This is a genomic window from Sphingomonas hankookensis (assembly GCF_022664465.1).
Lineage (GTDB): Bacteria > Pseudomonadota > Alphaproteobacteria > Sphingomonadales > Sphingomonadaceae > Sphingomonas > Sphingomonas hankookensis.
This window is the reverse complement of sequence record NZ_JAKREV010000001.1, coordinates 565,129-622,200: the sequence shown is the minus strand read 5'-3', so window position 1 is coordinate 622,200 and position 57,072 is coordinate 565,129. Positions and strand designations below refer to the sequence as shown.

The following is a 57,072-nucleotide window of genomic DNA, read 5'->3' as shown; positions in this document are numbered from 1 at the left end:
GACGCGCGGCCGGGCCCCCGCAAAGTACTACTTTGCGGGGAGCCCCGACGCCGCCGTGCACCAGCTTCGGCCCGCCGCTTCGCGGTCGCCGTGGGACGGCCGCTGGCCGCGTCGCTTGCTTGCGCGTGGCGCTGCCACGCGTCTGCGCTGTGCTCCTCGCCAGCGGCCTTCCCACGGCGATCACGGCCGTTGCCGTTTATGGGTCTGCACCCTAATCCCTACAGGGGCAGCGCGGTCGTCGCCTTCACCTCTTCCAGCACCGCATAGGTCCGCGTTTCGCGGACGCCGGGGACGGTCGTCAGCGTCCGGCCGAGAAAGGCGCGATACGCGTCCATATCGGCCATGCGAACCTTCAACAGATAGTCGAAACCGCCCGCAACCATATGACATTCCAGCACTTCTGGCAGGTCGCGGACATGGTTGGCAAAGGCGGTGAAGACGTCGTCGGTGGTACGGTCGAGCAGCACTTCGATGAACACCAGCAGCGACCGATCGAGCTTGGCCGGATCGAGCAATGCGGCATAGCCCCGGATCACGCCGCCCTCCCGCAACCGCCGGACGCGTTCGAAACAGGCGGCGGGGGAAATGCCGCACTGCGTCGCCAGCGCCTGGTTGGTGATGCGGCCATCGGCTTGCAGCACGCGGAGCAGCTTGCGGTCGGTGTGGTCCATGACGATGCCTCCGCCCATCTCCAAAACGTCACCCCAGCGAAGGCTGGGGTCTCCCCGTGGTGAGGACTGTCAGCTCCCCGCTGAAACCCCAGCCTTCGTTGGGGCGACGCGCGTTGGAATGATTCTCGTAAAATGGTCAGTTTGGCAATCGATTCATCGCCCGTGGCGCCCAACATACGAAGCACCTTCGCTCCAGCCCGCGATATAGCGAGGAACCGACACTGGAGAGACACATGCCCGCGATCGATTGGGACGCCTTGGACGCCGACAAGTTCATCGACGAAGGCGTCCTGCTGCCGCAACTGCTGGCGCAGGTGCCGCTGACCCAGGCCGATCGCAGCGCCATCGTCGATCGCGCGGCGAAGCTGGTCGAACGGACCCGCGCCGCCGCGGCCAAGCCCGGCGTGGTCGAAGGGTTCCTTCAGCAATTCTCGCTCGGCACACAGGAGGGGCTGGCGCTGATGTGCCTTGCCGAAGCGTTGCTGCGCACGCCCGATGCTGCGACGCGCGACCGGCTGATCGCCGAAAAGGTCGGCACTGCCGACTGGGCGGCCCATCTGGGCCAGTCGTCCAGCCTGTTCGTCAACGCCTCCACCATCGGCCTGACGCTGACCGGCAAGCTGGTGGGCGAGGGCGGTGCGGCCGGTGTCGGCGAGACGATCCGGCGCCTGGCCGGGCGGCTGGGCGAACCGGTGATCCGCCGCGCGCTGTCGGCGGCGGTCGGGATCATGGGCGACCAGTTCGTGCTGGGATCGACGATCGAGGCGGCGCTGAAGCGCGCGGCCAAGGAAGGCTATCTCTGCTCGTTCGACATGCTGGGGGAGGGCGCACGCACCCCCGAAGACGCCGACCGCTACGAACATATCTATGCCGCGGCGATCGACGCGGTCGGCCGGGCGCGCGCGCCGGGCAGTACCCCCGAACAGGGGCATGGTGTGTCGGTCAAGCTGTCGGCGCTGTGCCCGCGCTACGAGGCGGTGCGGGAGGACGACGTCTTCGCCGACCTTTATCCGCGGATGAAGCGGTTGGCGCTGATCGGTGCGCGCCACAATCTCAACCTCGCGATCGATGCCGAGGAGGCGGATCGGCTTGCCCTGTCGCTGAAGCTCATCGACCGGCTGGCGCGTGAGAGCGAGCTGGGCGCGTGGACCGGTCTGGGGGTCGTGGTGCAGGCCTATGGCAAGCGCGCGCGCGGCGTGATCGACGGGCTGGAGCGGCTGGCGCGCGACACCGGGCGGCGGATCATGGTCCGGCTGGTCAAGGGCGCCTATTGGGACAGCGAGGTCAAGCGCGCGCAGATCGCCGGACATCCGGGCTATCCGGTGTTCACCTCGAAGGCGGCGACCGACCTGTCCTACCTCGTCTGCGCGCATAAGTTGATCGCCGCTGCGCCGGCGCTCTATCCGCAGTTCGCGACGCATAACGCGCACAGCCTGATGGCGGTGCGCCACATGGCCGACCGCGCCGGGGTGCAGATCGAACACCAGCGGCTGCACGGCATGGGCGAGGGGCTGTACCGTGCGGCGGCGTCAAGTGTCGGCAATAACGCATTGATCCTGCGGGCTTATGCTCCTGTCGGCGGGCACGAGGAACTGCTGCCCTATCTGGTCCGCCGCCTGCTTGAAAACGGCGCGAACAGCAGCTTCGTGAACGCGCTGCTGGACGAGGAAGTGCCCGCGACGACGCTGGTGGCCGATCCGGTGGCGGCGGTCGCGGCGGCGCCGCGCCAACATCCGCGCCTGCCGTCACCTTCCGCCATCTATCCCGGCCGCGCCAACCCCCTTGGCCGCGACTATTCGATCGCCACGGTCCGTGGCCAGGCCCGCTCGTTCCGCGACACCTTCGCCACCATCCACGCCGCGCCCGTCGTCGGCGGCCAGACCCTGCCCGGCGCCGGTGCGGTGCCGATGACCAGCCCGGTCGACCATGGCCGCACGATCGGTTCGGCCAGCCCCGCCACCCCGGCCGATATCGACCGCGCCGCCCATCTGGCAAAGGCCGCACAGCCCGCGTGGAACGCCGCCGGCGGCGTGGCGCGGGGCAAGGTGCTGCGCGCCATGGCCGACGCCCTCGATGCCCAGATGGATCGCTTCATCGCGATCCTGTCCGCCGAAGCGGGCAAGACGCTGAACGACGCCGTTGCCGAGGTGCGGGAAGCGGTGGATTTCTGCCGCTATTACGCGCTGTTGGCGGAAACCCGCTTCGCCGGCCCGACCGTGCTGCCGGGCCCGGTGGGCGAGGTGAACCAGATCGAACTCCACGGCCGCGGCGTGTTCGTTTGCATCTCCCCCTGGAATTTCCCGCTGGCGATCTTCACCGGACAGGTCGCCGCGGCGCTGGCGGCGGGCAACGCCGTCCTCGCCAAGCCGGCCGAACAGACCCCGCTGGTCGCCTATGAAGCGGTCCGCCTGTTCCACGCCGCCGGGCTGAACCCGGACCTGCTGGCGCTACTGCCGGGCGAGGGCGCGGAGGTCGGCGCGGGGCTGGTAGGGCATCCCGCGATCGCCGGAGTGGCGTTCACCGGCGGCACCGATACCGCATGGGCGATCAACCGCAGCCTCGCCAACCGTAACGGCCCGATCCTGCCGTTCATCGCCGAAACCGGCGGCCTGAACGGCCTGTTCGTCGACACCAGCGCGCTGCGCGAACAGGTGGTCGACGACGTCCTCCTCTCCGCCTTCGGCTCGGCGGGGCAGCGTTGCTCGGCGTTGCGGTTGCTGTACCTGCCCAAGGACACTGCCGATGCGGTCATCGAAACGCTGGTCGGCGCAGCGGGCTGCATGGTGATCGGCGACCCGTCCGACCCGGCGACCGATATCGGCCCGGTGATCGACGACGAGGCGCGGGGCGCGCTGAACGCGCATGTCGAACGGTTGGAGCGCGAGGCGAAGATCCTGTTCCGTGCCGATCCGCGCGGACACGATGCGCGCGGTACCTTCTTCGCGCCGGTCATCGCCGAGGTGCCGAGCCCCGACTTCCTCGAACGCGAGGTGTTCGGGCCGGTGCTGCACATCTATCGCTACGACCCGGCCGACCTGCCCGCGGTTGCCGGCAAACTGGCGGCACGGGGCTATGGCTTGACGCTCGGCATTCACAGCCGGATCGACCGCTTTGCCGAGGAAGTCGCGGCACTGGTCCCGGCGGGCAACGTCTATGTCAACCGGTCGATCATCGGTGCCGTCGTCGGGGTGCAGCCGTTCGGTGGCGAGGGGCTGTCGGGCACCGGACCCAAGGCGGGCGGCCCCGACGCGCTGCTACGCTACGCCGCCGAACGCTCGACCTCGATCAACATCATGGCGAAGGGAGGCGATCCGGCGCTGCTCAACCTGTAGCGCGGATCGTCACTCGATCGCCGCGCCGCCTAGCCAAGCGGCGCACATTTCGCGGCGAGCCATGCCGCGGTTTCGATGTCGAGCAGCGGCGTCAGCAGTTCCTCGACCCGCGCATGATAGCTATCGACCCATGCCCGCTCCTGCTCGGTCAGCAGCGCCGGGACGATCAGCGAGCGTTCGATCGGTACGAAGGTCAGCGTTTCGAATCGCAGCATCGGCAGGTCGCCGCCGGGCACCGGGCGTTCGACTGTCAGGATCAGGTTTTCGATGCGGATGCCGTACTCGCCCGCCTTGTAATAGCCGGGCTCGTTCGACAGCATCATGCCTGCGCGTAGCGGCTCCATCGGGCCGCCGCCGGGATAGTTGGGCGCGCCGATCCGCTGCGGCCCTTCATGAACCGACAGGTAGGATCCGATGCCGTGCCCGGTGCCATGGGCATAGTCGAGCCCGGCCTCCCACAGCGGACGGCGGGCGAAGCCGTCGATATGGCCGCCGAGCGTGCCGTCGGGGAAGATCGCGGTGTCGATCGCGATATGGCCCTTGAGCACGCGGGTGAAACGGTCGCGCATCTCGTCGGTTACGGCGCCGACCGGCATGACGCGGGTGATGTCGGTCGTGCCGTCGGGATATTGGCCGCCTGAATCGATCAGGTAGAGCTGGCCCGGCAGGATCGGTGCGTTGCTCTCGACCGTCGCCTTGTAATGCGGACTGGCAGCATGGCCGCCGGTGGCGCTGATCGTGTCGAACGACAGGTCGCGCAGGCAGCCGGTTTCGGTGCGCATCGCCTCCAGCCGGTCCGACGCGGACAACTCGGTCAGCGTGCCCATTGGTGCGGTTTCTTCGAACCATTTGAGGAAGCGGACCATCGCCGCGCCGTCGCGCGCCTGGGCGCTGCGGTGACCGGCGATCTCGACCGGGTTCTTGATCGCCTTGGCCAGCACGGTCGGATCGCGCTCGGCGACGATCGTCGCGCCGCTTCTGACCAGCGCGTCGTGGATCGCGGCGACGGCGCGGTCAGGGTCGGCGGCGACGCGCTTGCCGGCGAAGGTGGCAAGGGCGGTGGCGAAGTCGGTCATGGCACGGACCTGCACGGCGTTGCCCAGATGACGCGCGACGTCCTCACCGACCTTGCCCGGCGCTGCGAACAGCTCGGCAGTGCCGTCGGCATGGACGATCGCATAGCTCAGCGCGACCGGCGTATGCGCGACGTCGGTGCCGCGCACGTTGAAGGTCCATGCGATCGAATCGAGTGCCGACAGGATGACGGCATCGGCGCGCCGTTCGGTCAGCCATTCGCCGATTGCGGCGCGCTTGTCCGCCGAAGTGCGGCCGGTCAGCGCATCGTCCTGCACCGCCATCGCCGCGGGAGAGGGGGCGGGACGGTCGTCCCACAATGTGTCGATCGGGTTGGCCGCCACGGGCACCAGCGTCGCGCCGACATCGGCCAGCGCCCGCTCGGTCGCGGCGACCCATTCGACCGTCGCCAGCCACGGGTCGAAGCCGATCCGGTCGCCCACGCGGGCGTTGGCCCGCAGCCAGTCGGCCATGCTGGTCGCCGGCACCTGTACGAACTGCCAGTCGGCGGCGTCGACCTGTTCGCGGACTTGCAGCGTGTAGCGGCCATCGGTGAACATCGCGGCGGTGTCGGCGAGCACGACCGCGCTGCCGGCCGAGCCCTTGAACCCGGTCAGCCACGCCAGCCGCTGCGCATAGTCGCCGACATATTCGCTCATATATTCGTCGGTCAGCGGCACGACGAACCCGGTCAGGTCAAGCGTAGCGAGATGGGCGCGGAGAGCGGCGAGGCGTTCGGCATGGTTGGTCATGGCACCGCTCGTATCAAACGAGACGGTGCCGCAAAAGCACAAGCTCGCTCGACTTCCGCGTGCGCCCGTCCCACATGGGCGTCCTATGACGAAACCCATCCCGCCGATCGCCGAACAACGTGACCATAGCTATGAGCGCCACGGCATTGCCGTGTCCGACCCGTGGGCGTGGCTGCGCGACCCGAATTATCCCAAGGTCGAGGATGCCGATGTCCTCGACTATCTCCGGGCGGAGAACGACTATTTCGATGCGGTGATGGCGCCGCATGCGTCCCTGATCGACACGCTGTTCACCGAGATGCGCGCGCGGATCAAGGAAGACGATGCCACCGTGCCGCAGCGTGATGGCGACTGGTGGTACTGGTCCGATTTCGAGACGGGTGGCGAATATCGCCGCTGGTGGCGCAAGCCCGTTACGGGCGGCGATGACGAACTGATCCTCGACGAACCGGCACTGGCCGAGGGCAAGGAATATTTCCGGCTGGGCGCACTGTCGGTCAGCCCCGACGGGCGGCTGCTCGCCTATGCGATCGACGATGACGGTGGCGAACGGTTCGAGGCGAGGGTCAAGGACCTGACGACCGGCGAGCTGCTGGATGACGTCATTCCGGGCACGCTGTCCGAGCTGGTGTGGACCGCCGATTCGAGCGGCTTTCTCTACGGCCTTGCCAATGAGCAGTGGCGGACGGACAATGCCCGGCTGCACCGGATCGGGTCGCCGATCGAGCAGGATATCGAGTTGTATCACGAGGCCGACGAGGGCTGGCGGGTGTCGGTCGGCGAAACCCAGTCGCGGCGCTTCCTGGTCATTTCGGCGGGGGATCACGTCACCAGCGAGGTGCGGCTGGTCCCGGCCGACGATCCTACCGCCGAGCCGCTGCTGGTGAAGGCGCGCGCGGAAGGCGTCGAATATGATGTGGAGGAGCATGACGGCACGCTGTACCTCCACACCAACGATACCCATCCGAACTTCCGGCTGGCGATCGCGTCGCTGGAGGCGCCAAGCGACTGGCAGGAGCTGATCGCCGCCGACCCGCATTTCTACATGACGGGGGTGACGACCTTTGCGAAGCTGTTCGTGGTCGAGGGGCGGCTGAACGGCCTCGACCAGATCCGGCTGCACGACTACGCGGGCGGCCCGGCGCGGCCGATCGCGTTTCCCGAGGCGAGCTTTGTCGTCGGGCTGGGCGACAATCCTGAGTACGACGTCAACACGTTGCGGCTCGGATACGAGTCGATGGTCACGCCGGGCACGGTCTATGACTATGATGTGGCGAGCGGCGACCTGACCGTGCGCAAGGTGCAGACGATCCCGTCGGGCTATGATCCGGCGAAGTACGCGACCGAGCGGCTGGAGATCACCGCGCGCGACGGCACGGCGATCCCGTGCTCGGTAGTCTACCCGAAGGACTTTCCGCGCGACGGGACGGGCAAGCTCTACCTCTACAGCTATGGCGCGTACGGCTATGCGATCCCGCCGGGCTTTTCGACCAGCCGCATGTCGTTCCTCGACCGGGGCATGGCGTTCGCCATCGCCCATATCCGGGGCGGCGACGACCTCGGCCAGCAATGGTATCTCGACGGGAAGCTGGAGAAGCGGACCAATACCTTCAACGACTTCGTCGATGTGGCGAAGGGATTGATCGCGCTGGGCTTTACCGCGGAGGGCAAGATCGCGATCGCCGGCGGATCGGCGGGTGGCGAGCTGATGGGCGCGGTGATGAACTCCGACCCCGAGCTATGGGGTGCTGTCGTCGCCAGCGTCCCGTTCGTCGACGTGCTGAACACGATGCTCGACGACAGCCTGCCGCTGACGCCCGGCGAATGGCCCGAATGGGGCAACCCGATCGAGGACAAGGCGGCGTTCGAGCTAATCCGGTCGTATAGCCCGTATGACAATGTGACCGCCCAAGCGTACCCGCCGGTGTTCATCTCGGGCGGGCTGAACGATCCGCGCGTGACCTATTGGGAGCCGGCGAAGTGGGCGGCGCGACTGCGGGCGACCAAAACTGATGACAATGTGCTGCTGCTCAAGACCAATATGGGCGCGGGCCATGGCGGCAAGTCGGGGCGGTGGGAAAGTTTGAAGGAAGCCGCCGAGGAGATGGCGTTCGTGCTGTGGCAGCTGGGAGTGGAAGCTTAAATCCTCCCCGCTTTTCGGGGGGGGGGGGGGGCGCTCGCACTAGCGAGTGGTAGAGGGGTGATGCCGCAGGCGGTCCGTTTGCGGCCTTGCCCCCCCACCAGCCTGCGGCCGGTCCCCCTCCCCATCGAAGATGGGGAGGATATTAGCGCGTGACTCTGGTCACATGGCCCATCTTGCGGCCGGGGCGGGCTTCGTGCTTGCCGTAGAGGTGGAGGTGCGCGCCGGGCTCGGCTAGCAGCGCAGGCCACGCGTCCACATCGTCGCCGATCAGGTTGGTTATTTCTACCCGCGTCGCCGTCATCGCGACGCTACCGAGCGGCAGGCCCAGCACGGCGCGGACGTGGTTCTCGAACTGCGAGGTCTCGCTGCCCTCGATCGTCCAGTGGCCGGAGTTATGGACGCGCGGGGCCATTTCGTTGAACACCGCACCGTCGCGCCCACAGAAGAATTCCAGTGTCAGGACGCCGACATGGTCGAGTGCTTCGGCGACCTTGGCGGCGAGCGCTTCCGCTTCCGCGCGCCACGGTTCGATCGCCGGGGCGGGGACGGTGGAGGTGTCGAGGATGCCGGCCTTGTGGACGTTCTTCGGCGTCGGGTAGGTCACGGTTGTGCCGTCGAGGCCGCGGGCGAGAACGACCGAAAACTCGTCCTCGAAATCGACGAACGCTTCGAGGATCGCCGGACCTTGGCCGATCGCGTCCCATGCGGCGTCGGCATCGGTGGGCGACAGGAGGCGGGCCTGCCCCTTGCCGTCATAGCCGAAGCGGGTGGTCTTCAGCACCGCCGGGCAGCCGACACGCGCGATGGCGGCGTCCAGTTCGGCGCGGTCGGCGACCTCGGCCCAGCGGGCCGGGCGGCCGCCAAGGTCCTCGACGAACGACTTCTCGCGGACCCGGTCCTGCGCGACGGCCAGCGAGCGAGCCGACGGGCGGACCTTGTCCCCCAGCGCCTCGATCGGGGCGGCGGCGATGTTTTCGAATTCGTAGGTGACGACGTCCACCTGTGCCGCGAAGGCCTTCAGCGCGTCGATATCGTCATAGGCGCCGCGGCTGTGGGCGAAGGCGATGTCGTTGGCCGGGCCGGTGTCGGGGGCATAGACATGGATGCGATAGCCGAGCTGCGCGGCGGCGACGCCGATCATCCGGCCAAGCTGCCCCGACCCGATGATGCCGATGGTCGAACCGGGGGGCAGCGCGGTCATTGCGGGTCGATCGCCACGCCGTCGGTCTGCGCGGTGCGCCATGCGTCGAGCCGCTCCGCCAGCGCATCGTCATGGGTGGCGAGGATCGCGGCGGCGAGCAGGCCGGCGTTGATCGCGCCCGCCTTGCCGATCGCGAGCGTGCCGACGGGAACGCCACCAGGCATCTGTACGATCGAGAGCAGGCTATCCATGCCCTTCAGTGCCTTGGATTCGACCGGCACGCCGAGCACGGGCAGGCGGGTCATCGAGGCGACCATGCCGGGCAGGTGCGCGGCACCGCCGGCGCCGGCGATCACGACCTTCAGGCCGCGGGCCACGGCGTTCGTGGCATAGTCGACCAGCCGCGCGGGCGTCCGGTGGGCCGATACGACCTTGGTTTCATGGCGAACGCCGAGTTTGGTCAGCACGTCGGCGGCGTGCGCCATCGTGTCCCAGTCGGAAGTACTGCCCATGATGATGCCGACCAATGGTGCGTCGTTCATTGCCTGCCCGTGCCGCCTGGGGAAGCGGGCTGCTTAAGGAACGGGCGGGAACAGGGCAAGCGGAAGGATGCCGTACGGGCATATTCAGGGTCAAAGTTCACAAAGTTCACACTAGTGCTGGTTTTGCGCGGCGGGCGGGTTCGCGGCCAAAGTTCACTAAGTTCACACTCGTGCGCTGTTCGTGCGGGGTGTGTGGCGTTGGTTTCAAAGAGCGTTGGCCGGTGTTGGGGCCGGCGGGGAGTTTGGCGGGGGTGGGCCGTGTAGGAAAGGGGTTTGTTTGCCATGGTGCCCATCCATGACAAGGGAGGGTCCGGTGGGTTGGTCGGCGAGGAACCGGACCCGTGCCACCACCGGCCTACCCACCCCAAACCCCTCCCTTGTCAGGGAGGGGCTCCGTCAGGGCTTTCCGCCCGCACGTAAGCCGCCGTATCCGCTCGCCCCCCGTTTGCTTCGAGCGAAGGTTCGAGCTTGTCGAGAACCGTAGTTGAGAAGGGGGTGCCCCGAGCGACCAAGTTCTCGACGGACGCTTCTCGACAAGCTCGAAGCTGCTCGAACCGAGCGGGGGGAAAGGGTTTTCCAACTCCGTTCGTGCTGAGTAGCCGCTGGGCTTGTCGAAGCGGCGTATCGAAGGATCGCCTAGGATGCTTCGATACGGGTCTTCGACAAGCTCAGCCCCTAACTCAGCACGAACGGGTGGCGTGTTCGTGCAAGGCGGAAGCGCCTTACCGCTCGTTCAGGTAATACCGATCCGTCGGCGTCAGATCGTCGGCCAGCTCGTACACGATCGGCTGGCCGGTCGGAATTTCCAGCCCGGTGATTTCGTCGTCCGGAATGCCTGACAGATGCTTCACCAGCGCGCGCAGCGAGTTGCCGTGGGCGGAGATCAGCACGCGCTTGCCGGCCTTCAGTTCGGGGGCGATGCGGCTGTCCCAATAGGGGAGGACGCGCGCGATCGTGTCCTTCAGGCTTTCGGTCTGCGGAATGTCGATCCCGGCATAGCGGCGGTCGGCAGACAGGTCGTAGGGGCTGTCCGCCTCGGGCAGCGGCGGCGGTACGTCGAAGCTGCGGCGCCAGATCTTCACCTGATCGTCGCCATGGCGGGCCGCGGTCTCCGCCTTGTCGAGGCCGGTGAGGCCGCCATAGTGACGCTCGTTCAGGCGCCAGTCCTTTTCGACCGGCAGCCACAGCCGGCCCATCGTTTCGAGTGCGATGTTCAGCGTCTTGATCGCGCGCGTCTGGAAGCTGGTGAAGCAGACGTCGAAGTCATGGCCCTTGGCGGTTAGCAGTTCGCCCGCCGCCTTCGCCTCGGCCTCGCCCTTTTCCGTCAGGTTCACGTCCCACCAGCCGGTGAAGCGGTTTTCGAGGTTCCAGGCCGACTGGCCGTGGCGGATCAGGACGAGTGTGGGCATGGGGCCTCCATTGCGGTTGTTGCGCGGCACCTATCTCAAAGCGTGCGCGAGAGGAACCAGCTGAAGTCGGTCGCGACATAGCCGCCGAAGGGCGGGCAGGGGACGAAGCCGTTACGGGCGTAGAGCCGGTGCGCCGCGTCGAACATCGGTCCGGTGCCGGTTTCGAGCAACAGTCGGATAAGGCCGGCCGTGTGGGCGTCGGCGACGATGCGGTCGAGCACCGCCTGTCCGACACCGAGCCCGCGTGAAGTGGCATCGGTGCGCATCGACTTCACCTCGCCCGTACCGTCGCCGAGCGTCCGCAGTGCGCCGCAGCCGAGCAGCGTGTCGCCGTCCCATGCGGTGTAAAAGGCGATGTCGGGCGTCGCCAGCGCCGCCAGGTCGAGCGCATAGACGCTGCCCGGCGGCGAGCTGGCGTGCATGTCGGCGAGATGCGCCGCCAGCAGCGTGGCGGTTGCGGGATGGTCGAGCCCGCCAGCGCGGACGATCACCGGGTGAAGTCCGCCAGCACCTCCAGCCAGCTATGCGCCAGCGCCTTCGACCGTTCGGGCGACCAGCCGAATTCGGGGTCCGGATTGTCGTCGTGATCCTTGAACGGCATTTCCAGCGTCATGCTGAGCGCGCCGAAGCGGTTGGCGATCTGGTTGGTCGACATCGACAGGTTGGCCTGTCCGGGCGCGGAAACCGGATAGCCGAGCTTGGTCTGGAACTCGGGGGTCGCCGCCGCCCACGCCTGTCCGAAGGCGGTGAAGCGGGCGCCGTGGTCGTCGGTCCAGTTGGGTATGCCTTCATAGCCGGCGATGAAGTTGGCGGGAATCGCTTCGTCGCCATGGACGTCGATGGCGATGTCGACGCCGGTTTGGTCCATGCGGTTCCGCACGCACAGCACTTCGGGGCTGCGTTCGGGCGTGGGGGCGTGCCATTCGCGGTTGAGGTTCACGCCCGCGGCATTGGTACGCAGATGGCCCCGGAACGAGCCGTCGGGGTTCATGTTCGGCACGCAGTGGAAGGTCATGCGGGTGCGCAGATCGGCGGCGAGCGCGTCGTTCGGATTGGTCAGCTTCTCCAGCAACCCCTCCATGAACCATTCGCACATCGATTCGCCGGGATGCTGGCGGGCATAGGCCCAGACCTGCAACGGACCTTCGCCGAAGGTCAGGTAATCGATCGCGCGGCCGTCGAGGGTCTGGCCGAGTTCGCGGTGGGCGATGCCGGGTTGCGCGGCGATGCGCGCGATCAGGTCGTCGTGGCGCTCCATGGTGTAGGGCGCGAAATAGGCGAACCAGGCGAGGTCGGTGTCGATCGTCGCGGTGAAGGTCAGCACGCCGTCGGCATAGCCGGTATCGACCTGCCGCCACGCATGGCGATCGGTGCTCATGCGGGTACGATAGCCGGGCCAGCCGAACGCGTATGCCGAGCCGCCGGCATTGACGATGCGGAAGGTCAGCGTCCGCCCCCACGCCCCGGCGACGCGGAAGTGGAACCACTGATAGAAGTCGGACTGGTGATCGGCGACGAAGGCGAGGTCGATCACATCGCCCTGTATGGCGACGACGCGAATATTGCCGCTGTCGAACGCGGCGTTGATGGTGATGCTCATTTCACCGTCGTAGTGATTCCGGACTCGCCTGGGAAGTTGCGGAACAGCGCATTGGCCAGTCGGTCGGCCTGAAACACCGGCTGCGCACCGGGCGTGCTTTCCAGCGAATCGGTCAGCGCGCGGCCTTCCCAGATGGTGGTGCTGTCGGCGCGGCGGCGAATCTGTACCCCCAGTTCGGTGCCGACGACCTCGCGCTGACCCCCGCCGATGCCGAAGCCGACTCCGCCGCCAAGGCCCACGCCGCCCCCGCGCCAGCCGCCGCCGCCTCCCCCTGCGCCGAGGCCGATCGACACCGGCGGGCGCTTTTCGACGAAGCCGCGGCTGGCGCGGGTGAAGGTGACGCCGACGATCAGGTCGGACGGCTGGGAGCCCGCACGGGCGAAGCCGAGCTTCTCCATTTCGCGCGCCACGGCATTGCCATAGGTCTGAAATTCAGGCGTCGCCGACATGCCGGTCGATACCGGTTCGACCGAGAAGGTGCCGCGCGCGATCGGCTGGTTCAGGTGGAACCGAGTGACGTCGACCGGGGCGACGCGCGATCCGGTGGTCGTGCATCCCGTGGCCAGCAGCGCCGCGACCGCCGCCACACCGATTCCCAACGCCTGCTTCATGTCGCTCATCCCGTTTATGCCACTGTCCGTATCAATAGCATCAACGCACCGATGCTGCCGATGGGTTCATTGCGATAGTGTTTCGAAGGGCGACTGCGATCCCATCTTGACGCAGGCGGCATCGGGCGATAGCTGGACGCCTCTTTTCCGGCCGTGCGAGCGGCCCTTTTGCCGTTTGAGAGCCGTTCCTATGAAGATCGTCAATTCGCTGAAGTCGCTCAAGGATCGTCACCGGGACAACCGCGTGATCCGTCGCCGCGGGCGCATCTACGTCATCAACAAGACCAACCGCCGCTTCAAGGCCCGCCAGGGCTGATCCGGCGCCGGGCCTGCCGCTGCGGCCGGGTCCGGGTCTTCGGTTTCGAACAGGCATCCGACCCCGGCGGGTCGGGTGCCTGTTCGTGTTGGGTTTCATGGAACGTTGCGGCCATCGTGGCAATTGTCAAATCGGGTCAGGGCGCAGGCGGGGCGGCCCCATTCGGTAGCAGCCTCGGCTCCGTGCATGCGATCAAGATGCGGGGCGTGGTCCTGTCGCCAAAAACCTTGGTAGGATGTCCGGTAGGCAGACCGACCAGTTCACCATGCAGGTTCGGCGGCATCCAGCCGACCGGATAATCCGAACGTTGGACAATCCTTGCCGCGAACGTTCTTTCCCGCTGATAGCGGGCGGCAAGCTGCTCGGCACCGGCGCAGCTTCGAATGGTCGCCATATCGGCCTCGAGCGTCGTCAATGACCGTGCCCGATCCTCCGGCGTCAGTGTCTCAGGAAGTTCGATGGTGAGTTGGAGCAGGTTCGCGACCCGCTTGTCGCGTGGCTCGGTCTGGTCGTCGCCGAACGCGGCCAGCAGCGACAGCAGTGCCGCAATCACGCCGGCACCGTCGCGGCAGGCGCGTCGCCCAGCACTGCCCAGCCGGTAGGTCCGAGCACCTCGAGCGGGCGGAACTTCGTCTTGTACGCCATGCGCGGCGACCCCTGCACCCAATAGCCGAGATAGACGTGCGGCAGTCCGCCGGCGCGGGCACGGCGGATGTGATCGAGGATGATGAAGGTGCCGAGCCCCGACCGGGCATCGTCGTCGGTTTCGAAGAAGCTGTAGACCATCGACAGCCCGTCGGCCTGTTCGTCGGTGATGCACGCACCGACCAGCCGTCCGGGCACGCCGTCGACCGCCGGCTCGCGATACTCGATGACCCATGACGTCACCGGCGAATGTTCGACCATGTCGGCGAAGTCCGATTCGTCCATCGCCGTCATGCCGCCGCCGGGATGGCGTGCCGAGAGGTAGCGGCGCAGCAGGCGGAACTGTTCGTCGGTCGCCCACGGCTTGCAGGCGCGGATGTCGAGGTCGGCGTGGCGGCGCATCAGCTTGCGCTGGGTCGCGTTCATCGCGAAGCCGCCCGCGACGACGCGGACCGACACGCAGGCGCTGCACCCGACGCAGCTGGGGCGATAGGCGACCGACTGGCTGCGACGGAAACCGATTCGGCCCAGCGCTTCGTTCAGTTCGTCGGCGTTCGGACCGTTAAGTTCGGTGAACACCTTCCGCTCCTGCCGCCCCGGCAGATAGGGGCAGGGCGCAGGCGAGGTGACGAAGAAGCGGGGAAAACGAAACGGCGCGGTCACCCAATGCTCCTGCGGTCGGGCAGCTCCCGAATAGAATGCAGTGTCCGATATGGCGATGACAAGACGCGGCGAAAAGCGCGTTAACCACCAATTTTGCCGGGTGGTGCATTCGGCGATCAGGTGCAGGACATCGTCACCCCGGATCAAGCCCGGGGTGACAGGTTGCCCGAGCCTATGCCAGTTCGACCGTACTCACTTCATAGCCCCCAGCGCGCAGGCCTTCGACCAGCCGGTCGAGATGCGCGCGGTCGCGGGTTTCGCATTCGATGTCGGTGATCAGGCCCTTGGCCGGCAACGTCGTGAAGACGCGCTGGTGGTAGACCTCGATGATGTTGACCGCCTGTTCGTGGAAAATCTTCGCGACGTGGAACAGCGCGCCGGGGCGGTCCTGCAAACGGATGCGCAACCGGGCGAGCCGCCCCGAGCGGGCGAGGTCGCGTAGCAGGACGTTGGCGAGCAGCCGGGTGTCGATATTGCCGCCGCACAGCACGACGCCGACGGTCTTGCCCTTGAACCGCTGTCCATGACCCAGCAGTGCGGCGAGGCCGGCAGCGCCGGCGCCTTCGACCACAGTCTTCTCGATCTGGACCAGCAGGCTCACGGCTTCTTCCAGCTGGCGTTCGCTGACCAGCACGATGTCATCGACCAGTGCGGCGACGACCTGTGCGGTCAGGCCGCCGGGCTGCTTGACCGCGATCCCCTCTGCCAGTGTGTCGCCGGCGCAGTCCATGTCGGTGCCGTGCAGGCGGTTGTACATCGACGGGAACAGCTCGGCCTGCACGCCGATCACCTCGATATCACGCTCCGCCGCGCGGGCGACGGTCGCCATGCCGCTGATGAGGCCACCGCCGCCGATCGGTACGACTAGCGTGTCGAGGTCGGGGACGTCCTCCAGCATTTCGAGCGCGACGGTGCCCTGGCCCGCCATGATGCGCGGATCATCGAAGGGATGGACGAAGGTCAGCCCCTGTTCGGCCTCCAGCTTGCGGGCATGGGCATAGGCGGCATCGAAGGTTTCGCCCTCCAGCACGACGGTCGCGCCGTGGCTCTGCGTCTGCATCACCTTCACCGTCGGAGTTGGGCGCGGCATCACGATGGTCACCGGCACGCCCAGGCGGTTGCCGTGATAGGCGAGCCCCTGTGCGTGGTTGCCGGCCGATGCGGCGATCACGCCCTTCGAACGGGTGGCTTCGTCGAGTTGCAGCAGGGTGTTGAGTGCGCCGCGTTCCTTGTAAGCGGCGGTGAACTGGAGGTTTTCGAACTTGAGATAGACGGTGGCGCCGGTCAGCTGCGACAACGTGCGGCTGACGAGGGTCGGGGTGCGTACGATAGAGCCGCCAATACGCATCGCTGCCATCCGCACGTCGTCGACGGTGAGGGGCAGGGCGGGCGGAGCGATCGGGTTGGTAGCCATCGCCGGCGGGTAGCCGATTTGTACCAATAGGGGAACCCATCGGGCGGGGCGGCGTCTCTTGAAGACCCTCCTAGCCGGAAAGCCGAACTCCATGACCGATACCGATCGCCGTACCTTTGTCACCGGTGCAGCCCTTGCAGGCGTGGCGGCCGCCGTGCCCGCATCGGCGCAGGGCGGGGGTGCCGCAGCCCCCACCAGCGCCGCCGCCGCCGCGCATCCCAAGCCGCCCTTTCCGGTCCAGCGCCAGCCCTGGCCCGGCCTCGCGTCCAAGATGACGCCGCGGCCCGACCATGGCGAGCAGAGCTACAAGGGATCGGGGCGTCTTGCCGGCAAGCGCGCGCTGATCACCGGTGGCGACAGCGGCATCGGCCGCGCCGCCGCGATTGCCTATGCCCGCGAAGGCGCCGATGTGGCGATCAATTATCTGCCGGCCGAGGAGCCCGATGCGCGCGAGGTCGTCGCGCTGATCCGCGCGGCTGGGCGCAAGGCGGTGGCGATCCCCGGCGACCTGCGCGACGAAGGCTTCTGCCGCAAGCTGGTGCAGCAGGCGGCGACGCAGCTGGGCGGGCTCGACATCCTCGTCAACAATGCGGCGCGACAGCAGACCCGGCCCGATATCGCGTCGATCAGCGCGCAGGATTTCGACGATACGATGAAGACCAACGTCTATGCGCCGTTCTGGCTTACCAAGGCGGCGGTGGCGATCATGGGACCGGGGGCGGTGATCGTGAATACCTCGTCGGAACAGGCGAGCGATCCGTCGCCGGACATCGTCGATTATGCGCTGACGCGGGCGGCGGTGCTGAACTTTACCAAGGCGATGGCCAAGCAGCTGGCGTCGAAGGGTATTCGCGTCAATGCGGTGGCGCCGGGGCCGTTCTGGACGCCGTTGCAGGTAAGCGGTGGGGCGACGCCCGAGAAGCTGCAGAGTTTCGGTGGCAGTTCGCCGCTGGGGCGGCCGGGACAGCCGGCGGAGATCGCCGGGCTGTATGTCGCCGCGGCCGATCCGGGAATGAGCTTTTCGACCGGGCAGATTTTCGGGGCGACCGGCGGGGGCGGGCAGCCGGCCTGAACCATGCCTTCGTCACTCCCGCGAAGGCGGGAGTCCATACACGCCGTCGTTTGCGATGGTGCCGGGACGTCGGCGTGTATGGATTCCCGCCTCCGCGGGAATGACGATATCGGGTCAAGCCCGGGGTGACGGTTGGGGCGTGTGGTCGCGCCAGAACCTCGTTCAGTCCACTCCGCGCGCAACATCGGCCCTTCCCCGCGGCGCGCGAAGTCCATAGACCGCTGGCCCATGGCAACACTCGCATTCATCGGCACCGGCGTCATGGGCGCGCCCATGGCCGGGCACCTCGTTTCCGCCGGCCATCAGGTCACCGTCTATAACCGCACTCGCGCCAAGGCCGACGCCTGGGCCGAGCAGCATGGTGGGACGGTCGCCGATACGCCTGCCGCCGCGGCGCGAGGGGCCGATGCGGTGTTCGCGTGCGTCGGCAACGACGACGACCTGCGCGCGGTGACGCTGGGCAGCGACGGCGCGTTCGCCGCGATGCGCGAGGGTGCGCTGTTCGCTGATCATACCACCGTGTCGGCGGCGATCGCCCGCGAACTGGCCGAGGCCGGGGCGGCCAAGGGACTGCTGGTACTCGACGCGCCGGTGTCTGGCGGGCAGGCGGGGGCCGAGAACGGCAAGCTGTCGATCATGTGTGGCGGCACGGCAGAAGCCTTTGCCGCTGCCGAACCGTTGATGCAGGCGTATGCCCAGCGCATCGTCCATGTCGGCGATGCCGGCGCGGGGCAGACGACGAAGATGGTCAACCAAATCTGCATCGCCGGTGTGCTGGGCGGATTGTCGGAGGCGTTGCGCTTCGCACAGGCGTCCGACCTCGACCTCGACAAGGTGCTCGACGCGGTGTCGGGGGGCGCGGCGCAGAGCTGGCAGATGGTCAATCGCTGGCCGACCATGGCGCGGGACGAGTTCGATTTCGGCTTTGCGATCGACTGGATGCGCAAGGATTTGGGGCTCGCGCTGGATGAATCGCGGCGCAACGGCGCGACGCTGCCGGTGACGGCGCTGGTCGATCAATTCTATGCGCAGGTGCAGGCGATGGGCGGCGGACGCCAGGATACAAGCGCGCTGGTGCGGAGGATCGCCAAGTGATCCGCCGCGTCCTTACCCTCGCCGCACTGCTGCTGGCCGGGACCGCGCAGGCCGACGGGCTGATCGATAACGTCAACGGCGTGGCGCTGGATTCGCGGGGGCAGGTGGTGCGCTTCGGCGGCATTCTGGTCGATCGCGACGGCAAGGTCGTCCGGCTGGTGCCCAAGGGGGAGAAGGCGCCGAAGAAGCTCGACTGGCGCAGCGACATGGGCGGCAAGATCGTCATGCCCGGCATGATCGACGCGCATGGCCATGTCATGTCGCTGGGCTATCGCGCGCTCGAACTCGACCTGTCGAACACGAAGTCGCTCGCCGATGCGCAGGCTTCGATCCAGTCCTATGCGCGGTCCAACGGCAACCGGCCGTGGATCACCGGCGGCGGGTGGAACCAGGAGGCGTGGGGACTGGGCCGCTTCCCGACCGCCGCCGAACTGGACGCGGCGGCGGGCGACAAGCCGGTGCTGCTGGAGCGGGCCGACGGCCATGCCGTGTGGGCCAACAGCGCGGCGATGAAGGCGGCGGGGATCACCGCCAAGACGGTGGCGCCAGCGGGCGGGCGGATCGAATTGCTGCCCAACGGTCAGCCATCGGGCGTGTTCGTCGACAGTGCCGCGAGCCTGTTCGACGCGGCCAAGCCGAAACCGTCGCCGCGCGAACGCAACGCCGCGTTCCTGAAGGCGCAGGAGACGCTGCTGTCGCTCGGCATCACTGCGACCGCCGATATGGGCACGTCGGTCGACGATTGGCAGGTGTTCCGGCGGATGGGCGATATCGGCCAGCTGCGCGTGCGGATCATGAGCTATGCGATGGGGCTGGAGCCGGCGCTGACCATCGCGGGCGCGGGACCGACGCCTTGGTTGTATGGCGACCGGCTGCGCATGGGTGGGATCAAGCTGTACGCCGATGGCGCGCTGGGATCGCGCGGGGCGTGGTTGAAGGCACCCTATACCGATGCGCCGAAGCAGACCGGGCTGTCGTTCATCAACGATACGACGCTGCTGAACCTGCTGAGCCGCGGCACGATGGACGGGTTCCAGTTCGCGATCCATGCGATCGGCGACCGCGCCAACCGGCAGGTGCTCGACGCGATCGATGAGCTGGCATCGTCGTACAAGGACGATCGCCGCTGGCGGATCGAACATGCGCAGGTGATCGACCCCGCCGACCTGCCGCGGCTGGGCCGCAACGGCATCATCGCGTCGATGCAGCCGGTCCATGCCACCGGCGACCGGACGATGGCCGAAGCGCGGCTGGGGCCGGCGCGGCTGACCGGGGCCTATGCGTGGGCGACGGTGTTGAAGGATGGCGGGCGGCTGGCGTTCGGATCGGACTATCCGGTCGAGAGCCCGAACCCGTTCGTCGGCTGGGCCGCCGCCTTCACCCGCGAGGATGCGAACGGCCAGCCGCCGGGTGGCTGGCGGCCCGAAGAAAAGGTGACGCGCGAACAGGCGTGGAAGGCGTTCACGCAGGACGCGGCGTTTGCCGGGTTCGCCGAACAGAAATTCGGATCGCTGCGGCCGGGGCAAAAGGCGGACTTCATCGTCGTGGATCGCGATCCGGTGGCGGCGACGCCGGCGGAGTTGCGAGTGACGAAGGTGATCGAGACGTGGGTCGGCGGGTATAAGGCCTGGCCGTTGAAGGACGAGCCGAAGGCCAGCGGGCGCTAGTTCGAAAATCCTCTTGGGAACGGGGAGGGGTACCAGCCGAAGGCTGGTGGAGGGGCATTGCTGCGGGCGGGGCGTTTGTGGCCTCCCCCCTCCACCACCGCTTCGCGGCGGTCCCCCTCCCCATGATATGGTGAGGATCTTAAGGGCAACGGCCCCCGTCCCATCCTGACACGCTCCGGATTGGCGGGGTGCGTCGTCCGCCTACATCCCCTACATGGGGTCCCATCAGGAGGATCGATGCGAGCATCTGTGCGAACCGGATTGGGCGTGGTGTTGCTGGTCGGCGTGGTCGGTGCGACCGCTGGCGGGGCGGCGATGCTGCTGGGCGCGACGAAGCCTGCGCCGGTTGCCGCCACCCCGGCGGTGAAGGTCGCGGCGGCGCCGATCGTTCGTCCGACGCCGCTGCCGGTCGCAACGCCGCTGGCGCAGTCGACCCCGGCCTCGGAGGCGATGGTAGTCCGCCGCGTGCTTAACATCGACGGCCCCTTCACCCATGGCCGCTGGGTGTGGGACGAGGACGGCGCGCCGGCCAGCGGCAAGCTGGTCGTCACGATCGACCTCGATGCACAGGTGCTGTCGGTATTTCGCGACGGCTATGAGATCGGCGCGGCGGTGGTGCTGTATGGCGCGGACTGGAAGCCTACGCCTTTGGGCGCGCTCAAGATCACGGAGAAGGATGCCGATCATGTCAGCAACCTTTATGGCGCGCCGATGCCGTATATGCTGCGGCTGACCAATGACGGGATTTCGATCCACGGCAGCGACGTGCAAGAGGGCGGGGCAACGCATGGCTGCATCGGCGTGCCGACCGCGTTCGCGAAGAAGCTGTTCGCGGCTGCGAAGCTGGGGGACCGGGTGATCATCACCAACGGCAAGCGGTTGGGGATGGGTGGGGCGATTACGGCTTGAGGTTCTTCACCGGCCGTATCTCCGCGCGGGCGGGATCCAGAGCCCCGGGCGGTGCGCCCTATAACCCTGGATCCCCGCCTGCGCGGGGATACGGTGGGCTAGTTGGCTGGGCACCTGATACCTGCCAGTATCTATACGCGCCCTACCGTTTGCTTCGAGCGCAGGTTCGAGCTTGTCGAGAAGGGGTTGCCTAAAACGCGCGGGTTCTCGACGGGCGCTTCTCGACGGGCTCGAAGCTGCTCGAACCAAACGGGGAGGTGGCGGCGAGGTAGAGCGTACCCTTACGCGACCGCCACGATCCCCATTTCGTCCGGCTCGCGCAGCACATAGCCGCGGCCCCAGACGGTTTCGATATAATTGTCGCCTTCGCATGCCATGCTGAGCTTCTTGCGCAGCTTGCAGATGAAGACGTCGATGATTTTCAGTTCCGGCTCGTCCATCCCGCCATAGAGATGGTTGAGGAACATTTCCTTGGTCAGCGTCGTGCCCTTGCGCAGCGAGAGCAGCTCGAGCATCGCATATTCCTTGCCCGTCAGGTGGACGCGCGCTCCGTCGACGTCGACCGTCTTGGCATCGAGGTTCACCGAGAGCTTGCCGGTGCGGATCACCGACTGCGAATGACCCTTAGACCGGCGGACCACGGCGTGGATGCGCGCGATCAGTTCCTCGCGGTGGAACGGCTTGGTCACGTAATCGTCGGCGCCGAAGCCGAACGAGCGGACCTTCGAATCCATTTCGTCGATGCCCGACAGGATCAGGACCGGCGTCTGCACCCGCGCCACCCGCAGTTTCTTCAGCACGTCATAGCCGTGCATGTCAGGCAGGTTCAGGTCGAGCAGGATGATGTCGTAATCGTACAGCTTGCCCAGATCGAGGCCTTCTTCGCCCAAATCGGTCGTGTAGATATTGAATCCTTCGGTCGTCAGCATGAGCTCGATCGCCTTCGCGGTCGTCGGCTCGTCCTCGATCAACAGCACGCGCATCGGCCTACTTCCCCCGTTTCGCGGCGCGCTTGTCCCTGAGCGGCGCGCAACAAAAACATTAACGTAAACACCTATGAAGGCAAAAGGTTAATTTTTGCCTAATCGAAAACACTTCGTAAATTCCGTTGGTTAAGCGGATTGAAGGGTTCCGGAGGGGTAAACGGTCGGACGCGGGGAAAGTTTAGGCGTATTAACGCAGATTACACGACCGGCGAAAGCGTTCGGACAGATAATCGATCAGCGCTTCGACCCGTGCAGGCCGCAGCGTGCCCGGCGGGGTCAGCAGGTGCAGCGCCACCGCGCCACTGCTCCAGTCGGGCAGGACCGGTTCCAGCCGGCCCGCCGCGATATCGGCGTCGACAAGGAAATCGGGCAGTCGTGCGATGCCGAGCCCGGCGCACAGGGCGGGCAGCATCGCTTCGCCATTGTTGGTCGCCAGCGGGCCGGTCGGGCGGACCGCGACCTCTTCTTCGCCGCGGCGGAAATGCCAGATGGCGTTGGGCAGGTTGGTATAGCCGAAACAGGCATGGTCGCCCAGATCGGCGGGATGCGCCGGGCGGCCGCGCGCGTCCCAATAAGAGGGCGCGGCGACGATGCGGATCGCGACGGGCGCAAGGCGACGGGCGCGCAGCGTGCTGTCGGGCAGGTCGGCGATGCGCAGCGCGACGTCGATCCCCTCCGCGACGATATCGACCTTGGCATCGGATAGGGTCAGGTCGATCTCCACGCCGGGATGCAGTTTTAGGAAATCGGCGATGGCGGGTGCGACATGGGCGAGGCCGAACGACATCGGCACGGCGACGCGGACGAGCCCAGTGGGCGCGGCGGCGGCATCGCGCGCCTGTTCCTCCGCGCCTTGTGCCTCCGCCAAGATGCGCGCGGCCCGTTCGGCGAGCGACTGGCCGGCATCGGTCAACGTCAGGCGGCGGGAGGTTCGGTGGAAGAGGGTGGTGCCGAGCGATACCTCCAGCCGGGCCACCGCTTTCGATACCGTCGCCTTCGACACCCCGATCGACTGGGCGGCGGCGCTGAACGAGCGATGTTCGACGACGCAGGCGAACATCGCCCAGGCTTCGAAATCCGGTAGTCGCATACGCCCTCCTTGCGAAACGATCGGTTTCCGACGTTTCCATTTACGTCATGATCGCGCGGCCTATCTTGAGGGTCAAGCAAGGAGATCGACCATGATCGAGAAACGCAATTTCGACAGCCTGGGCCATGCCGATCACGGATGGCTGAACGCGCGGCATCATTTCAGCTTCGCCAATTATTACGATCCCGCGCGGATGAGCTGGGGCGCGATCCGGGTGTGGAACGACGACGAGATCGCCGCGAACAGCGGGTTTCCGCCGCACCCGCACAAGGACATGGAGATCATCACCTATGTCCGCTCCGGCGCGATCACCCATCAGGATTCGCTGGGCAACAAGGGCCGCACTGCGGCGGGTGACGTGCAGGTCATGAGCGCCGGCACCGGGGTGCGCCACGCCGAATACAACCTCGAACCCGAAACGACGCGCATCTTCCAGATCTGGATCGAACCGCGGCAGAAGGGCGGCGCGCCTTCATGGGGTGCCAAGCCGTTTCCGAAGGGCGAGCGGTCGGGAAAGTTCGTCACACTGGCCAGCGGCTATGACGCCGACGATGACGCGCTGCGCATCCGCGCCGAGGCACGGGTGCTAGGCGCGACGCTGAAAGCCGGCGAAAGCGTGGAACACAGCGTGGGGGCGGGGCGTCACGCCTATCTCGTCGCGGCGACCGGTGCGTTCACCATCGACGGCGTCGCCTTTCAGGCGCGTGACGGGGCCGCTTTGTCGGGCGGGCAGACCGTCACCATCACCGCGACCGAGGACACCGAAATCGTCCTCGTCGATTCCGAATGATCCCAAGGGAGTAACGTCCATGTCGAAGGTACTGGTTCTCTATTATTCGTCCTATGGCCATGTCGCGAAGATGGCCGATGCGGTTGCTGAGGGCGCACGTGCCGCCGGAGCCGAGGTGGACGTCCGCCGCGTGCGCGAAACCGCACCGGACGAGGTCGCCAGGTCGGCCGGCTTCCAGGTTGCCGATCATCACGAACTGCTGACCGATCCGAACGAACTGACCAACTATGATGCGATCGTCGTCGGCACCGGCACCCGCTATGGCCGGATGTCGAGCCAGATGTCGGCGTTCTGGGACACGACCGGCGGCGTGTGGCAGAAGGGCGGACTGGTCGGCAAGATCGGCGGCGCCTTCACCTCGACCGCGACCCAGCATGGTGGGCAGGAAACGACGCTGTTCTCGATCATCACCAACCTGATGCATCACGGCATGACGATCGTCGGGCTCGATTACGGCTATGAAGGGCATATGGGCCTGGACGAAGTGAACGGCAGCACGCCGTATGGTGCATCGACGATCGCCGCCGGCGACGGCAGCCGCCAGCCGACCGAGATCGAACTGGGTGGCGCGCGCTATCAGGGCAAGCGTATTGCCGAACTGGCGACCAAGGTCTTCGGTTGATGCGGGGCGGGGCGGCTGTTGGGCCGCCCCGTCACGCCTTTACATTGTCCCGGCGTTTCCGGCCGCTTGGAATGTTAGCGCTATCGGTTATTGTCGCCGTCAGAACAGAATGACGGAGAGGGATATGCGCGGAATCATTCGGTGGGGGGCGTTCGCCCTGATGGGCGCGGTGGCCGCTACGGCGCCCGCGCAGGATCGCCCGGTGCCGGGCAGCAATCCGATCATCCGCGACAAGTTCACCGCCGACCCCGCGCCGCTCGTCGTCGGCGACCGGCTGTACCTGTATGTCGGACATGACCAGGCCGAGCGCGACCAGATGTTCAACATGCGCGAATGGCTGGTCTATTCGACCACCGACATGCGGCATTGGACCGATCATGGTGCGATCATGAAGGTCGCCGATTTTAAATGGGCAAAGGCCGATGCGTGGGCCAGCCAGACGATCTTCAAGAACGGCAAATACTGGTTCTATGCCGCGGTCGAGCATGACGCGACCCATCCGGGCAAGGCGATCGCGGTGGCGGTCGCGGACAAGCCGACGGGACCGTTCGTCGATGCCAGGGGATCGGCGCTGATCACCAACCAGATGACGCCGAAGGGCACGCATAGCTGGGAGGATATCGACCCGACCGTCTTCACCGATCGCGACGGGACGACGTGGATCGCATGGGGCAATCGCCAATGCTATATCGCGAAGTTGAAGCCCAATATGATCGAGATCGACGGACCGATCACCGAAATCACCCCGCCGCATTTCGAGGAGGGCCCGTGGCTGCATGAGCGCAAGGGCATGTATTACCTGACCTACGCCTCGCTCGACCGCGCGAAGCACCGCGACGAGCGCGTGTCCTATTCGACTGCGCCGTCGATCAAGGGGCCGTGGACCTATCGCGGGGAGCTTACCGGATCGGGCAGGTACAGCTTCACGATCCATCCCGGGATCGTCGAGTTTAAAGGCGACTGGTATCTGTTCCTGCACAATGCCGCGCTGGCGATCGGCGATCTGAACGGATCGATCGGACGGCGGGCGGTGACGGTCGAGCGGCTATCGTACAATGCAAATGGGACGATGCAGCCGGTGGTGCAGACCAAGGCTGGGGTTACGGCTTCCAAGTAGAAGGCTTGATTCACGCGAAGGCGCGATGACGCGAAGAAGAAGGTCGTGGTTCGCGCGGAGGCGCGGAGGCGCGGAGGGGGCGTGCTTATGGCAAGGACACCCGCGCCAACGGCCTCATGAATCGCTGCAGCGTACGAAACGTCTTCCGTTCGCGCGCGCCTTCCCGGAACGCAACCCCTCCGCGAAGGCTGGGGCCTTCTGCGGCGAGGCGCGCTCGATCGCGGGGAGATCCCAGCCTACGCTGGGATGACGTGTGTGGCACTGGGGTGCCGGGAGTAGCGGACGGTCAATCCACCTTAGGCTCTGCCGGGAACCGCGTCCGCGCCTGCAGGAAGATCGACCGCGCCGGTGCCGCTCCGGCTTCGTTCGGCGTCGTGCCGACCCAGCGCCAGTGCCAGGGTTCCCACTTCACCTGCTGCTTGTTGCCCGCCGGGAACGACATTTCGAAGCCGAACTTCGCGGCGTTGGTGCGGAGCCAGCGGCCGGCGGGGGTGGCGGCGAAACAGGCTTCCGCATTGCACGCCGTTGACGTGCTGGTGCCGAAGTCGATGACATAACCGGTCGAATGCTCGCTATGCCCCGGCGGCGCGGAGGCCCAGGCGCGTTCGGCGAAGCTGCCCGATCCGTTCACGCCGATGCCGCCGCAAAAGGTCTGGCGCTGCAATGCTTCCGAACGGTGGCAGGACACGGCGCGGAGCGTGCCGGCGATCGCCGGGTCGGCATCGGCGGCGGCGAGCAGGCGGTAGAGATCGCCGGCCATCGCCGGGTGGACCTTGCACGACCCGCCCAAGGTCGTCGGCGCGTCGATCAACGCGCTGGCGGGCATGTCGGGATAGGGAAAATGGTTGAACAGCCGTCCGTCGCCGGTCCGCTGTACCGTGCCCCGTCCGCATAGCTCGACCGGACCGGTCGGGCCGGCGGGGGGCAGGACGACGACTGTCGGCGGGGCGACCGTTGTCGGGGTGGGCGTCGGCGCCGCGACCGGGGGTACGGGCGCCGGGGTCGGGGCGCAGGCCGCAAGGATGCATAGCGGCGGGACGATACGCGCCAGAGCGGCAAGGGGGGCGTGAGGGTGGCGCACGAATGTCTCCGGATCGGCAGGACCGCCCATGCGCACTGGCATGGCGTCGCCAACGATGGCAAGGGAGCGAAATGCTTGACGACCTGGTCCTGTTCATCGACGGCGAAGCGATCGTGCTCGACAAACCCGCCGGCCTGCCGGTCGATCCGCCGCGCGACGGATCGCCGAGCATCGTCGCGCGGGCGGACGAACTGCGCTTCACCTTTCAACGCGAACCAACGCCGGTCCACCGGCTGGACCGCGATACCAGCGGCTGCCTGTTGCTCGCCCGCAATCCGAAGGCGCATGCCCGGTTCCAGCAGGCGTTCGAACAGGGACGAGTGACGAAGCGCTATCTGGCGATCCTTGACGGGATTCCGGCGGGGGAGTCGGGCGAGATCGACATGGCGCTGGCCAAGGTCAGCACCGCCGAGGCTGGCTGGCGGATGGTCGGCGATGCGAAGGGCAAGCCGGCGCGGACCAACTGGCGCGTCCTCCGGACGGTCGGCGATCGCGCGCTGGTCGCGCTGTTCCCCGAAACCGGCCGGACGCACCAGATCCGCGTGCATATGGCCGAAGGGCTTGGCTGTCCGGTGGCGGGCGATCCGGTCTATGGCCGGGGCGGGCGACAGGGCATGCTGCTCCACGCCGTCGGGCTGATGGTGCCGCGCGACAACAAGCCCGCGATCGACGTGACCGCGCCGTGGCCGAAGAGCTTCGTCGCGGCGGGATTCGACGAAGTCTGACGTGCCGCTGATACCGATCACCCGGTCGATTTCGATCGATAGCGGCGAACTGGTCGAGAGTTTTACGCGGGCGTCGGGGCCGGGCGGGCAGCATGTCAACACCACCGACAGCGCGGTGCTGCTGCGCTTCGACGTGGTGGCGTCGCCGGGGTTGCCCGAGGCGGTCAAGCATCGGCTGGCCGTGCTGGCCGGATCGCGGCTGACCAAGGACGGCGTGCTGACACTGCGTGCCGATGCGTCGCGATCACAGGAGATGAACCGGCGCGAGGTGCGCGAGCGGCTGTTCGAGCTGATCCGCGAGGCGACGATCGTGCCGAAGAAGCGCCGCGCGACCAAGCCGACCAAGGCGTCGCAGGTGCGAAGGGTCGATGCGAAGAAGGGGCGGTCGCAGGTGAAGGCGGGGCGGGGTAGGGTGAAGATGGATTGAATCCGCCCCACAGGGTGGGGAGGATTGCTTGGGGGAGCGGCGGCGCTACATAGGCGCCCATGTACCAGTTCGACATCGCCGCCGGCGCCAAGGGCGACCTGTACCGCGACCTGCTCTCCGCGCTCGACGCGCTGACCGCGGACGAAACCGATGCCATCGCCAACATGGCCAACGCGTCGGCGCTGCTGATGCAGTATCTGCCCGACCTCAACTGGGCCGGCTTTTATCGGCTGGTCGCCGACGAACTGGTGCTCGGGCCCTTCCAGGGTAAGGCGGCGTGTATCCGCATCGCCATGGGGCGCGGGGTGTGCGGGACCGCGGCGGAACGCCGGACGACGCAGCTGGTCGCCGACGTCCATGCCTTTCCAGGCCATATCGCCTGCGATGCCGACAGCCGCAGCGAATTGGTCGTGCCGATCGTGGTCGATGACCGGTTGATCGGGGTGCTCGATCTCGACAGCCCGCTGGCCGGGCGGTTCGATACCGAGGATCAGGCGGGATGCGAGGCGCTGGTGGCCTTGTTGGGGCCGCGGATCGGCTGATCTGCCCCGGTGCGGGACGCTCGGCGCGGCAATCGCCGGATTGGCCGGGAACCGGGGCGCGTGGTAAGGTTTCGGCAACCATAAGGGCTCGCGGTTCGTCGCGGCCAGCTTTCAGGGAGCCGACCGGACGATGCGAACGCCGACCCTTGCCGCCATCGCGGCGATCCTTGCCTCGACCGGCATTGCCCAAGCGCAGCCGCGCGTCGGCCAGGCGCCCGAGGCGCGGCCGGGGCGCCCGGCGCTGTATCCCGGACAGCCGCGGGTGAACCTGCCGGGACCGCGTTGGGGCGGGAAGGTGCGCGGGCGCTGGTATGGCGGCCATTACGCGCCGGGCGGCTGGGCGGCGTATAAGCTGCCGGCGCGCGGATGGATGCTGCCGCGCTATTGGGTCGCGCCGAGCTTTTTCGTGCAGGACTGGCCGGTTTACGGCCTGACGCGGCCGCAGCCGGGCTATGGCTGGTATCGCTATTATGACGATGCCGTGCTGGCCGATCGCGACGGGCGGGTGGTTGATTACCGCCGCGGGATCGATTGGGATGCGCGCGATACTGGGCGCTATGTCCGCGACGACCGGGCGTATGACAGCTACCGCTCGGAAGGCGATCAGCCGCCACCCCCTCCGCCGCCGTCTGTCGCGCGTCGCGACAATGGGGTCGGCGGGGCGATGATCGGTGGCGTGGCCGGGGGTGTTGCCGGCAACGTCATCGCCGGGCGCGGCAACCGGCTGGGCGGTACGGTGCTGGGCGCCGGTGTCGGAGCGCTGGCCGGGACGGCGATCGACCGTGCCGAGGATCGCCGTGCGCCGCCGCCTCCGCCGCCGCTGCAGCCGGGGTACGGAGCGGACTATCCGCTGCCGGGCGACGACGTGCCGATGGCACCCGACGACGGCTATTATGGCGAGCCCGGCTATGGCGAGCCGGCACCGGGCGTCGTGTTCGGTCCGATGCGCGAACAGGTCCAGCCGATCCGCCCGCGGGCGCGGGGCGGCTATGTCGAGCGGCATGTCGGCGCGCCGCCGGTCGCGCGCAGCTATACCACCACAACAACGACCGAAGGGCCGGGGGGATATGTCTCCGATGGATATTACTATCCGCCGCGGACGGTGACGACGGTGACGGTCGAAAGCCAGCCGGTGGTGACGACGACCACCGAGGAGGTCGTGACCTATACGACGCGGCGTTCGGCGCCGCGCCGGGTGCAGCGCTCGAAGCTGTTGCGGCGGTGAGGGGTCAGCGCAGGGGGCGGCCGGCGAAGGTCGGTACGCTCTCCGCGCCACCCGCCGACAGCGACGAGACGGCGACGAAATGGTCGTCGACGATCACCCCCTTCAACACCGCCTCTGCACCCGTCACGTCGCGGCTGTCGGTCCAGCCCTGTGTGTCGTTGCGGCGCCAGCGGATGCGATAGCCGGCAGCGTTGGCGACCGGCGCCCAGCGCACCGTCGTATCGGTCGATAGCGCGCCGTCGATCGAGGCAGTGGCGGGTGCCGCCGGAGCGGTGGCAAGGCGGGCGAGTGTCGCGACGTTGATCGCGGTCACCTTGGCCAGATAGGGAAAGTCCATCCGGTCGATCGTGTCGCCATAGACGCGGCCACCCTCGCGGCGCAGGTCCTGATGCTGCGCATCGTAATTCTCGACCCCGACGGAGAAGCGGATCGCGGGATAGCCGAGTTTGAGAAACGGTTCATGGTCGCCGCCGCGCCCGAACCGATCGGGCCGACGGTCGAGGAACACGTCGAGCCCACCGGGCAGCGTCGTCGCGACCGAATCGATCGCCTTGGCCAGCGCGCGTGACGGGCCGTCATCCTCGCCACCCGCGGCACGCCGGGCGGTCTGCTGCTCGATCGATTCGGATGCGCGGATGCCTTCGGAAAAGACGCGGACCCGGTCGGCGACGCGGCGGCCATCCTGTCCCACCGTGTTGCCGACGATATCGTTGTTCAGCACGGCGGAGACGGTCCAGCCGCGCTCCTTCGCGGTTTCGGCGAGCAGCTGTGCCCCCCACAGTCCCTGTTCCTCGCCCGACAGCGCGGCATAGACGATGGTCGCGTCGAACTTTTCCTTCGACAGGATGCGTGCCGCTTCCAGCACCAGCGCCACGCCCGATGCATCGTCGTTCGCGCCCGGCGCATCGCTGGTCGCGTCCATCACGTCGGTCACGCGGCTGTCGATATGGCCCATGACGATGACGACGCGCTTGGGATCGCGACCTTGCTGAAACCCCAGCACGTCGACGACATTTACGCCATTCGGCGCACGCGGACCAGTGAACCCGCGGGCGATGTTGGCGACGGTGATGCAGTTGCCACACCCCGACCCGATCCGCGTCAGCGCACTCGCGAACCACCGCCTGGCCGCGCCGATCCCGCGCTTCGGATCGTCGGGATCGGAGGCGGTGTGCCGCGTGCCGAACGACACCAGCGTCGCCACATCGGCGCGCAGCCGGTCGGGCCGGGGCGTGTCGCGGGCCTCGGCGGTGGTGGCGAGCAGCAGGGCGGGCAGCAGCAGGATCGATCGCATGACGGGAGGATGGCGTGTTCCCGCATCGGGTCAACCGGTTTCGAACGATACCCATCGCACCTTAAAACCCATCATCCGAATAGGGATCGTGCAGAAATAGAATGTTTGGTTTCGTTTTTTGCAATTGCTAACGCGCCGGTTGCGATGCACAACGACTGTGCCTTTCAGGCATCCTCTCCTAAAACTTTCAAGGGTCGGTTCGCCGGCCCTTTTTTTTGTGCGTCGTCCGCGCTAACGCCCGCTCACCAGCGCTGCGCTGAATTATAAGAGAGGATGTGCCGGACACCCGGCGAACAGCGGCAGCCCGCGGGGGATCGAGCGCGAATCGCTGCTCTCCCCCGCACGGTACTCCTACGGTTTGATGATGCGCGGTTGGTGAATGCGGGCTGCCCAACACAGTGGGAGTGTCGTGATGACGGATCGTGGGCCGACAGAAGGTTTCGATTCACCACCGCGTCCGTCATGGCAAGTGCGTGCCCGATGGTGGGCCGATCAGGCGCTACTCCTCGCGCTGATCGTGTTTGCCGTGCAGATGCTGCTCGGCGGCGCCTTTGAATTGGGCCGACCAGCGGCGATCGCGATTGCCGTGGTCCTCGTCGTCGGTGGCGGCTGGTTTCTCGTCCGGCGGTTCGCTCGTCGCCCTTAGCGCCGATCAACTCAGCCGATCGATCCCGTCGCGGTCGAGACTGCCGGGGACGATCATCAGCGGCACCGGCAGCGCGCCAGCGTCGGTGCCCGCGAAGTGGGTGACGAGCGGGCCCGGCGATCCGGTGGCCGCGGCGCCCAGCACCAGCGCGGCGATTTCCGGGTTGGCCGCGATCATCTCACGCACGATTCGCGGTCCGTCGCCGATCCGTACCGTCAGATGCGGTTGCAGGCCCGACTCGGCGATCAGCGTGCCGGCCGCACCCTGTACCAGGGCTTCGGCACGTTCCTTCGCCTCTTCCTCGATCGTCGCCTGCACCCCGCCCCATGGCGCGAATTCCTGTGGCTCGACCAGCGCCAGCACTTCCACGCCGCCATTGGTCTTTACCGCGCGGCGTGCCGCAAAGCGCAGGGCGACCGCGCTTTCGGGGCTTTCGTCGACCACGACCAGATATGTCCGCATGCACCCCTCCGCTCAAGCAATGGTTCATGCGCCGGTTCCGCAGCGTCATGCAAGGTGGTGCCGGGGCTTGACCCGAAGCCGCCCGGCGGCGAAGAGGCGCGACGAGCCTGAGAGGACCCTTCTGCCCCATGCCGATCGAGATCAAGATGCCCGCCCTGTCCCCCACCATGGAAGAGGGGACGCTGGCCAAATGGCTGGTGAAGGAAGGTGATACCGTCAAGTCCGGCGACATCATGGCGGAAATCGAAACCGACAAGGCGACGATGGAATTCGAAGCCGTCGACGAAGGCACGATCGGCAAGGTGCTGGTCGCCGAGGGTACCGACAATGTGAAGGTCGGTGCGGTCATCGCCATCCTGCTCGAAGAGGGCGAGGACGCCTCGGCCATCGACGCAGCGCCCAAGAAGGCCGAGACCCCCGCGCCCGCCGACGACCAGTTCAAGGGCAAGCCCGACGCGACCGATCCGAACAAGACCGGCAGCGAAGCGAAACCCGCCCCCGCCGGCACGTCGGACCATGGCCTCCCGGCCGGTGCCGGTGCCGCGCAGAGCGACGGTAGCCGCGTGAAGGCGAGCCCGCTGGCGCGTCGCATCGCCGCCGACAAGGGCCTCGAACTGTCGGGCATCGCCGGCAGCGGTCCAAACGGCCGCATCGTCAAGGCCGATGTCGAGAACGCGAAGCCGGGTCAGGCAGCTACGCCGAAGTCGGAAGCCGCGGCGCCCGCGCCGCAGGCCGCCGCATCGGCCCCTGCCGCCGAAGCGCCCAAGGCTGCCGCCGTGTGGTTCGACGATTCGATCCCGCACACGGTCGAAAAGCTGTCGAACATCCGCAAGACGATCGCGCGTCGCCTGACCGAATCGAAACAGCAGGTGCCGCACATCTATCTGACGGTCGACATCCGTCTGGATGCGCTGCTCAAGCTGCGCGGCGACCTGAACAAGTCGCTCGACGCGCGGGGCGTGAAGCTGTCGGTCAACGACCTGCTGATCAAGGCGCTGGGCGTCGCGCTGGAAAACAGTCCGAAGTGCAACGTCACCTTCCTCGGCAACGAAATGGTGCAGTATTCGCGCGCCGACGTGTCGGTGGCGGTGTCGACGCCGACTGGACTCATCACCCCGATCATCCGCGACGCCGCGAACAAGGGCGTGGCGAAGATCAGCAGCGAGATGAAGGACCTGGCGGGCCGCGCCAAGGAGAACAAGCTGAAGCCCGAGGAATATCAGGGCGGTACCGCGTCGCTCAGCAACATGGGCATGTTCGGCATCAAGCAGTTCGAAGCGGTCATCAACCCGCCACAGGGCATGATCCTGGCGGTCGGTGCCGGTGAGAAGCGCCCGTACATCGTCGACGACGCGCTGGGCGTGGCGACCGTGATGACGGCGACCGGCAGCTTCGACCACCGCGCCATCGACGGGGCGGACGGTGCCGAGATGCTGAAGCTGTTTAAGGCGCTGGTGGAGTCGCCGCTCGGCCTGATCGCGTAAATGCGCGTCCGGCTGCTGACCGAGATCGTGCACGTCGTCGCCGGGGTGGCGGCGGCGTGGGCGATCGGGTCGTTGTCGGCATGGTCGTATCCGCTGGGGCGGCGCGACATCTGGACGGTGACATGGGCGGCGATGGCGATCGTCGTACTGCTCGGCGTGCGGCAGGTGCAGCGGGCCATGGCTGAGGAACGCGCGAAGGAGGTGCCGCATGATCGATGAGGATGCCGTCGCTCCGCCGCCGGGCCAGCCTGCGCTGCGTGTCACCGCGATGCCGGCCGACACCAACCCGTATGGCGATATCTTCGGCGGCTGGATCATGTCGCAGATGGACATGGCCGCCGGACTGGTCGCCGCGCGGCACGCGCGCGGACGTGCGGTGACCATCGCGGTCGACGCGATGCACTTCCACGCGCCGGTCGCGGTCGGCGACGAAGTGTCGGTCTATACCAGCCTGGTAAAGGTCGGCCGCACGTCGATGACGATCGAGGTCGAAGCATGGCGCCGCGACCGGTTCGGCGAGGCGGTGAACCGCGTGACGCAGGCGCGTTTCGTGTTTGTGGCGATCGACGAGCACCGCAAGCCGCGGGCGATCGAGGGCTAACGCACGGCGATCGTGCTGCAATTATTCAGCTGCTCGACCGGGCAGCAGCGAGCGAAAAGGCAAAATGATGGCTGATACCTATGACCTCATCGTGCTCGGTTCCGGCCCCGGCGGCTATGTCGCGGCGATCCGCGCGAGCCAGCTGGGCCTCAAGGTCGCGATCGTCGAGCGCGAGCGGCTGGGCGGTATCTGCCTCAACTGGGGCTGTATCCCGACCAAGGCGCTGCTGCGCTCGGCCGAAATCTATCACTACATGATGCACGCCGCGCAATACGGCCTGTCGAACGACAAGCCGTCGTTCGACCTTGCCAAGGTGGTCGATCGCAGCCGCAAAGTCGCGGGCCAGCTGAACGCCGGCGTCAAGGGCCTGATGAAGAAGAACAAGGTGACGGTGCACGAGGGCATCGGCACGATCACGGCCAAGGGCAAGCTGTCGGTCAAGCAGGGCGACAAGACCACCGAGCTGGAGGCCAAGCACATCATCATCGCGACCGGTGCGCGCGCCCGCGATCTGCCGTTCGCCAAGGCCGATGGTGCGAAGATCTGGACCTATCGTCACGCGATGGTGCCGCCCGAAATGCCGACCAAGCTGCTGGTCATCGGGTCGGGTGCGATCGGTGTCGAGTTCGCCAGCTTCTACAACGACATGGGCGCCGACGTGACGATCGTCGAAATGCTCGACCGGATCATGCCGGTCGAGGACGCCGAGGTCAGCGAGTTCATGCACAAGGCGCTGACCAAGCAGGGCATGACGATCAAGACCAAGTCGGGCCTCGAAAAGCTGGAATCGAGCCCGGCGGGCGTGAAGGCCGCGATCAAGGGGCCGGACGGCAAGGTCGAGCAGATCGAGTTCAGCCACGCGATCGTCGCGATCGGCATCGTGCCCAATACCGAGAATATTGGCATGGAGGCGCTGAAGATCGAGGCCGAGCGCGGTCACATCAAGACCGACGGCTATGGCAAGACCAATGTCGACGGCATTTGGGCGATCGGCGACGTGACCGGCGCACCGTGGCTGGCGCACAAGGCGAGCCATGAGGGCGTGATCGCCGCCGAGGCCATTGCCAAGGCGTTGGGCAACAAGGACGTCCATCCGCACGCGATGGACAAGAACAACATTCCGGGCTGCACCTATGCCCGGCCGCAGGTCGCCAGCGTGGGCTTCACCGAGGCGAAGGCCAAGGAAGCGGGCTACAGCGTGAAGGTCGGCAAGTTCCCCTTCATCGGCAATGGCAAGGCGATTGCGCTGGGCGAGGCGGAAGGTTTCGTGAAGACGGTGTTCGACGCCAAGACCGGCGAACTGCTGGGCGCGCACATGGTCGGCGCGGAAGTGACCGAGATGATCCAGGGCTATGTCGTCGCCCGCCAGCTGGAAACGACCGAGACCGAACTGACCCAGACGGTGTTCGCGCACCCGACCATTTCCGAATCGATGCACGAGTCGGTACTGGCCGCCTATGGTCGCGCGATCCATATCTGACGATTGTAACGCGATCGTCATATGGCTTGACCCGCGCCATCGCGCAGCGCCATGGCGCGGGTCCATGAAGCATCTGCTCCCTGCGGCGGTCGCCGCGTCGTTCGTGGCCGTGCCCCCTGCCGCCGCACAGACCGTGCAGGAATTGCAGCGCCAGATCGACGAATTGAAGGCGGTCATCGCCGAGATGAAGGCGGCACAGGGTGCCGTCGTAAGGCCGCCGGTCGTTACCGCAGCGCCGGTACCAGCCGCGCCCGTACCCTTGGCACCCGTCACGCCGACGCAGGTGGCTGCTGCCCCGACGACCCCCAAGCGTGAGCGCTGGTACGACCGCATCCGGCTGCGCGGCTATACCCAGTTGCGACTGAACGAGATCGTCAGCGGCGACCGGACCGCTCCCGATGGCGTGGCGCGGCTGCGGTCGGTGCATGACAGCGGCATCGGCGACGATACCGGCTTCACCTTCCGCCGCATCCGCCTGATCCTGCAGGGCGACTTGGGCGACCGGGTGTCGTTCTATCTCCAGCCCGACTTCGCGACGGCGGTGAACGGCCAGTCGGTCGGCGAGCGGCGCGAGGGATTTCTGCAACTGCGCGACGCCTATTTCGATGCGTTCCTCGACCCGGACAAGCGGTTCCGGCTGCGCTTCGGCCAGTCGAAGGTGCCGTTCGGGTGGGAGAATATGCAGTCGTCGTCGAACCGGCTGACGCTCGATCGCAGCGATGCGATCAACAGCGGGGTGCCGAGCGAGCGCGATATCGGCGTCGTCGCCTATTACACGCCGACCCATGTCGAGGACATCTGGGAACGGCTGACCGATGACGGGCAGAAGCTGTTCGGCAATTACGGTGCGTTCGGGGTCGGGATCTATAATGGACAGGGGATCAACCGCGAGGAAACGAACGACGCGGTGATGGCGGTCGCGCTGGCGACGTGGCCGTTCGAGATCGGCAGCGGACGCGTGCTGGAGGTCGGCGGCAGCGCCTATACCAACCGCGTCCAGCCCGAGGTGCGGACCGGCGGGGTCAGCGACATGGCCTTTGCCGACGACCGAGTCGGACTGCACGCGATCCTGTATCCTGCGCCGATCGGGTTCCAGGCGGAATGGAATTGGGGACGGGGCCCGGAATATGACCGGACGCTGCGCGCGATTACGACGAAGCCGCTACATGGCGGCTATGTGCAGGCGATGGCGCGGGTGCGGCAGTCACCGGTCGGGCCGTTCATGCCCTATGCCCGCTGGCAGACCTATCGCGGCGGGTGGAAGGCGGCGGTCAACGCGCCCCGGCTGGAAACCGACGAGATCGAGCTGGGCATCGAGTTCCAGCCGGTCCCGGCGCTGGAGCTGACGCTGGCCTATGCCCGGATGGAGCGCGCCGAGGCGGATGAACGGCGGACCGGGCGCGCCGAGGGTGATGTGTTCCGGACGCAGTTGCAGTTGAATTACTAGGATTTTTTGCGCCGGCGGGCGTCAAAGTTCACGAAGTTCACACTCGTGCGTCTTTTGCGCGCAGATCGAGCGGCGATGTCAAAGAGCATGGCCGGAGGGTGGCCGGTCCGCAGAATGGCAGCGAGGCGCGCAGTAGGAAAGTGCGCTTCCGTCGCGCCGGCCGCTGGCGGGGCGGGTGTCGGTCGGCCTATCCGTTCCCCGAACGAGCAGCGATTCGCGCATCCGGGCGCGATCGGCTCGCAGCGGGGGAATGTCGATGACGCCGGTGATGATCGCAATGTTGCTGGCCGCGGGCGTTCCGGCGCAGGTGAAGGTGCCGGACACGGGCGACCGCGACATCCGCGCGCTGGCGGCCAAGTTCCAGCACGCGATCAAGCATCGCGACAAGGCGGCGTTCCTGTCGCTGTTCCTGCGACCCGAGGCGACCAACTGGCAGGAGGTGATGAGCGATGCCGCGGTGGCGAAGGACCGGTCGAGCAAGGGCGTGAAAGCGGCGTTCGACGCCGGCAACAACCCGATCGCGTTCATCGACAGCATCGTGTCGAGGAAGGGCAACGCCGAAGAGGATTTCCGCAACGTCCGGATCAACCGCGACGGCGATTCCGCCGCGATGTCGTTCGACTATTCGTTCAGGATCGACGGTGTCGAGGTGAATGCGGGGATGGAGCATTGGCTGCTGGTCCGCGGCAATGCCGGCTGGCGGATCGTGTCGGTGGCGTGGTCGGTCAGGTAACGCGGCGATTGTCCGGGTGGCCGGGGGTCGGTACGGCGATGGCACAGGCTTGCGGGACGCTGCGGCGCGGTTCTAAGGGCGCGATACCCGCCCCGAACCCCAGACGGACATGATGCGCCGATCGATTGCCCTGAGCTGCGTTGCCGCATTCCTGTCGACGCCCGCCATGGCCCAGCCGGAGCAGGGCGAGAAGACAAAGGTCGTCGCGGTCGAACAGGGGCTGGCTCCGGCCGTGGTGCTGGCCGATGCGCCCGCGCCGCGCCGGACGATTACCGCGGAAATGCGGCGGTTGCAGGTGCCGGGGGTCAGTGTGGCCGTGCTGCACGACGGACGGATCGCTTGGGCCAAGGGCTATGGCGTCACCCGCGCCGGCGGGGGTGCGGTGACGCCCGACACGCTGTTCCAGGCAGGATCGATCAGCAAGCCGGTGACGGCGCTGGCGGCGCTGCGCCTGGTCGACCAGCATCGCCTGACGCTGGACAGCGATGTGAACGTACAGTTGCGGGGGTGGAAGCTGCCAACCCCGCCGGGCATGCAGGTCACGCTGCGCGAACTATTGTCGCATACTGCGGGAACGACGGTCCACGGCTTTCCGGGCTATGCCGCGGGTGCTGCGGTTCCGAGCGTTGACGACGTGCTGGCCGGACACGCGCCCGCCAATACCAGGCCGGTCGTGGTGGATACCCGCCCCGGAACGAAGTGGCGCTATTCGGGTGGTGGCTACACCGTCATCCAGAAGCTGATCGGGGATGTCACCGGCAAGCCTTTTGCCACGGTCCTGCAAGACGAGGTGCTGCGCCCGGCGGGCATGACGCATAGCCGCTTTGCCCAGCCGATCGATACCGCAACGCAGGCGACGGCGGCGTGGCCACATGACGGACTGGGCAAGCCGGTCGAGGGCGGGCCGCATCGTTACCCCGAACTGGCCGCCGCCGGATTGTGGAGTACGCCCAGCGACCTGCTACGCTATGCGATCGCGGTGCGCGACAGCGTGCGGGGACCGGGCGGGCTGCTGGACCAGAAGCTGGCGGTGGCGATGCTGACGCCGGGCAAGGGCGACTATGGCCTCGGCCTCGAAGTCCATGGCGCGCCGGACAACCGCGTCTTCTCGCATGGTGGCAGCAACGAGGGATATGAGAATTTCCTCGTCGCCTATAGCGGATCGGGCGACGGGGTCGCGGTGATGACCAACGGCGCACAGGGCAACGAGCTGGCAATGGAGATCACGCGCAGCGTCGCCGCCGCCTATGACTGGCCGAGCTATCGCAGCGTCGTGCGCCGCAGCGTACCGATTCCCGAAGCCACCGCTGCGCGCATGGTCGGGAACTACGCCATTCCGGAACTGGGGTCGTTTTCGATCCTGCGGCAGGGCGCGGGGCTGGCCTTGTCGATGAAGGACGGGGTCAGCGAGCCGCTCTATGCCCTGTCGCCCGACACCTATTTCATCCTGTCGAGCGACCTTGTGCTGCGGATCGACCGGGCGGCACCGGACGTTGCCGGGCGCGTCGTCACCGGTCCGTTCGACGTGCCGTTTGCGCGGGAAGCGGCGGCGACGCGCTGACCGGCGCGTTACCCCGCCGCCTTCGCCAGCCCGCGCGAAATCTGGAGTGCTGCGTTCAGGCGGGCCTGCGGGTCGCCGAAGTTGCGGCTGATGACCAAGCGCATGTCGGGGCGGAGCTTGGCGGTGCCGGCCAGCTTGTCGACATAGGCCAGCAGCCCTTCGACGCTGGGGAACTTGTCCTCGTGGAAGCTGACGATCGCGCCCTTTGCGCCGACGTCGATCTTGGAGACGCACGCCTTTTTGGCGTTCAGCTTGGCCTCGATCAATTGCAGCAGATTGGCGGTGGCGACCGGCAGCTTCCCGAAACGGTCGATCAGTTCGGTGGCGAAGGCGTCGATGCCGGCGCGGTCCTCGACGTCGTTGAGGCGGCGATAGAGGCCCATGCGCAGGTCGAGATCGGGGACGTAATCCTCGGGGATCAGGATCGGCGCGTCGACGGTGATCGCGGGGGAGAAGTCCTTGGGCTTGTCGTCGCGGAGACCCCCGGCCTTGGCGTCGAGGATCGCCTCCTCCAGCATCGACTGGTAGAGTTCGAAGCCTACTTCCTTGATATGGCCCGATTGTTCGTCGCCGAGCATGTTGCCCGCGCCGCGAATGTCGAGATCGTGGCTGGCAAGCTGGAAGCCGGCGCCGAGCGATTCGAGGTCGGAGAGGACCTTCAGGCGCTTTTCCGCCGCCTCGCTGACCAGCCGTTCGGGGGGCGTGGTCATGTACGCATAGGCGCGGGTCTTCGAACGGCCGACGCGGCCGCGCAGCTGGTAGAGCTGCGCCAGGCCGAATTTGTCGGCGCGGTTGATGATGAGGGTGTTGGCCGACGGAATATCGAGGCCGGATTCGACGATGGTGGTCGAAACGAGCAGGTCGTAGCGCTTGTCGTAGAAAGCTGACATGCGTTCCTCGACCTCGGTCGGGGCCATCTGGCCATGGGCGACGACGTAGCGGATTTCGGGAATTTCCTCGGTCAGGAACTTCTCGATATCGGGCAGGTCGGCGATGCGCGGGGTGACGAAATAGGCCTGACCGCCGCGATAATGTTCGCGCAGCAACGCCTCGCGCAGGACGACCGGGTCCCATGGCATGATATAGGTGCGCACCGCGAGGCGATCGACCGGCGGGGTCTGGATCACCGACAGTTCGCGCAGGCCGCTCATCGCCATTTGCAGCGTGCGCGGGATCGGGGTGGCGGTGAGAGTCAGGACATGGACGTCGGCCTTCATCGCCTTCAGCCGTTCCTTGTGCGTCACGCCGAACCGCTGTTCCTCGTCGACGATGACGAGCCCCAGGCGTTTGAAATCGACCTGTTTCGACAGCACGGCGTGGGTTCCCACGACGACGTCGATCGTGCCATCGGTCAGGCCGTCGCGGACCTTCTTCGCCTCGGTTGCGGTGACCAAGCGGGAGAGGCGGCCGACTTCGATCGGGAAGCCTTCGAAGCGGGCCTTGAAGTTGTTGTAGTGCTGGCGGGCGAGCAGGGTGGTCGGACAGACGATCGCGACCTGCATCCCGGCCATGGCGGCGACGAAGGCGGCGCGCAGCGCGACCTCGGTCTTGCCGAAACCGACATCGCCGACGACGAGGCGGTCCATCGGGCGGCCGGCGCTCAAGTCTTCGAGGACGTCGGCGATGGCGCGTTCCTGATCGTCGGTTTCCTGATACGGGAAACGGTCGACAAACGCGGGGTAGCCGCCGCTGTCGGGTTCGGCGATATCGGCGGGGCGCATCGCGCGCTTGGCGGCGGTGGCGATCAGGTCGCCCGCGATTTCGCGGATGCGATCCTTCATCCGCGCCTTGCGCCGCTGCCATGCCTCGCCGCCGAGACGGTCGAGCGATGCGCCTTCCTCGCCCGCGCCGTAGCGGCTGAGGACTTCGAGGTTTTCGACCGGCACGTAGAGCTTGTCGCCGCCGGCATATTCGAGCTGGACGCAGTCGTGCGGAGCCTTGGCCACCGGCACCTGCGTCAGCCCGACATAGCGGCCGATGCCGTGGTCGGCATGGACGACGAGGTCGCCGGGGGAGAGGGTGGCGAGTTCCTGAAGAAAGGCGTCGGTGTTCTTGCGACGCTTGGCACGGCGGACGAGCCGGTCGCCGAGCATGTCCTGTTCGGTCAGCACCGCGACGTCGGCGGCGGTGAAGCCGTGGTCGAGGGGGAGGACCACGAAGGAGACGGTCGATTTCGCGCCGCCCAGCGCCTGCTGCCATGTCTCGACGGTCGAGACGCCGGTCAGGTCGTGATCGGCGAGCAGGCCCATCAACCGCTCGCGCGCCCCCTCCGAATAGCTGGCGAGGATCGGCTTGCGGCCTTGTTTGCGCAGGGACGCGATGTGATCGACGACGGCTTCGTAGATGTTGGCCTGTTGCGTGCGTTCGGGGGTGAAGTCGCGCGGGCCGTCGACCTCGAAATCGATCGAGGTGGCGCTGTCGGGGGCGTGGAAGGGCGTGACCTGATGCGCGGCGGTGTCCGACAGGCGATCGGCCCATTCTTCCGCCGAGAGGTAGAGCGCGTTCGGTAAGAGCGGGCGGTAGCTGCCGGGATCGTTGGTCTGCGCGCGGACGCGGTTGGTGTGATAGTCGGCGATCGATTCGAAACGCTGCTCGGCGGCGGCAGGGACGCCCGCGTCGCGGACGATGACCGCTTCGGGTGACAAATGGTCGAATAAGGTTTCGAGCCGCTCTTCGAAAAAGGGTAGCCAATGTTCCATGCCCGAGAGGCGGCGGCCGTCGCTGATCGCCTGATAGATCGGGTCGCCGGTCGCGGTCGCGCCGAACTTTTCGCGGTAACGGGTGCGGAAGCGCTTGATCGAGTCTTCGTCGAGCAGCGCTTCGGACGCGGGGAGCAGGGTGAAACCATCGACCCGGCCGGTGGTGCGCTGGTCCTCCGGGCTGAAGGTGCGGACGGTTTCGATCTCGTCGCCGAAGAAGTCGAGGCGGAGGCCGACATCGGAGCCCGAGGGCCAGAGGTCGACGAGGCCGCCGCGGACGGCGAACTCGCCGGCGTCGTGGACGGTGTCGACGCGGTTATAGCCGTTGGCTTGGAGCAGCGCGGACAGGCGGGGGAGGGAGATGCGTTCGCCCGGCGCGAGGCGCGCGACGAGCTGGCGGATGCGGAAGGGGGTCAGCGTGCGCTGGGTCGCGGCGTTGACGGTGGTGACGACCAGGCGGGGGCCCTTCGCCGGTCCCTGTAGCGTGTGCAGCGCGGAGAGGCGCTCGGCCATCGAGCGCAGCGTGGGGCTGGCGCGGTCGTAGGGGAGGCAGTCCCAGGCGGGGAATTGCAGGACCGAGAGGTCAGGGGCGAAGAACGGCGCGGTGGTTGCGATCGCGCGCATCGCCGCTTCGTCGGGGGCGATGTAGATCAGGTCGCCCTTCGCGCCGCGGGCGAGGTCGGCGAGGAGGACGGGGAGGAAGCCTGCCGGGACGCCCGCGAGGGTGAGCGAGCGGGGGGCGGACAGGATTTTGGAGAGGTCGGGCATCGGGTTCCTATAGCCCTCTCCCCCTTGGGGGAGAGGGTTGGGAGAGGGGGAGTGCGCGGCGGCTGTTGTGGCAGTCCCCTCTCCCCGACCCTCTCCCCTGAAGGGGAGAGGGAGTCAGCGCGAAACCGGTACGAAATCCATTTTCCGCATCGCGTGCAGCACCGGGTGGTCGAACTGCGCCGGGGCCGGCTGCACCCCCATCGCCCATGCCATGATGTCGACATCCTGTTCCGCGAGGAACACCTCGAACCAGTCCATGTCGGCATCGCTCCATGTGGCGCTGTGCGCGTCAAAATAGCCGCCGATCATCAGGTCGGCTTCGCGGGTGCCGCGATGCCAGCTACGGAATTTCAGGCGCTTGAGGCGGGTCTCGCGGTCCATGGGACTCCAATGGCGATAGACCGACGGACGCTGGCAGCGGCCGCCGGTTCGGATATAGGACCAGATAGTCATGCGTCCCGATCTGCTCAACCCGTTGTTCGCCGAAGTCACCACGCTGAAAGGCGTGGGTCCGGCGCTGGCCAAGCCGCTGGAGCGGTTGAAACTGTCGCGCGTGGTCGATGTCGCGTTCCATTTGCCGACCGGGTGGGTCGACCGCCTGCGGCGCGACGAGCTGATGGCGCAGGATGCCGGGCGGGTGATCGCGATCCCGCTGACCGCAGTCGATTACCGGGTGAGCGCCGGGCGCGGGCCGACGCGGGTGCGGGCAGCCGACAAGCACGGCAATATCGTCAATCTGACCTATTTCGGCGGATCGTCGGGTTGGGCGAAGAAGCTGTTCCCGCTGGGCGAGACGCAGCTGGTGTCGGGCAAGCTGGAGACGTACGGACAGGAATTGCAGATGGTTCATCCCGACCATGTGCTGCCCCTGGACGAAGCCGACAGCCTGCCCGAGCGCGAGGCGATCTATCCGTTGTCCGAAGGGCTGACGTCGCGCCGGGTCGGCCAACTGGCCGCGCAGACGATCGAGCGTGCGCCCGACCTGCCCGAATGGATCGAACCCAGTCTGCTCGCCAAGCATGACTGGCCGGCATGGAAAGAGGCGCTGGCGCGCATCCATGCCGACCCGGCCGATGCCAAGGCGCGCGAGCGGCTGGCCTATGACGAGGTGTTCGCCAACCAGTTGGCGCTGCTGTTGGTGCGGGGCGAGGCGCGGGCGCGGAAAGGACGGTCGCTGACCGGCGACGGGCGCCTGCGCGCGAAGCTCGACCTGCCGTACAAACCGACCGGCGAGCAGACGCGGACGATCGGCGAGATCGAAGGCGACATGGCACAGACCCAGCCGATGCTGCGGCTGTTGCAAGGCGATGTTGGGTCGGGCAAGACGCTGGTGGCGCTGATGGCGCTGCTGATTGCGGTCGAGGGGGGAGCGCAGGGGGCGTTGCTGGCGCCGACCGAAATCCTCGCGCGGCAGCATGTCGCGACGTTGCAGCGGCAGCTGGCCGGGACGGGGGTGACCGTCGCCGCATTGACCGGGCGCGACAAGGGGCGGGTGCGCGAGGGCGTGTTGATGGGGTTGGCCGACGGGTCGATCGATATCCTCGTCGGCACGCACGCGATCTTTCAGGAGGCGGTCGGGTATCGCGACCTGGGGCTGGTGGTGGTCGACGAACAGCATCGCTTCGGCGTGGCGCAGCGGATGATGTTGCAGGCGAAGGCGGTGCGGCCGCCGCATTTGCTGGTGATGACCGCGACGCCGATCCCGCGCACGCTGACGCTGGCACAATATGGCGAGATGGACGTCAGCCGGCTGGACGAGATGCCGCCGGGGCGCGAGCCGATCGAGACGGTGGTGATGTCGGAGGACAAGCTCGACGCGGTGGTCGATGGGCTGGCGCGGCATCTGTCGGCGGGGAAGCAGGCGTACTGGGTGTGCCCGCTGGTCGAGGAGAGCGAGAAGTCCGACCTTGCCGCCGCCGAGGCACGGGCGGAGGCGCTACGGCAACGGTTCGGGGACAAGGTCGCGCTGGTCCATGGGCGGATGAAGCCGCTGGAGAAGGACGCGGTGATGGCCGAGTTTTCCGCCGCGCGCGCGGGCGTGCTCGTGGCGACGACGGTGATCGAGGTCGGGGTCGACGTGCCCAATGCGACGCTGATCGTGATCGAGGCGGCGGACCGGTTCGGCCTTGCGCAGTTGCATCAGCTGCGCGGGCGGGTCGGGCGTGGGGGCGGCAAGTCGGTGTGCCTGCTGCTGCGGGGGAATGCGCTGTCGGAGACGTCGCGCGCGCGGCTGGCGCTGATGCGCGAGAGTAACGACGGGTTCCGGATTGCCGAGGAGGATTTGCGGTTGCGCGGTGGGGGCGAGTTGCTGGGGACGCGGCAGTCGGGCGAGGCGATGTTCCGGCTGGCGACGCCGGAGATGCTGGGCGAGCTGCTGCCGGTGGCCAATGCCGATGCGCGGTTGCTGGTGGATCGCGATGGCGGGCTGGAAGGGCCCCGGGGGCAGGCGGCGCGGGCGGCATTGTATCTGTTCGAGCGGGATGCCGGGGTTGGGCGGTTGCGTTCGGGGTGACGCCCTTTCGTCCCTCCCGCATAGGCGGGAGTCCATAAGCGCTGACGTTGCGTATGGAGCCGGATGGTTGGCGTGTATCGATTCCCGCCTTCGCGGGAACGACGATTTTGGGGAGTGGGGCGTACCCATCCGCTCTTCCGTCATTCCGGCGAAGGGATGGCGGAATGATGACGGGGTGGGTTGTCGCGGTGGGGTGCAGCCGATAGCCCTCGCACGATGAACGCCCTTGCCCCGCTCCTCCTCGCCCTGCTCGGCGGTATTGGCCTTGCCGTGCAGCCACCGACGAACGCCGCGCTGGGGCGGAGCATCGGGTCGGTGATGCTGGCGGCGTTGGTGTCGTTTGCGGTGGGGACGGTGATCCTGATCGGGGTCTGGCTGGTCGCCGATCGGACGCCGTTGGCCAGTTTACGCGAGGCGCGGCCGTGGATGTTCCTTGGCGGGGCGTATGGCGCGTTCTTCGTGACGGCGGCGGCGTTTGCCGCGCCGCGGCTGGGGCTGGCGGCGATGCTGACGATCATGATCGCGACGCAGCTGGTCGCGGCGCTGGTGATCGATCGGTTCGGGCTGATCGGGTTGCCGCGGACGCCGATCAGTGGGTTGCGGTTGGTCGGAGTGGCGTTGGTGTTGGTCGGGGCGGTGCTGGTGCGGCGGGGGTGAGCCCTCCTCAACCCCTTACTCTCCCGTTTGCTTCGAGCCTGTCGAGAACCGTAGTCGAGAAGGGGTTGCCCCAAGCGGGCGGGTTCTCGACGGACGCTTCTCGACAAGCTCGAAGCTGCTCGAACTGAACGGATTTGGTGCGGTACCGGGATTTACCCCGCCGGCGTCAGCAGCCCGTGATGCTTCTTGCCCGACGACACCCGCACCGGGGCGTCGACCGCGATCACCTGGCCCTCGTCCACCACCTTCTCGCCATCGACGCGGGCGCCGCCGCCCTTGATGAGGCGACGCGCCTCGCCCTTCGACGCGGCGAGGCTCAGTGCCACCAGCGCATCGACGACGTTGATCGCGCCTTCGACGGCGAAGGTCGGCAGCGTGTCGCCGGCCGATCCTTCCTCGAAGGTACGCCGCGCGGTTTCGGCTGCACCTGTGGCGGCGTCGGCGCCGCGGCACATCGCGGTGGCTTCGTTGGCGAGGATCTTCTTCGCCTCGTTGATCTCGGCGCCCTGCAACGCTTCCAGCCGGGCGATCTCGTCCAGCGGCAGGTCGGTGAACAGGCGCAGGAAGCGGCCGACATCGCGGTCGTCGGTGTTGCGCCAGAACTGCCAGTAATCGAAGTGCGGCAGCTGGTCCTCGTGCAGCCACACCGCGCCCGACATGGTCTTGCCCATCTTGCCGCCGTCGGCCGTGGTGATGAGCGGCGTGGTCACGCCGTACACGTCGGTGCCGTCCATGCGGCGGGCGAGTTCGATCCCGTTGACGATGTTGCCCCACTGATCGCTGCCGCCCATCTGCAACCGGCAGCCGTGGCGGCTCGACAGTTCGCGGAAGTCGTAGGCCTGCAGGATCATGTAGTTGAATTCGAGGAACGACAGTGACTGTTCGCGGTCGAGGCGCAGCTTCACCGAATCGAACGACAGCATCCGGTTGACGCTGAAATGCTGGCCGACCTCGCGAAGGAACGGGATATATTCGAGCTTGTCGAGCCAGTCGGCATTGTCGACCATCACTGCGTCCGACGGGCCGTCGCCGAAGGTCAGGAAACGTTCGAAGATGCGCTTGATCGACGCGACGTTGCTGGCGATGCCGTCCTCGGCGAGCAGCTTGCGTGCTTCGTCCTTGAAGCTGGGATCGCCGATCTTGCCGGTGCCGCCGCCCATCAGCACGATCGGCTTGTGCCCGGTCTGCTGCATCCGGCGTAGCAGCATGATCTGCACCAAGCTGCCGACATGCAGTGACGGCGCGGTCGGATCGAAGCCGATATAGCCGGGCACGACCTGCTTGCTCGCCAGCGCGTCGAGACCGGCGGCATCGGTCAGCTGATGAATGTAACCCCGGTCGGACAGGGTGCTGAGCAGGTCGGACGTGTATGCCATGCGCGTTCCCTTACCGCCCCGATCGTACGAAAGTCCACGTATCTCGACTTCGTGGGGCTGTGCGCGATACTAAGGGCGGTTAACGCGCCCGGAGTTGCCCCATGCTTGCGATCGGCCTGATGTCTGGAACCTCGCTCGACGGCATCGATGCCGCGCTGATCGAGAGCGATGGCGAGGGCGAGGTGCGGCCGATCGCGTTCGTCGGCACGCCCTATAGCGACGAGGATCGGGCGGTGTTGTCGGCCGCTACCGAAATCGCGTTGCTGTTCGACGATCCGGGCGAACATCCGTTGATCGCGCGCGCCGAGGAATTGTTGACGCGCACCCATGCCGATGCGGTCGCGGCGCTGCTGGACAAGGCCGGTATCGAGGCGCGGGCGGTCGATGTGATCGGCTTTCACGGACAGACGGTGGCGCATCGCCCGGACAAGGGATGGACATGGCAGCTGGGCGATGGGGCGTCGCTGGCGGCGGCCACGGGGATCGACGTCGTCGCCGACCTGCGCGTCGACGATGTGAAGGCGGGCGGGCAGGGTGCGCCGCTGCTGCCGGCTTATCATGCCGCGCGTGCCGCCGGGATGGAGAAGCCGGTTGCGGTGCTGAATCTCGGCGGGGTCGGCAACATCACCTATGTCGGCGAGGGCGACGAACTGATCGCATTCGATACCGGGCCGGCGAACGGACTGGTCGATAGCTGGGTCGAGGCGGAGAGCGGCGCGCGTTACGATGCCGGCGGGGCGCTAGCCGGGGCGGGACAGGTCGATCAGGCGGTGCTGACCGCGATGCTAGATCACCCGTTCTTCGATCTGCCGCACCCCAAGTCGCTCGACCGGCATGACTTCACCATCCAACCGGCGCGCGGGCTGTCGGCGGCGGATGGTGCGGCGACGCTGACCGCGTTCACCGCGGCATGCGTTGCGGAGGCGATCGACCGGTTGCCGATGCGCCCGAAGCGGCTGCTGGTCGGTGGCGGCGGACGGCATAATCCGGTGATGCTGGCGATGATCGGCGAGCGCACCGGGCTGACCGCCGAACCCAGCGATGCGATCGGGTGGGATGGCGACGCGCTGGAGGCGGAGGGGTTCGCCTATCTGGCGATACGGTCGTTGAAAGGGCTGCCGATCACCTTTCCGGGGACGACGGGCGTAGCCGCGCCGCTGACGGGCGGCACGTTGTACCGCACGCAGCGGTCGGGACTGGCGCTTCGCGTCGTCAGCGCCTAACCGCACGGCGATGCTGACCGGCCTTATTTTCGCGACCGAGGAAGCCGAGCACCAGCCCGGCGTGCTGGCGGCGACGCTCCCCTTTGGCGGCATGACTCTGATCGAATATCAGGCGCGGCTGCTGGTCGCCGCCGGTGCGGCGCAGTTGCTGGTCGCGGTCGGGCGGGTGACGCCCCCGCTGGCGGCGGCGGTCAACCGGATCGGGCGGCGCGGCGCCACGGTCGATATCGTCCGCACCGCCGAGGAGGCGAAGGCGAAGGTCCATCCACTGGCGGTCATCGTCGCGCTGGCCGACGGGCTGGTCACGACCGATGCGGTGGTCGAGGGGATGGCGCTGGAGCCGACCGATACGTTGCTGGTGACGCCGAACGGCGATGCGACCGCGGTCGAGCGGGTCGATGCCGATCATTGCTGGGCCGGGGTGGCGACGCTGTCGCTCGCGCGGCTGGAGGATGCCGCGCGGCTGCCGCCCGAATATGATTTCCAGTCGACGCTGCTGCGCGTGGCGACGCAGGCGCGCGCTGCGCACGTCCTGTTGCCGGCGAAGGCCGCGCGGTCGGGGCATGGCGTGGAGCGCGATGCGGGGACGCTGGAGGTGCGCAGCAAGGACGTGCTGGCGTCGCTGGCCGAACAGCGTACCGGGTGGATCGACCGCTATGTCTTTACCCCGGTAACGCGGCTGCTGCTGCCGCTGCTGGTCCGGCGCAAGGTGCCCGACGTGGCGATCGGCGCGGCGGGCGGAGCGCTGGGCGTCGCGGGGCTGGCCGCGATACCGTTCTGGAGTGCGGGCGCGGCGACCGTGCTGCTGTTCCTGGCGATGGTGCTGCTGTCGGCGGGGTCGCTGCTCGGCTGGCTGCGCGGCGAGGACGACCATGCCGCGTGGCAGGAACGCGGGCTGGAGATACTGGGCGTCGCCGGCGTGCTGGGCATCGGGCTGGTCCAGTCGCTGATCGTGCAGACGGGGACGGCGGGGGTGCTGGCGCTGGTCGGAGTGGTGGCGACGATCCTGGCGCGCAGGCTGCCCGCGGTGCGTCCGCCCTGGGCGGCGAGTCCCGCAACGGCACCGGTCCTGCTCGCGCCGTTCGCGCTTGCGGGAACATCGACGATCGGGCTGGCGTTGGTGGCGCTTCATGCAGGGGCAACGCTTGCCCATGCTATCGAGATCATGCGGCGACAGGCTTAGCTTCGCCTTAACCGGGTAAGGTTAAAGCCAGAACCATGTCAGTCGATCCGGTCGATCCCCGCGAAGCCAGTGCTTCCGCCCTCCTGCTGCTCGACCATGTCGCGGCGGCCGAACGGGCCGGGCATCGTCGCCTGCGCGCGGCGGCGGATCATTTCCATGTCCCCGACGATGCGCGGATCGACGATCGCACCGCCGCCGCGCTCGACGCGACGATGCGCGCGACCGTCGCCGGGGTCGATGCCGGTATCCGCGACCATGCCGCGCGGCTGCTCGCGTCGCGTGGCGAGCCGGAGTTGGCGAAGGGGCTGCGCAGCGCGGGAGCGCCGTTCGACCGGGTGATGCAGTCCGGGCTGTTCCGCGAGCCCGCGTTGTTCGGCGAACTCTATGCGCGGGTGCGGATGGACGCGCTGGCGCGGGCGCTGCCGGTGATGGTCGCGCAGGGGAGCGACGCGCCGACGATGGTCGCGCGGCTGGCGCAGGCGAGCGACCGGCTGGTCGCCGCGGCGGCGATCGCGATGCTGGCGGCACAGGCGCGACGCGGGAGCGTGATGGAAGGGGTGCCGGCGGCGGTCGACCTGATCCGGCCCCATCATGCGCGCATCGCGTGGTGGGTCGCGGCGGCGCTGCGCGAGATGGCGGGCGCGGGCGACCGGATCGCCGCGCTGGATGCGGCGCTGGCCGAATCGGTGCGGCGCGCGGTCGATGCGCAGGGCGAGCTGGTGCCGTTGGAGATCGCGGCGATGCGGCTGGCGGTGGCGGTCGAGCCACAGGGGGACGAGGTGCCGGCGTTGCTCAGCGAAGCGATCGGCGACGGGCGGCTGGTGCTGTTCACCGCGATCGTGGCGCGGGCCAGCGGGCTGGCGTTCGAACGGGTGCGCGATCTGGTGATCGATCCCGATGGCGCGCGATTGTGGGTCGTGCTGCGCGCGCTGGCGGTCGATCGCGCGACGATCGCCCGGATCGGCTTTGCGCTGGCCGAGGCCGAACCGGTCCGCGATGTCGAGGGGTTCGCCGACCGGATCGACAGCATCATGGAAGTGTCGCCAGAGGCAGCGCGCGTCGCGCTGGCGCCGATGGCACTCGACGCCGACTATCATGCCGCGATGCTGGCGCTGGGGTCGGCCGCGTGAACGATCATCGACCCGGCGCGCCGCCCGCGATCGGGCGATTGTCGGCCGACGGCGTGCTGCTGGACGCCGAACCGCGTCTGGCCGAGCTGAACCGCCGCGCCGGGGGGGCACCGGGACAGCCGGTCGCGGTGCCGCAGATCGCGGCGCTGGTGCGGCTGGTCCAGCGGCTGGGCATTGCGCTGACCCGCTCGATCGTCGCCGCCGATGGCGAGGATGACATTGCGCTGACCGTGCGCGCCGAACCCGACGAACTCGGCATCCGGCTGGAGGTCGGCGGGTGGCAGGCGGGGGCGCCGTGGGAGGCCGAGCCGGTGTCGCGGCGCGAAGCCGATTTCCTGCGTGCCGATGCCGACTGGCTGTGGACCACCGACGCCGCGCTGCACCTGACGCATGTATCGGACCATGCCGGGCCCCGCTTCGGCTTCGATCCGCAGGGCGTGCTGGGGCAGCCGATCACGCGGCTGTTCGCGCTGAACGACGATGGCGATGGCGGGTTTCCGATCCTGAGCGCGCTGGCGGCGCAGGCGTGGTTCGACGGGCAGGAGGCGGCGATCCGCGGCACGGCGCACCGCGTCCGCCTGTCCGCCATCCCGCGCGTCGATACGCAGGGGCAGTTCGCCGGGTTCGACGGGGCGGCGCACAGCCTGCCCGACGGTCCGGCGGCGGTGCCGGACGAGGCCTCCACCGACCTGCCCGACGGGTTCAGCCGCCGCATCGGCCGCGCGCTGCGCGATCCGTTGGGACGGATCATCGCCAATGCCGACAGCATGTCGGCGCAGACCGAAGGGCCGCTGCGCGACGATTACGTCGCCTATGCCGCCGATATCGCCAGCGCCGGGCGGCACCTGCTGGGGCTGGTCGACGATCTGGAGGATTTGTCGGCGATCGAGCGCGCCGATTTCGCGGTGGCGATCGAGGACCTCGACCTCGCCGATGTCGCGCGGCGCGCGGCGGGGTTGCTGGCGGTGCGCGCGGCGCAGGGCGATGTACGGATCGACCGGCCGTCGTTCGACGACAGCCTGCCCGCCAGCGGCGAGTTCCGCCGGGTGCTGCAAATCCTAGTCAACCTGATCGGCAATGCGGTGCGCTACTCGCCGCCGGGCGGTACGGTGTGGATCCGGATGGAGCGCGACGGCGACGATGCCGCGGTGATCGTCGCGGATCAGGGGAAGGGTATCGCTGCTGCCGATCAGGAACGCATCTTTGCCAAGTTCGGGCGAGTCGATCCGACCGAAGCGGGGGGCAGCGGCCTGGGGCTGTATATTGCGCGACGTCTGGCGCGGGCGATGCACGGCGACCTGCTGGTCGACAGCGCGCCGGGGCAGGGCGCGCGGTTCGTGCTGTTGCTGCCGGGGCGGTTTTAGGAAGGCGTCCGCCGGGACGTCATCCCAGCGAAGGCTGGGATTTCCCGGTGATAGCACGCGGCAGGAGTCGTTGGAGACCCCAGCCTTCGCTGGGGTGACGTTCCTATCGCAGGGATCGAGCTTTACGCGAACGCCGCCTCGGTCAGGTCGCGGAAGCGGGCGAAGGCTTCGCGAGCGGCGGCGAACATCCGTTCCTCTTCCGCATCGCTCATGTCGATAGCATCGATCCGCGCGGTGAAGCGGCGCCAATGCGCCGCGCGGCCGTCGGGGTGGCCGGCCAGATGGCGCGCGCCGTGATCGGTATGCAGCCCGATCCTCTGCGCCGCCTTCAGCAGAAACGCCGCGCCGAGCGACGATCCTTCCGCGACGTACAGCCAGCCCAGTGCCGTCGACATGTCGACAGGCGTAACGGGCGGTGCGTCGGGAACGGGGGGCGGCGCCAGTCCGATATCGCGGAGGTCGGCGGCGATCGCCGCCGATCGCGCGCGCTCGGCAAGGTCGGGGAGTTCGGCGCGCAACGCCGGCGCAGCGTATAGCGGGCCAAGCGCATCGTGGAACGCCTGCTGCGCGCGCAGGAAACGGACATAGCGATCGCGCGCGGCGAACGGGTCGAGTGCCATGATCCGCGCGTCGAGCCGGTCGTGGATCGCCGCGGTCGCGGCCTTCAAACGTTGCGAACGGGTGGGGGTATCGGTCACGCTGCCCGCTTACCCCCTTTGCCCCGCGACCGGAAGTTCAGAACAACCCGTCGTCGTCCTCGTCCTCCTCGACCACCGCGCTCGCCACCGCGAAGCCCGGCGGCACGTTGGCGGCATGGACCTCGCGTTCCTGCGCCATGGTGTAGAGCGCGCCGATCTGTGGCAGCAACATGCCCAGCGCCATCGTCGCCGCGTCGGAAAGGGCACCGAACGGCGGTGCCGCCGATAGCACGATCGCCGCCTGTCGCATCGTCGCGCCCAGTTGCAGCTCGGCGCCGATCTCGTCGCCGGCGATCGCCAGCAGCTCGATCAGCTGCCGCGCATCGTCGCCGCCTTCGCGGACCGCCAGGTCGGTGCGCTGGCACCCCTCGCGGATCACCACCAGCGCCTGTGCCAGCTTGCCGCCCATGTCGCCATCGGCCGCGTCGGCACGCTTGGTCGCCAGCGCGCCGTTGGTTTCTGCCAGTTCGGCGATGGGGCGACCGATGCCGCGCATCGCATTGCCGAGCGAATGGGCATAGATGTCGACTTCGCCCGCGACGACCGACACCGCCTTGCCCAGATCGCCGTGGCGGCGGCACAGCAGGCGGGTGTTGGTCGCGATGTCCTGCACATTGAACTGGACGCGTTGCAGCTGCGTCAGCCGGCGGGTGAGTTCGTCGACGGTGTCGGTGATGAGGCACAGCATCGATGCCGAGCGCTGGTCCGCCTCCTGCAACTGCACGGTGATCACCGCGACTTCGCCGACCGCTTCCTCGATCTGGATCAGGAACGGGCGACCGCCGCGGCCGGCATCGTCGTCGATCAGTTCGAGCAAGGCGGCGGTGTCGGGCTGCAACGCCTTGAGCGAGGCCACCAGCAGCACCGCATCGCGATCGAAATCGGCGGCGCTGGTTTCGAGCAGCGCGGCGAGCAGGCGGTAGATCACCGCCGTCACCTCGACCTGCGCCGAGACGTCGGGCACGTCGAGCAGGCAGGTGTCGAGCAGTTGCAGCGCCGAGACGACATGCTCCAGCCGCTGGCGCGTGCTGTCGCCGACCTGCAGCGCGCCGAGCATCGTCGCTACGCGGCCCTGCACCGTCCGCGCGATTTCGGCGACCTGCCGCGCCATCGCCGCGACATCGCCGAGATGCGCGTTGAGCGCGCCCGCATCGCGGACCAGCCGCCGCGGCACCGCCGGCAGAATCTTGATGGCTTCGGCGGCGAGCAGGCGCCCGGCCTGCTGCACGCTGCCGACGCTGCCCGACAGCTCCTTCAGCTTGGCGAGAAAGCCTTCGAGATGTTCTTCACCGGTGGCAAGACGTTGCCCCATGTCGTTGACGAAGCCCACGAAAGCGGCCTCGCCCGACGCGGCGATCTTGATGTTCATACCATAGATATGCAGCACGCGCAGCGCCTGGCGCATGTCCATCACATGGTCGCGCAGCACGCGCGAGGCGGCGCCGATCCGGGCCATGTCCTGATCGCGATCGGCCTGCACGGCGGGTAGCGCCTCCAGCTGGCCGGCGACGTCGGTCAGGCTCGACACCGCGATCCCCGCGACGCTTTCATCGAGTGCGCCGGTCACTCCTTCGATCGAGTGGATGATGCGATCGATCGTCTCGATCGCGGTGGCGAGCGTGGTGCCGGCGCGGACGAAGCGCGCGTCCATGCCCGCGGCGACCAGTGCTAGTTTCCGCTTCAGTTCGGACAGGTCGATCGCCTGCGCATCATGGGTGTCGATCCGGATATGCTGCATGGCTTCAGTCCCGGCTGGCAGGGAGGAGGAGGCGGACGACGGTCATCGTACCGTCGCCTGCAACAATTCGCGGGCGATCGCGTGGAGCGGTACGATCTTGTCCGCCGCACCGCGTGCGATCGCTTCCTTGGGCATGCCGAACACGACCGACGTCGCCTCGTCCTGCGCGAAGGTGCGGGCGCCGGCCTGCCTCATTTCCAGCAGGCCGCGCGCGCCGTCGTCGCCCATGCCGGTCATGATGATGCCGACCGCGTTCGACCCGGCGTTGCGCGCGGCGGAACGGAACAGCACGTCGACCGACGGGCGATGGCGCGACACCAGCGGGCCTTCCCGGACGGCGACGACATAGCGTGCCCCCTGTCGTTCGAGCATCATATGGCGCAAGCCGCCGGGCGCGATCAGCACATGGCCGCGCATGACGGTGTCGCCGTCCTCAGCCTCCTTCACGTCGACCTGGCACAGCCCGTTCAGCCGTTTGGCGAAGGCGCGGGTGAAGCTTTCCGGCATATGCTGGACGATGACGATGCCGGGCGAATTGGCGGGCAGCGCCTCCAGCACCTCGCGCAGCGCCTCGGTCCCGCCGGTCGATGCGCCGATGCACACCACCATTTCGGTCGTGCGGCTCATCGCGCGGCCGGTCGGGGGCGGGAGGACGGCGTCGGCGGTCAGCTTGGCGGGCGGGGAAGTCGTGCGGCCCGTTGCCGGCCGACCACGGACCCGCGCCCGCGCCGCGCCCTTCACCGTTTCGCGGATGCGCATCTTGGCGTCGTTCAGATGGTCGGCGACGCCCATGCGCGGTTTCAGGATGACGTCGACCGCGCCGGCCTCCAGCGCCTGGAGCAGGGTTTCCGATCCTTCCTCGACCAGCGACGAACACATCACCACCGGGATCGGACGCTGGCTCATCAGCTTGCGGAGGAAGGTGACGCCGTCCATTCGCGGCATTTCGACGTCCAGCGTGATGACGTCGGGCACCTCTTCCTGGATATAGCGCGCGGCGGCGAAGGGATCGGCGGCGGCGGCGATCACTTCGATGGCGGGGTCCTCGTTCAAAATGGCGGTCATCGCCTGGCGGACGCTGGCACTGTCGTCGATGACGAGCACGCGGATCTTGGCCATGTCAGCCCTTCCGGAACACGGTGTAGGATGCGGTCGTGACGGGCAGGTCCATGCCGGCGATCGATTCCGAATGACCGAGGAACAGGTACCCGCCGGGCGCCAGGCAGTCGCACAGCCGGCGCACGACCTTTTCCTGCGTCGGCTTGTCGAAATAGATCAGCACGTTGCGGCAGAAGATCAGGTCCATCGGCTCGCCCACCGGGTAGCTGGCATCCATCAGGTTCAGCCGCGCGAAGCCGATCGCCGAGCGCAGATGGGGGACGATCCGTACCTTGTTCGTCTTGCGATCGATCGCGTTGACGACATAGCGCTGGCGCAGTGATGCGGGGACCGGTTCGACGAGTTCGGCCGGATAGATGCCGAGCCGTGCGGTTTCCAGCACGGCGGTGTCGATATCGGTGGCAAGGATGCCGTAATCGGTCCCGCTGCCTTGCGCGAACTGATCGAGGATCATCGCCATCGTGTATGGCTCGGCCCCGGTCGAACAGGCCGCGCTCCACGCGCGGATGCGACGGCGGCCATTGTCGACCAGCGTCGGCAACGCGGTCTTGGCCATGAAGTCGAAATGGCCGGGTTCGCGGAAGAAATCGGTCTTGTTGGTCGTGACCGCGTTGATCAGATGGATCATCTCCTGCGGGTCGGCGCTGCCGTCGAACAGGTGATCGCAATATTGGTCCAGCGTCGCCATGCCGGTATCGCGCAGCCGTCGTTGCAGCCGACCCTGCAGCATGGTGGCCTTGGTCGCGGGCATCTTGATGCCGGTCTTGTCGAAGATCAGCGCGGACAGCTTGGCGAAGCGATGCGGGCTCAGGCGATCGGTGTCGGCGGCGAGGGCGGGCAGGGCGGACATGCGGGCGGTTTCCATCGGGCGGCGCCGGCACCGGGTGCCGCGTCGGTAAAAGGTGGCGGATCACGCCGCATCCGGAACGGGATGCGGCGTGGTGCCGGTCAGGCAGCGTCGGCGATGACTGCGACGGCGGCGTCGTCACCGGCGAAGATTTCCGCGACGTCGATGACCACGACGAACCCGTCGGGTTCGCGTACGACCCCGGCGATATAGTTCGATCGCCAGCGCATCCCGATATCGGGTGCCGATTCCAGCCGGTCGTGCCCGAAGCTGGCGACCGCGATCACCCGGTCGACGACGAGGGCGAGCGAGAGCGTGCGGTCGGCGAGCGTCAGGTCGACGATCAGGACGCGGGTGGCGAGCGTCGCGTCGACCGCGGCAAGGCCGAG

The 57,072-nt window shown here is 67.5% G+C and carries 52 protein-coding genes (1 of these 52 only partly in view); 28 read left to right on the top strand and 24 right to left on the bottom strand.

Features of this window, described 5'->3' with window-relative positions; genetic code table 11:
* Positions 1-218: 218 nt before the first annotated feature.
* Positions 219-671, bottom strand: a complete 453-nt coding sequence (locus MF610_RS02880; protein WP_242192593.1) for an Lrp/AsnC ligand binding domain-containing protein — start codon at positions 669-671, stop codon at positions 219-221.
* A gap of 233 nt (positions 672-904) precedes the next feature.
* Here MF610_RS02880 and putA point away from each other — a divergent pair, with 233 nt between their 5' ends.
* A complete protein-coding gene (putA, locus tag MF610_RS02875; RefSeq protein ID WP_242192592.1) occupies positions 905-4,003 on the top strand; it encodes a bifunctional proline dehydrogenase/L-glutamate gamma-semialdehyde dehydrogenase PutA in 3,099 nt (1,032 codons plus the stop codon).
* A gap of 29 nt (positions 4,004-4,032) precedes the next feature.
* Here the strand turns inward: putA and MF610_RS02870 are convergent, their stop codons facing one another.
* Positions 4,033-5,829, bottom strand: a complete 1,797-nt coding sequence (locus MF610_RS02870; protein ID WP_242192591.1) for an aminopeptidase P family protein — start codon at positions 5,827-5,829, stop codon at positions 4,033-4,035.
* An 85-nt stretch (positions 5,830-5,914) separates the two neighbouring features.
* Between MF610_RS02870 and MF610_RS02865 the strand changes: the two genes are divergently transcribed.
* Complete coding sequence (locus MF610_RS02865; protein ID WP_242192590.1) at positions 5,915-7,972, top strand: S9 family peptidase; 2,058 nt, start codon at positions 5,915-5,917, stop codon at positions 7,970-7,972.
* A 142-nt stretch (positions 7,973-8,114) separates the two neighbouring features.
* On the opposite strand, the gene MF610_RS02860 is transcribed toward MF610_RS02865, so the two are convergent.
* The 6 genes from MF610_RS02860 to MF610_RS02835 form a co-directional block, all read right to left on the bottom strand.
* Positions 8,115-9,173 (bottom strand): 5-(carboxyamino)imidazole ribonucleotide synthase, encoded by a 1,059-nt coding sequence (locus tag MF610_RS02860; RefSeq protein WP_242192589.1) that lies wholly within the window; start codon positions 9,171-9,173, stop codon positions 8,115-8,117.
* Complete coding sequence (gene purE / locus MF610_RS02855) at positions 9,170-9,655, bottom strand: 5-(carboxyamino)imidazole ribonucleotide mutase (RefSeq protein ID WP_242192588.1); 486 nt, start codon at positions 9,653-9,655, stop codon at positions 9,170-9,172. Before purE ends, MF610_RS02860 begins: the two co-directional genes overlap by 4 nt.
* Before the next feature lie 722 nt (positions 9,656-10,377).
* Positions 10,378-11,064, bottom strand: a complete 687-nt coding sequence (gene gpmA / locus MF610_RS02850; protein ID WP_242192587.1) for a 2,3-diphosphoglycerate-dependent phosphoglycerate mutase — start codon at positions 11,062-11,064, stop codon at positions 10,378-10,380.
* Between the two features lie 35 nt (positions 11,065-11,099).
* Positions 11,100-11,555: a GNAT family N-acetyltransferase gene (locus MF610_RS02845; protein WP_242192586.1), complete on the bottom strand. Its 456-nt coding sequence runs from the start codon at positions 11,553-11,555 to the stop codon at positions 11,100-11,102.
* On the bottom strand, positions 11,552-12,664 hold the full coding sequence (locus MF610_RS02840) for a M14 family metallopeptidase (RefSeq protein ID WP_242192585.1): 1,113 nt from the start codon (positions 12,662-12,664) through the stop codon (positions 11,552-11,554). Before MF610_RS02840 ends, MF610_RS02845 begins: the two co-directional genes overlap by 4 nt.
* Positions 12,661-13,275, bottom strand: a complete 615-nt coding sequence (locus tag MF610_RS02835) for a DUF4136 domain-containing protein (RefSeq protein ID WP_242192584.1) — start codon at positions 13,273-13,275, stop codon at positions 12,661-12,663. Before MF610_RS02835 ends, MF610_RS02840 begins: the two co-directional genes overlap by 4 nt.
* A 190-nt stretch (positions 13,276-13,465) precedes the next feature.
* On the opposite strand from MF610_RS02835, the gene ykgO reads away from it, so the two are divergent.
* Positions 13,466-13,591 (top strand): type B 50S ribosomal protein L36, encoded by a 126-nt coding sequence (ykgO, locus tag MF610_RS02830; protein WP_055755695.1) that lies wholly within the window; start codon positions 13,466-13,468, stop codon positions 13,589-13,591.
* Positions 13,592-13,727: 136 nt separating this feature from the next.
* On the opposite strand, the gene MF610_RS02825 is transcribed toward ykgO, so the two are convergent.
* The 3 genes from MF610_RS02825 to MF610_RS02815 all read right to left on the bottom strand — a co-directional run bounded on the left by MF610_RS02825 (position 13,728) and on the right by MF610_RS02815 (position 16,313).
* A complete protein-coding gene (locus tag MF610_RS02825) occupies positions 13,728-14,144 on the bottom strand; it encodes a hypothetical protein (protein WP_242192583.1) in 417 nt (138 codons plus the stop codon).
* The gene (locus MF610_RS02820; protein WP_242192582.1) at positions 14,141-14,899 is read right to left on the bottom strand and encodes an arginyltransferase; all 759 of its coding nucleotides are present in this window, start codon (positions 14,897-14,899) and stop codon (positions 14,141-14,143) included. Before MF610_RS02820 ends, MF610_RS02825 begins: the two co-directional genes overlap by 4 nt.
* A gap of 172 nt (positions 14,900-15,071) precedes the next feature.
* A complete protein-coding gene (locus tag MF610_RS02815) occupies positions 15,072-16,313 on the bottom strand; it encodes a threonine ammonia-lyase (protein ID WP_242192581.1) in 1,242 nt (413 codons plus the stop codon).
* 91 nt (positions 16,314-16,404) lie between these two features.
* On the opposite strand from MF610_RS02815, the gene MF610_RS02810 reads away from it, so the two are divergent.
* The 4 genes from MF610_RS02810 to MF610_RS02795 all read left to right on the top strand — a co-directional run bounded on the left by MF610_RS02810 (position 16,405) and on the right by MF610_RS02795 (position 21,056).
* On the top strand, positions 16,405-17,385 hold the full coding sequence (locus tag MF610_RS02810) for an SDR family oxidoreductase (RefSeq protein ID WP_242192580.1): 981 nt from the start codon (positions 16,405-16,407) through the stop codon (positions 17,383-17,385).
* Positions 17,386-17,598: 213 nt separating this feature from the next.
* Positions 17,599-18,480, top strand: coding sequence for an NAD(P)-dependent oxidoreductase (locus MF610_RS02805; RefSeq protein WP_339328511.1), 882 nt, complete (start codon positions 17,599-17,601; stop codon positions 18,478-18,480).
* Positions 18,477-20,147 (top strand): amidohydrolase, encoded by a 1,671-nt coding sequence (locus MF610_RS02800; protein ID WP_242192578.1) that lies wholly within the window; start codon positions 18,477-18,479, stop codon positions 20,145-20,147. The genes MF610_RS02805 and MF610_RS02800 overlap by 4 nt, the downstream gene beginning before the upstream one ends.
* A 237-nt stretch (positions 20,148-20,384) precedes the next feature.
* Positions 20,385-21,056, top strand: a complete 672-nt coding sequence (locus MF610_RS02795) for a L,D-transpeptidase family protein (RefSeq protein WP_242192577.1) — start codon at positions 20,385-20,387, stop codon at positions 21,054-21,056.
* 281 nt (positions 21,057-21,337) lie between these two features.
* Here the strand turns inward: MF610_RS02795 and ctrA are convergent, their stop codons facing one another.
* Together ctrA and MF610_RS02785 are read right to left on the bottom strand one after the other, a co-directional pair.
* On the bottom strand, positions 21,338-22,039 hold the full coding sequence (gene ctrA / locus MF610_RS02790) for a response regulator transcription factor CtrA (RefSeq protein WP_242192576.1): 702 nt from the start codon (positions 22,037-22,039) through the stop codon (positions 21,338-21,340).
* 190 nt (positions 22,040-22,229) lie between these two features.
* Positions 22,230-23,132 (bottom strand): LysR family transcriptional regulator, encoded by a 903-nt coding sequence (locus MF610_RS02785; RefSeq protein WP_242192575.1) that lies wholly within the window; start codon positions 23,130-23,132, stop codon positions 22,230-22,232.
* Between the two features lie 91 nt (positions 23,133-23,223).
* On the opposite strand from MF610_RS02785, the gene MF610_RS02780 reads away from it, so the two are divergent.
* From MF610_RS02780 to MF610_RS02770, 3 genes are all read left to right on the top strand, one after another.
* A complete protein-coding gene (locus tag MF610_RS02780; protein ID WP_242192574.1) occupies positions 23,224-23,922 on the top strand; it encodes a pirin family protein in 699 nt (232 codons plus the stop codon).
* 19 nt (positions 23,923-23,941) lie between these two features.
* Positions 23,942-24,544, top strand: coding sequence for an NAD(P)H:quinone oxidoreductase (gene wrbA / locus MF610_RS02775; protein ID WP_242192573.1), 603 nt, complete (start codon positions 23,942-23,944; stop codon positions 24,542-24,544).
* 124 nt (positions 24,545-24,668) lie between these two features.
* A complete protein-coding gene (locus MF610_RS02770) occupies positions 24,669-25,661 on the top strand; it encodes a glycoside hydrolase family 43 protein (protein ID WP_242192572.1) in 993 nt (330 codons plus the stop codon).
* A 286-nt stretch (positions 25,662-25,947) separates the two neighbouring features.
* On the opposite strand, the gene MF610_RS02765 is transcribed toward MF610_RS02770, so the two are convergent.
* Positions 25,948-26,784 (bottom strand): M15 family metallopeptidase, encoded by an 837-nt coding sequence (locus MF610_RS02765; RefSeq protein WP_242192571.1) that lies wholly within the window; start codon positions 26,782-26,784, stop codon positions 25,948-25,950.
* 29 nt (positions 26,785-26,813) lie between these two features.
* Here MF610_RS02765 and MF610_RS02760 point away from each other — a divergent pair, with 29 nt between their 5' ends.
* The 4 genes from MF610_RS02760 to MF610_RS02745 all read left to right on the top strand — a co-directional run bounded on the left by MF610_RS02760 (position 26,814) and on the right by MF610_RS02745 (position 29,661).
* On the top strand, positions 26,814-27,467 hold the full coding sequence (locus MF610_RS02760) for an RluA family pseudouridine synthase (protein WP_242192570.1): 654 nt from the start codon (positions 26,814-26,816) through the stop codon (positions 27,465-27,467).
* 1 nt (position 27,468) lies between these two features.
* Positions 27,469-27,894 carry an alternative ribosome rescue aminoacyl-tRNA hydrolase ArfB gene (arfB, locus tag MF610_RS02755; RefSeq protein ID WP_242192569.1) on the top strand — a complete coding sequence of 142 codons (426 nt, stop codon included), beginning with the start codon at positions 27,469-27,471 and terminating at the stop codon, positions 27,892-27,894.
* 59 nt (positions 27,895-27,953) lie between these two features.
* The gene (locus tag MF610_RS02750; RefSeq protein WP_242192568.1) at positions 27,954-28,436 is read left to right on the top strand and encodes a GAF domain-containing protein; all 483 of its coding nucleotides are present in this window, start codon (positions 27,954-27,956) and stop codon (positions 28,434-28,436) included.
* Between the two features lie 130 nt (positions 28,437-28,566).
* Positions 28,567-29,661, top strand: coding sequence for an RcnB family protein (locus tag MF610_RS02745; RefSeq protein WP_242192567.1), 1,095 nt, complete (start codon positions 28,567-28,569; stop codon positions 29,659-29,661).
* 4 nt (positions 29,662-29,665) lie between these two features.
* Here the strand turns inward: MF610_RS02745 and MF610_RS02740 are convergent, their stop codons facing one another.
* On the bottom strand, positions 29,666-30,955 hold the full coding sequence (locus MF610_RS02740; protein ID WP_242192566.1) for a M20/M25/M40 family metallo-hydrolase: 1,290 nt from the start codon (positions 30,953-30,955) through the stop codon (positions 29,666-29,668).
* A gap of 412 nt (positions 30,956-31,367) precedes the next feature.
* Between MF610_RS02740 and MF610_RS02735 the strand changes: the two genes are divergently transcribed.
* Complete coding sequence (locus MF610_RS02735) at positions 31,368-31,601, top strand: hypothetical protein (protein ID WP_242192565.1); 234 nt, start codon at positions 31,368-31,370, stop codon at positions 31,599-31,601.
* Between the two features lie 6 nt (positions 31,602-31,607).
* Here MF610_RS02735 and MF610_RS02730 read toward each other — a convergent pair whose 3' ends face one another.
* Positions 31,608-32,063 carry a universal stress protein gene (locus tag MF610_RS02730; protein WP_242192564.1) on the bottom strand — a complete coding sequence of 152 codons (456 nt, stop codon included), beginning with the start codon at positions 32,061-32,063 and terminating at the stop codon, positions 31,608-31,610.
* 128 nt (positions 32,064-32,191) lie between these two features.
* Between MF610_RS02730 and MF610_RS02725 the strand changes: the two genes are divergently transcribed.
* The 7 genes from MF610_RS02725 to MF610_RS02695 all read left to right on the top strand — a co-directional run bounded on the left by MF610_RS02725 (position 32,192) and on the right by MF610_RS02695 (position 39,369).
* The gene (locus MF610_RS02725) at positions 32,192-33,547 is read left to right on the top strand and encodes a pyruvate dehydrogenase complex dihydrolipoamide acetyltransferase (RefSeq protein WP_242192563.1); all 1,356 of its coding nucleotides are present in this window, start codon (positions 32,192-32,194) and stop codon (positions 33,545-33,547) included.
* The gene (locus MF610_RS02720) at positions 33,548-33,766 is read left to right on the top strand and encodes a hypothetical protein (protein WP_242192562.1); all 219 of its coding nucleotides are present in this window, start codon (positions 33,548-33,550) and stop codon (positions 33,764-33,766) included. It abuts the gene before it with no gap.
* Positions 33,756-34,148 carry an acyl-CoA thioesterase gene (locus tag MF610_RS02715; protein ID WP_242192561.1) on the top strand — a complete coding sequence of 131 codons (393 nt, stop codon included), beginning with the start codon at positions 33,756-33,758 and terminating at the stop codon, positions 34,146-34,148. Before MF610_RS02720 ends, MF610_RS02715 begins: the two co-directional genes overlap by 11 nt.
* Positions 34,149-34,215: 67 nt before the next feature.
* Positions 34,216-35,628, top strand: coding sequence for a dihydrolipoyl dehydrogenase (gene lpdA / locus MF610_RS02710; RefSeq protein ID WP_242192560.1), 1,413 nt, complete (start codon positions 34,216-34,218; stop codon positions 35,626-35,628).
* 64 nt (positions 35,629-35,692) lie between these two features.
* Positions 35,693-37,075: a porin gene (locus MF610_RS02705; RefSeq protein ID WP_242192559.1), complete on the top strand. Its 1,383-nt coding sequence runs from the start codon at positions 35,693-35,695 to the stop codon at positions 37,073-37,075.
* A 256-nt stretch (positions 37,076-37,331) separates the two neighbouring features.
* Entirely contained in the window at positions 37,332-37,808 is a 477-nt protein-coding gene (locus MF610_RS02700; RefSeq protein ID WP_242192558.1) for a hypothetical protein, read from the top strand.
* 109 nt (positions 37,809-37,917) lie between these two features.
* Positions 37,918-39,369, top strand: a complete 1,452-nt coding sequence (locus tag MF610_RS02695; protein ID WP_242192557.1) for a serine hydrolase domain-containing protein — start codon at positions 37,918-37,920, stop codon at positions 39,367-39,369.
* A gap of 8 nt (positions 39,370-39,377) precedes the next feature.
* Here MF610_RS02695 and mfd read toward each other — a convergent pair whose 3' ends face one another.
* Together mfd and MF610_RS02685 are read right to left on the bottom strand one after the other, a co-directional pair.
* Positions 39,378-42,836: a transcription-repair coupling factor gene (mfd, locus tag MF610_RS02690; RefSeq protein ID WP_242192556.1), complete on the bottom strand. Its 3,459-nt coding sequence runs from the start codon at positions 42,834-42,836 to the stop codon at positions 39,378-39,380.
* 114 nt (positions 42,837-42,950) lie between these two features.
* Complete coding sequence (locus tag MF610_RS02685; protein ID WP_242192555.1) at positions 42,951-43,217, bottom strand: FAD assembly factor SdhE; 267 nt, start codon at positions 43,215-43,217, stop codon at positions 42,951-42,953.
* A gap of 70 nt (positions 43,218-43,287) precedes the next feature.
* Here MF610_RS02685 and recG point away from each other — a divergent pair, with 70 nt between their 5' ends.
* Together recG and MF610_RS02675 are read left to right on the top strand one after the other, a co-directional pair.
* A complete protein-coding gene (gene recG / locus MF610_RS02680) occupies positions 43,288-45,348 on the top strand; it encodes an ATP-dependent DNA helicase RecG (RefSeq protein WP_242192554.1) in 2,061 nt (686 codons plus the stop codon).
* Positions 45,349-45,564: 216 nt separating this feature from the next.
* Complete coding sequence (locus tag MF610_RS02675) at positions 45,565-46,005, top strand: DMT family transporter (protein ID WP_242192553.1); 441 nt, start codon at positions 45,565-45,567, stop codon at positions 46,003-46,005.
* A gap of 152 nt (positions 46,006-46,157) precedes the next feature.
* Here MF610_RS02675 and tyrS read toward each other — a convergent pair whose 3' ends face one another.
* The gene (tyrS, locus tag MF610_RS02670; RefSeq protein WP_242192552.1) at positions 46,158-47,381 is read right to left on the bottom strand and encodes a tyrosine--tRNA ligase; all 1,224 of its coding nucleotides are present in this window, start codon (positions 47,379-47,381) and stop codon (positions 46,158-46,160) included.
* Between the two features lie 101 nt (positions 47,382-47,482).
* On the opposite strand from tyrS, the gene MF610_RS02665 reads away from it, so the two are divergent.
* The 4 genes from MF610_RS02665 to MF610_RS02650 are packed head-to-tail and all read left to right on the top strand — an operon-like array spanning position 47,483 to position 52,281.
* A complete protein-coding gene (locus MF610_RS02665) occupies positions 47,483-48,604 on the top strand; it encodes an anhydro-N-acetylmuramic acid kinase (protein ID WP_242192551.1) in 1,122 nt (373 codons plus the stop codon).
* A 10-nt stretch (positions 48,605-48,614) separates the two neighbouring features.
* The gene (locus MF610_RS02660) at positions 48,615-49,787 is read left to right on the top strand and encodes a hypothetical protein (protein WP_242192550.1); all 1,173 of its coding nucleotides are present in this window, start codon (positions 48,615-48,617) and stop codon (positions 49,785-49,787) included.
* Positions 49,788-49,822: 35 nt separating this feature from the next.
* Positions 49,823-50,917 (top strand): DUF2336 domain-containing protein, encoded by a 1,095-nt coding sequence (locus MF610_RS02655; protein ID WP_242192549.1) that lies wholly within the window; start codon positions 49,823-49,825, stop codon positions 50,915-50,917.
* Entirely contained in the window at positions 50,914-52,281 is a 1,368-nt protein-coding gene (locus tag MF610_RS02650; RefSeq protein WP_242192548.1) for a PAS domain-containing sensor histidine kinase, read from the top strand. The genes MF610_RS02655 and MF610_RS02650 overlap by 4 nt, the downstream gene beginning before the upstream one ends.
* Positions 52,282-52,403: 122 nt before the next feature.
* Here the strand turns inward: MF610_RS02650 and MF610_RS19140 are convergent, their stop codons facing one another.
* The 5 genes from MF610_RS19140 to MF610_RS02625 all read right to left on the bottom strand — a co-directional run.
* Positions 52,404-52,979: a biliverdin-producing heme oxygenase gene (locus tag MF610_RS19140; protein WP_242192547.1), complete on the bottom strand. Its 576-nt coding sequence runs from the start codon at positions 52,977-52,979 to the stop codon at positions 52,404-52,406.
* A 37-nt stretch (positions 52,980-53,016) separates the two neighbouring features.
* Entirely contained in the window at positions 53,017-54,717 is a 1,701-nt protein-coding gene (locus MF610_RS02640; RefSeq protein WP_242192546.1) for a hypothetical protein, read from the bottom strand.
* A gap of 42 nt (positions 54,718-54,759) precedes the next feature.
* Positions 54,760-55,836: a protein-glutamate methylesterase/protein-glutamine glutaminase gene (locus tag MF610_RS02635; RefSeq protein ID WP_242192545.1), complete on the bottom strand. Its 1,077-nt coding sequence runs from the start codon at positions 55,834-55,836 to the stop codon at positions 54,760-54,762.
* A 1-nt stretch (position 55,837) separates the two neighbouring features.
* The gene (locus MF610_RS02630; protein ID WP_242192544.1) at positions 55,838-56,686 is read right to left on the bottom strand and encodes a CheR family methyltransferase; all 849 of its coding nucleotides are present in this window, start codon (positions 56,684-56,686) and stop codon (positions 55,838-55,840) included.
* Between the two features lie 98 nt (positions 56,687-56,784).
* Positions 56,785-57,072, bottom strand: partial view of a chemotaxis protein CheW gene (locus tag MF610_RS02625; protein WP_242192543.1) — the 3' portion only. The gene runs 192 nt beyond the window's last position; the window shows 288 of its 480 coding nt (coding positions 193-480); its start codon lies off the right edge, out of view — the gene reads right to left on this strand; the stop codon is at positions 56,785-56,787.

Coding starts and splice junctions, on each gene's coding strand:
- MF610_RS02860 (WP_242192589.1), bottom strand. CDS start 9,173: ATGACCGCGCTGCCCCCCGGTTCGACCATCGGCATCATCGGGTCGGGG.
- MF610_RS02725 (WP_242192563.1), top strand. CDS start 32,192: ATGCCGATCGAGATCAAGATGCCCGCCCTGTCCCCCACCATGGAAGAG.
- MF610_RS02815 (WP_242192581.1), bottom strand. CDS start 16,313: ATGGCTACCAACCCGATCGCTCCGCCCGCCCTGCCCCTCACCGTCGAC.
- MF610_RS02715 (WP_242192561.1), top strand. CDS start 33,756: ATGATCGATGAGGATGCCGTCGCTCCGCCGCCGGGCCAGCCTGCGCTG.
- MF610_RS02665 (WP_242192551.1), top strand. CDS start 47,483: ATGCTTGCGATCGGCCTGATGTCTGGAACCTCGCTCGACGGCATCGAT.
- MF610_RS02780 (WP_242192574.1), top strand. CDS start 23,224: ATGATCGAGAAACGCAATTTCGACAGCCTGGGCCATGCCGATCACGGA.
- MF610_RS02835 (WP_242192584.1), bottom strand. CDS start 13,275: ATGAAGCAGGCGTTGGGAATCGGTGTGGCGGCGGTCGCGGCGCTGCTG.
- MF610_RS02700 (WP_242192558.1), top strand. CDS start 37,332: ATGACGCCGGTGATGATCGCAATGTTGCTGGCCGCGGGCGTTCCGGCG.
- MF610_RS02865 (WP_242192590.1), top strand. CDS start 5,915: ATGACGAAACCCATCCCGCCGATCGCCGAACAACGTGACCATAGCTAT.
- MF610_RS02660 (WP_242192550.1), top strand. CDS start 48,615: ATGCTGACCGGCCTTATTTTCGCGACCGAGGAAGCCGAGCACCAGCCC.
- purE (WP_242192588.1), bottom strand. CDS start 9,655: ATGAACGACGCACCATTGGTCGGCATCATCATGGGCAGTACTTCCGAC.
- MF610_RS02720 (WP_242192562.1), top strand. CDS start 33,548: ATGCGCGTCCGGCTGCTGACCGAGATCGTGCACGTCGTCGCCGGGGTG.
- MF610_RS02770 (WP_242192572.1), top strand. CDS start 24,669: ATGCGCGGAATCATTCGGTGGGGGGCGTTCGCCCTGATGGGCGCGGTG.
- MF610_RS02705 (WP_242192559.1), top strand. CDS start 35,693: ATGAAGCATCTGCTCCCTGCGGCGGTCGCCGCGTCGTTCGTGGCCGTG.
- recG (WP_242192554.1), top strand. CDS start 43,288: ATGCGTCCCGATCTGCTCAACCCGTTGTTCGCCGAAGTCACCACGCTG.
- MF610_RS02785 (WP_242192575.1), bottom strand. CDS start 23,132: ATGCGACTACCGGATTTCGAAGCCTGGGCGATGTTCGCCTGCGTCGTC.
- ykgO (WP_055755695.1), top strand. CDS start 13,466: ATGAAGATCGTCAATTCGCTGAAGTCGCTCAAGGATCGTCACCGGGAC.
- MF610_RS02630 (WP_242192544.1), bottom strand. CDS start 56,686: ATGTCCGCCCTGCCCGCCCTCGCCGCCGACACCGATCGCCTGAGCCCG.
- MF610_RS02880 (WP_242192593.1), bottom strand. CDS start 671: ATGGACCACACCGACCGCAAGCTGCTCCGCGTGCTGCAAGCCGATGGC.
- gpmA (WP_242192587.1), bottom strand. CDS start 11,064: ATGCCCACACTCGTCCTGATCCGCCACGGCCAGTCGGCCTGGAACCTC.
- MF610_RS02685 (WP_242192555.1), bottom strand. CDS start 43,217: ATGGACCGCGAGACCCGCCTCAAGCGCCTGAAATTCCGTAGCTGGCAT.
- MF610_RS02730 (WP_242192564.1), bottom strand. CDS start 32,063: ATGCGGACATATCTGGTCGTGGTCGACGAAAGCCCCGAAAGCGCGGTC.
- mfd (WP_242192556.1), bottom strand. CDS start 42,836: ATGCCCGACCTCTCCAAAATCCTGTCCGCCCCCCGCTCGCTCACCCTC.
- ctrA (WP_242192576.1), bottom strand. CDS start 22,039: ATGCGCGTGCTGTTGATCGAGGACGAGCCGACGACCGCGAAGGCGATC.
- MF610_RS02695 (WP_242192557.1), top strand. CDS start 37,918: ATGATGCGCCGATCGATTGCCCTGAGCTGCGTTGCCGCATTCCTGTCG.
- MF610_RS02640 (WP_242192546.1), bottom strand. CDS start 54,717: ATGCAGCATATCCGGATCGACACCCATGATGCGCAGGCGATCGACCTG.
- lpdA (WP_242192560.1), top strand. CDS start 34,216: ATGGCTGATACCTATGACCTCATCGTGCTCGGTTCCGGCCCCGGCGGC.
- MF610_RS02635 (WP_242192545.1), bottom strand. CDS start 55,836: ATGGCCAAGATCCGCGTGCTCGTCATCGACGACAGTGCCAGCGTCCGC.
- MF610_RS02870 (WP_242192591.1), bottom strand. CDS start 5,829: ATGACCAACCATGCCGAACGCCTCGCCGCTCTCCGCGCCCATCTCGCT.
- MF610_RS02765 (WP_242192571.1), bottom strand. CDS start 26,784: ATGCCAGTGCGCATGGGCGGTCCTGCCGATCCGGAGACATTCGTGCGC.
- putA (WP_242192592.1), top strand. CDS start 905: ATGCCCGCGATCGATTGGGACGCCTTGGACGCCGACAAGTTCATCGAC.
- MF610_RS02740 (WP_242192566.1), bottom strand. CDS start 30,955: ATGCGATCGATCCTGCTGCTGCCCGCCCTGCTGCTCGCCACCACCGCC.
- MF610_RS02750 (WP_242192568.1), top strand. CDS start 27,954: ATGTACCAGTTCGACATCGCCGCCGGCGCCAAGGGCGACCTGTACCGC.
- MF610_RS02745 (WP_242192567.1), top strand. CDS start 28,567: ATGCGAACGCCGACCCTTGCCGCCATCGCGGCGATCCTTGCCTCGACC.
- MF610_RS02795 (WP_242192577.1), top strand. CDS start 20,385: ATGCGAGCATCTGTGCGAACCGGATTGGGCGTGGTGTTGCTGGTCGGC.
- tyrS (WP_242192552.1), bottom strand. CDS start 47,381: ATGGCATACACGTCCGACCTGCTCAGCACCCTGTCCGACCGGGGTTAC.
- MF610_RS02840 (WP_242192585.1), bottom strand. CDS start 12,664: ATGAGCATCACCATCAACGCCGCGTTCGACAGCGGCAATATTCGCGTC.
- wrbA (WP_242192573.1), top strand. CDS start 23,942: ATGTCGAAGGTACTGGTTCTCTATTATTCGTCCTATGGCCATGTCGCG.
- MF610_RS02810 (WP_242192580.1), top strand. CDS start 16,405: ATGACCGATACCGATCGCCGTACCTTTGTCACCGGTGCAGCCCTTGCA.
- MF610_RS02735 (WP_242192565.1), top strand. CDS start 31,368: ATGACGGATCGTGGGCCGACAGAAGGTTTCGATTCACCACCGCGTCCG.
- MF610_RS02655 (WP_242192549.1), top strand. CDS start 49,823: ATGTCAGTCGATCCGGTCGATCCCCGCGAAGCCAGTGCTTCCGCCCTC.
- MF610_RS02675 (WP_242192553.1), top strand. CDS start 45,565: ATGAACGCCCTTGCCCCGCTCCTCCTCGCCCTGCTCGGCGGTATTGGC.
- MF610_RS02760 (WP_242192570.1), top strand. CDS start 26,814: ATGCTTGACGACCTGGTCCTGTTCATCGACGGCGAAGCGATCGTGCTC.